The 55,947-nt window shown below is 66.9% G+C and carries 52 protein-coding genes (2 of these 52 cut by a window edge); 26 read left to right on the top strand and 26 right to left on the bottom strand.

Features of this window, described 5'->3' with window-relative positions; genetic code table 11:
• The 3 genes in view from AC1DZY_RS10665 to AC1DZY_RS10675 are tightly spaced (at most 22 nt apart) and all read right to left on the bottom strand, a layout consistent with a single transcriptional unit that may run on beyond the window.
• On the bottom strand, positions 1–369 hold the start of the coding sequence (locus AC1DZY_RS10665; protein WP_476820089.1) for an extracellular solute-binding protein. 825 nt of this gene lie to the left of the window's left edge; 369 of the gene's 1,194 nt are visible here — the first part of the coding sequence; its start codon is at positions 367–369; its stop codon lies off the left edge, out of view.
• Between the two features lie 22 nt (positions 370–391).
• Complete coding sequence (locus tag AC1DZY_RS10670) at positions 392–1,447, bottom strand: N-acetylglucosamine-6-phosphate deacetylase (RefSeq protein WP_476820090.1); 1,056 nt, start codon at positions 1,445–1,447, stop codon at positions 392–394.
• A gap of 21 nt (positions 1,448–1,468) precedes the next feature.
• On the bottom strand, positions 1,469–2,227 hold the full coding sequence (locus AC1DZY_RS10675) for a glucosamine-6-phosphate deaminase (protein WP_476820091.1): 759 nt from the start codon (positions 2,225–2,227) through the stop codon (positions 1,469–1,471).
• Between the two features lie 116 nt (positions 2,228–2,343).
• Here AC1DZY_RS10675 and AC1DZY_RS10680 point away from each other — a divergent pair, with 116 nt between their 5' ends.
• Positions 2,344–3,525, top strand: a complete 1,182-nt coding sequence (locus AC1DZY_RS10680; protein WP_476820092.1) for an ROK family protein — start codon at positions 2,344–2,346, stop codon at positions 3,523–3,525.
• Positions 3,526–3,545: 20 nt separating this feature from the next.
• Here the strand turns inward: AC1DZY_RS10680 and uxuA are convergent, their stop codons facing one another.
• Both uxuA and AC1DZY_RS10690 read right to left on the bottom strand, forming a co-directional pair.
• Positions 3,546–4,745 (bottom strand): mannonate dehydratase, encoded by a 1,200-nt coding sequence (uxuA, locus tag AC1DZY_RS10685; RefSeq protein WP_476820093.1) that lies wholly within the window; start codon positions 4,743–4,745, stop codon positions 3,546–3,548.
• Between the two features lie 67 nt (positions 4,746–4,812).
• Positions 4,813–5,508, bottom strand: a complete 696-nt coding sequence (locus AC1DZY_RS10690; protein ID WP_476820094.1) for a GntR family transcriptional regulator — start codon at positions 5,506–5,508, stop codon at positions 4,813–4,815.
• A 339-nt stretch (positions 5,509–5,847) separates the two neighbouring features.
• On the opposite strand from AC1DZY_RS10690, the gene AC1DZY_RS10695 reads away from it, so the two are divergent.
• The 6 genes from AC1DZY_RS10695 (at position 5,848) to AC1DZY_RS10720 (ending at position 12,008) form a co-directional block, all read left to right on the top strand.
• A complete protein-coding gene (locus AC1DZY_RS10695) occupies positions 5,848–6,924 on the top strand; it encodes an ABC transporter ATP-binding protein (RefSeq protein ID WP_476820095.1) in 1,077 nt (358 codons plus the stop codon).
• The gene (locus AC1DZY_RS10700; protein ID WP_476820096.1) at positions 6,921–7,811 is read left to right on the top strand and encodes an ABC transporter permease; all 891 of its coding nucleotides are present in this window, start codon (positions 6,921–6,923) and stop codon (positions 7,809–7,811) included. The genes AC1DZY_RS10695 and AC1DZY_RS10700 overlap by 4 nt, the downstream gene beginning before the upstream one ends.
• 4 nt (positions 7,812–7,815) lie before the next feature.
• Positions 7,816–8,649, top strand: a complete 834-nt coding sequence (locus AC1DZY_RS10705; protein ID WP_476820097.1) for an ABC transporter permease — start codon at positions 7,816–7,818, stop codon at positions 8,647–8,649.
• Positions 8,650–8,750: 101 nt separating this feature from the next.
• Positions 8,751–9,956 (top strand): extracellular solute-binding protein, encoded by a 1,206-nt coding sequence (locus tag AC1DZY_RS10710; protein ID WP_476820098.1) that lies wholly within the window; start codon positions 8,751–8,753, stop codon positions 9,954–9,956.
• A 1-nt stretch (position 9,957) separates the two neighbouring features.
• On the top strand, positions 9,958–10,998 hold the full coding sequence (locus tag AC1DZY_RS10715; RefSeq protein WP_476820099.1) for a Gfo/Idh/MocA family protein: 1,041 nt from the start codon (positions 9,958–9,960) through the stop codon (positions 10,996–10,998).
• Positions 10,995–12,008, top strand: a complete 1,014-nt coding sequence (locus AC1DZY_RS10720) for a Gfo/Idh/MocA family protein (RefSeq protein WP_476820100.1) — start codon at positions 10,995–10,997, stop codon at positions 12,006–12,008. The genes AC1DZY_RS10715 and AC1DZY_RS10720 overlap by 4 nt, the downstream gene beginning before the upstream one ends.
• A 32-nt stretch (positions 12,009–12,040) precedes the next feature.
• On the opposite strand, the gene AC1DZY_RS10725 is transcribed toward AC1DZY_RS10720, so the two are convergent.
• Complete coding sequence (locus AC1DZY_RS10725; RefSeq protein ID WP_476820101.1) at positions 12,041–13,183, bottom strand: AGE family epimerase/isomerase; 1,143 nt, start codon at positions 13,181–13,183, stop codon at positions 12,041–12,043.
• 148 nt (positions 13,184–13,331) lie between these two features.
• On the opposite strand from AC1DZY_RS10725, the gene AC1DZY_RS10730 reads away from it, so the two are divergent.
• Positions 13,332–14,534 carry an extracellular solute-binding protein gene (locus AC1DZY_RS10730; RefSeq protein ID WP_476820102.1) on the top strand — a complete coding sequence of 401 codons (1,203 nt, stop codon included), beginning with the start codon at positions 13,332–13,334 and terminating at the stop codon, positions 14,532–14,534.
• 178 nt (positions 14,535–14,712) lie between these two features.
• The gene (locus AC1DZY_RS10735) at positions 14,713–15,696 is read left to right on the top strand and encodes an asparaginase (RefSeq protein WP_476820103.1); all 984 of its coding nucleotides are present in this window, start codon (positions 14,713–14,715) and stop codon (positions 15,694–15,696) included.
• Here the strand turns inward: AC1DZY_RS10735 and AC1DZY_RS10740 are convergent, their stop codons facing one another.
• Entirely contained in the window at positions 15,697–16,395 is a 699-nt protein-coding gene (locus AC1DZY_RS10740; protein WP_476820104.1) for a flavin reductase family protein, read from the bottom strand.
• Entirely contained in the window at positions 16,392–17,099 is a 708-nt protein-coding gene (locus AC1DZY_RS10745) for a GntR family transcriptional regulator (protein ID WP_476820105.1), read from the bottom strand. The genes AC1DZY_RS10740 and AC1DZY_RS10745 overlap by 4 nt, the downstream gene beginning before the upstream one ends.
• 293 nt (positions 17,100–17,392) lie before the next feature.
• On the opposite strand from AC1DZY_RS10745, the gene AC1DZY_RS10750 reads away from it, so the two are divergent.
• The 7 genes from AC1DZY_RS10750 to AC1DZY_RS10780 all read left to right on the top strand — a co-directional run bounded on the left by AC1DZY_RS10750 (position 17,393) and on the right by AC1DZY_RS10780 (position 25,869).
• Positions 17,393–18,961 carry an ABC transporter substrate-binding protein gene (locus tag AC1DZY_RS10750; RefSeq protein ID WP_476820293.1) on the top strand — a complete coding sequence of 523 codons (1,569 nt, stop codon included), beginning with the start codon at positions 17,393–17,395 and terminating at the stop codon, positions 18,959–18,961.
• A 196-nt stretch (positions 18,962–19,157) separates the two neighbouring features.
• Entirely contained in the window at positions 19,158–20,150 is a 993-nt protein-coding gene (locus AC1DZY_RS10755) for an ABC transporter permease (protein ID WP_476820106.1), read from the top strand.
• Positions 20,140–21,075, top strand: coding sequence for an ABC transporter permease (locus AC1DZY_RS10760; RefSeq protein ID WP_476820107.1), 936 nt, complete (start codon positions 20,140–20,142; stop codon positions 21,073–21,075). The genes AC1DZY_RS10755 and AC1DZY_RS10760 overlap by 11 nt, the downstream gene beginning before the upstream one ends.
• A gap of 154 nt (positions 21,076–21,229) precedes the next feature.
• Positions 21,230–22,426 (top strand): amidohydrolase family protein, encoded by a 1,197-nt coding sequence (locus AC1DZY_RS10765; RefSeq protein WP_476820108.1) that lies wholly within the window; start codon positions 21,230–21,232, stop codon positions 22,424–22,426.
• Positions 22,423–23,928, top strand: coding sequence for an amidohydrolase family protein (locus AC1DZY_RS10770; protein ID WP_476820109.1), 1,506 nt, complete (start codon positions 22,423–22,425; stop codon positions 23,926–23,928). Before AC1DZY_RS10765 ends, AC1DZY_RS10770 begins: the two co-directional genes overlap by 4 nt.
• Positions 23,925–24,908, top strand: a complete 984-nt coding sequence (locus tag AC1DZY_RS10775; RefSeq protein ID WP_476820110.1) for an ABC transporter ATP-binding protein — start codon at positions 23,925–23,927, stop codon at positions 24,906–24,908. Before AC1DZY_RS10770 ends, AC1DZY_RS10775 begins: the two co-directional genes overlap by 4 nt.
• A complete protein-coding gene (locus tag AC1DZY_RS10780; RefSeq protein ID WP_476820111.1) occupies positions 24,901–25,869 on the top strand; it encodes an ABC transporter ATP-binding protein in 969 nt (322 codons plus the stop codon). Before AC1DZY_RS10775 ends, AC1DZY_RS10780 begins: the two co-directional genes overlap by 8 nt.
• A gap of 18 nt (positions 25,870–25,887) precedes the next feature.
• Here AC1DZY_RS10780 and AC1DZY_RS10785 read toward each other — a convergent pair whose 3' ends face one another.
• The 13 genes from AC1DZY_RS10785 to AC1DZY_RS10845 form a co-directional block, all read right to left on the bottom strand.
• Positions 25,888–26,364 carry an Lrp/AsnC family transcriptional regulator gene (locus AC1DZY_RS10785; protein ID WP_476820294.1) on the bottom strand — a complete coding sequence of 159 codons (477 nt, stop codon included), beginning with the start codon at positions 26,362–26,364 and terminating at the stop codon, positions 25,888–25,890.
• Between the two features lie 176 nt (positions 26,365–26,540).
• Positions 26,541–27,941: an aminotransferase class III-fold pyridoxal phosphate-dependent enzyme gene (locus AC1DZY_RS10790; protein WP_476820112.1), complete on the bottom strand. Its 1,401-nt coding sequence runs from the start codon at positions 27,939–27,941 to the stop codon at positions 26,541–26,543.
• Positions 27,942–27,985: 44 nt separating this feature from the next.
• On the bottom strand, positions 27,986–28,402 hold the full coding sequence (locus AC1DZY_RS10795; RefSeq protein ID WP_476820113.1) for a helix-turn-helix domain-containing protein: 417 nt from the start codon (positions 28,400–28,402) through the stop codon (positions 27,986–27,988).
• A gap of 155 nt (positions 28,403–28,557) precedes the next feature.
• Positions 28,558–29,484, bottom strand: coding sequence for a 2-hydroxyacid dehydrogenase (locus AC1DZY_RS10800; protein WP_476820114.1), 927 nt, complete (start codon positions 29,482–29,484; stop codon positions 28,558–28,560).
• Between the two features lie 22 nt (positions 29,485–29,506).
• Complete coding sequence (locus AC1DZY_RS10805) at positions 29,507–30,370, bottom strand: GNAT family N-acetyltransferase (protein ID WP_476820115.1); 864 nt, start codon at positions 30,368–30,370, stop codon at positions 29,507–29,509.
• Positions 30,371–30,413: 43 nt separating this feature from the next.
• Positions 30,414–31,136: a cupin domain-containing protein gene (locus AC1DZY_RS10810; RefSeq protein ID WP_476820116.1), complete on the bottom strand. Its 723-nt coding sequence runs from the start codon at positions 31,134–31,136 to the stop codon at positions 30,414–30,416.
• Between the two features lie 101 nt (positions 31,137–31,237).
• Entirely contained in the window at positions 31,238–32,353 is a 1,116-nt protein-coding gene (locus AC1DZY_RS10815) for an extracellular catalytic domain type 1 short-chain-length polyhydroxyalkanoate depolymerase (protein ID WP_476820117.1), read from the bottom strand.
• A gap of 202 nt (positions 32,354–32,555) precedes the next feature.
• Positions 32,556–32,765 (bottom strand): hypothetical protein, encoded by a 210-nt coding sequence (locus AC1DZY_RS10820; protein ID WP_476820118.1) that lies wholly within the window; start codon positions 32,763–32,765, stop codon positions 32,556–32,558.
• A 95-nt stretch (positions 32,766–32,860) separates the two neighbouring features.
• Positions 32,861–33,319 (bottom strand): MaoC family dehydratase, encoded by a 459-nt coding sequence (locus tag AC1DZY_RS10825; protein WP_476820119.1) that lies wholly within the window; start codon positions 33,317–33,319, stop codon positions 32,861–32,863.
• Between the two features lie 49 nt (positions 33,320–33,368).
• Positions 33,369–34,142 carry an enoyl-CoA hydratase/isomerase family protein gene (locus AC1DZY_RS10830; RefSeq protein ID WP_476820120.1) on the bottom strand — a complete coding sequence of 258 codons (774 nt, stop codon included), beginning with the start codon at positions 34,140–34,142 and terminating at the stop codon, positions 33,369–33,371.
• 26 nt (positions 34,143–34,168) lie between these two features.
• Complete coding sequence (locus AC1DZY_RS10835; RefSeq protein ID WP_476820121.1) at positions 34,169–35,359, bottom strand: CaiB/BaiF CoA transferase family protein; 1,191 nt, start codon at positions 35,357–35,359, stop codon at positions 34,169–34,171.
• Between the two features lie 79 nt (positions 35,360–35,438).
• Positions 35,439–36,413 carry a Bug family tripartite tricarboxylate transporter substrate binding protein gene (locus AC1DZY_RS10840; protein ID WP_476820122.1) on the bottom strand — a complete coding sequence of 325 codons (975 nt, stop codon included), beginning with the start codon at positions 36,411–36,413 and terminating at the stop codon, positions 35,439–35,441.
• Between the two features lie 38 nt (positions 36,414–36,451).
• Positions 36,452–38,128, bottom strand: a complete 1,677-nt coding sequence (locus AC1DZY_RS10845) for a flavin-containing monooxygenase (protein WP_476820123.1) — start codon at positions 38,126–38,128, stop codon at positions 36,452–36,454.
• Positions 38,129–38,285: 157 nt separating this feature from the next.
• On the opposite strand from AC1DZY_RS10845, the gene AC1DZY_RS10850 reads away from it, so the two are divergent.
• Entirely contained in the window at positions 38,286–39,158 is an 873-nt protein-coding gene (locus tag AC1DZY_RS10850) for an HpcH/HpaI aldolase/citrate lyase family protein (RefSeq protein WP_476820124.1), read from the top strand.
• Here AC1DZY_RS10850 and AC1DZY_RS10855 read toward each other — a convergent pair.
• From AC1DZY_RS10855 to AC1DZY_RS10865, 3 genes are all read right to left on the bottom strand, one after another.
• Entirely contained in the window at positions 39,155–40,318 is a 1,164-nt protein-coding gene (locus AC1DZY_RS10855; protein WP_476820125.1) for a CaiB/BaiF CoA transferase family protein, read from the bottom strand. The two genes, AC1DZY_RS10850 and AC1DZY_RS10855, sit on opposite strands and share 4 nt — an antisense overlap.
• On the bottom strand, positions 40,315–41,337 hold the full coding sequence (locus tag AC1DZY_RS10860; RefSeq protein WP_476820126.1) for an NADP-dependent oxidoreductase: 1,023 nt from the start codon (positions 41,335–41,337) through the stop codon (positions 40,315–40,317). The genes AC1DZY_RS10855 and AC1DZY_RS10860 overlap by 4 nt, the downstream gene beginning before the upstream one ends.
• Before the next feature lie 195 nt (positions 41,338–41,532).
• Positions 41,533–42,768, bottom strand: coding sequence for an ABC transporter substrate-binding protein (locus AC1DZY_RS10865; RefSeq protein WP_476820127.1), 1,236 nt, complete (start codon positions 42,766–42,768; stop codon positions 41,533–41,535).
• 242 nt (positions 42,769–43,010) lie between these two features.
• Here AC1DZY_RS10865 and AC1DZY_RS10870 point away from each other — a divergent pair, with 242 nt between their 5' ends.
• The 9 genes from AC1DZY_RS10870 to AC1DZY_RS10910 all read left to right on the top strand — a co-directional run bounded on the left by AC1DZY_RS10870 (position 43,011) and on the right by AC1DZY_RS10910 (position 52,786).
• Positions 43,011–44,060, top strand: a complete 1,050-nt coding sequence (locus AC1DZY_RS10870) for an alcohol dehydrogenase (protein WP_476820295.1) — start codon at positions 43,011–43,013, stop codon at positions 44,058–44,060.
• 13 nt (positions 44,061–44,073) lie between these two features.
• Entirely contained in the window at positions 44,074–45,009 is a 936-nt protein-coding gene (locus tag AC1DZY_RS10875) for an alpha/beta hydrolase (protein ID WP_476820128.1), read from the top strand.
• 16 nt (positions 45,010–45,025) lie between these two features.
• Complete coding sequence (locus AC1DZY_RS10880) at positions 45,026–46,189, top strand: acyl-CoA dehydrogenase family protein (RefSeq protein ID WP_476820129.1); 1,164 nt, start codon at positions 45,026–45,028, stop codon at positions 46,187–46,189.
• 136 nt (positions 46,190–46,325) lie between these two features.
• Entirely contained in the window at positions 46,326–47,333 is a 1,008-nt protein-coding gene (locus AC1DZY_RS10885; protein ID WP_476820130.1) for a LacI family DNA-binding transcriptional regulator, read from the top strand.
• A gap of 77 nt (positions 47,334–47,410) precedes the next feature.
• Positions 47,411–48,697 carry an ABC transporter substrate-binding protein gene (locus tag AC1DZY_RS10890; protein WP_476820131.1) on the top strand — a complete coding sequence of 429 codons (1,287 nt, stop codon included), beginning with the start codon at positions 47,411–47,413 and terminating at the stop codon, positions 48,695–48,697.
• A 93-nt stretch (positions 48,698–48,790) separates the two neighbouring features.
• A complete protein-coding gene (locus tag AC1DZY_RS10895; RefSeq protein WP_476820132.1) occupies positions 48,791–49,636 on the top strand; it encodes a carbohydrate ABC transporter permease in 846 nt (281 codons plus the stop codon).
• The gene (locus AC1DZY_RS10900; protein WP_476820133.1) at positions 49,636–50,442 is read left to right on the top strand and encodes a carbohydrate ABC transporter permease; all 807 of its coding nucleotides are present in this window, start codon (positions 49,636–49,638) and stop codon (positions 50,440–50,442) included. Before AC1DZY_RS10895 ends, AC1DZY_RS10900 begins: the two co-directional genes overlap by 1 nt.
• Before the next feature lie 9 nt (positions 50,443–50,451).
• Positions 50,452–51,498, top strand: a complete 1,047-nt coding sequence (locus AC1DZY_RS10905) for an ABC transporter ATP-binding protein (protein ID WP_476820134.1) — start codon at positions 50,452–50,454, stop codon at positions 51,496–51,498.
• 4 nt (positions 51,499–51,502) lie between these two features.
• Positions 51,503–52,786, top strand: a complete 1,284-nt coding sequence (locus AC1DZY_RS10910) for an MGH1-like glycoside hydrolase domain-containing protein (protein WP_476820135.1) — start codon at positions 51,503–51,505, stop codon at positions 52,784–52,786.
• Positions 52,787–52,791: 5 nt separating this feature from the next.
• Here the strand turns inward: AC1DZY_RS10910 and AC1DZY_RS10915 are convergent, their stop codons facing one another.
• Together AC1DZY_RS10915 and AC1DZY_RS10920 are read right to left on the bottom strand one after the other, a co-directional pair.
• Positions 52,792–53,859 carry an ABC transporter ATP-binding protein gene (locus tag AC1DZY_RS10915; protein WP_476820136.1) on the bottom strand — a complete coding sequence of 356 codons (1,068 nt, stop codon included), beginning with the start codon at positions 53,857–53,859 and terminating at the stop codon, positions 52,792–52,794.
• Positions 53,856–55,947, bottom strand: partial view of an ABC transporter permease gene (locus AC1DZY_RS10920; protein ID WP_476820137.1) — the 3' portion only. It continues 125 nt past the right edge of the window; only the last 2,092 of its 2,217 coding nucleotides appear in the window; the start codon falls outside the window, past its right edge; its stop codon occupies positions 53,856–53,858. The genes AC1DZY_RS10915 and AC1DZY_RS10920 overlap by 4 nt, the downstream gene beginning before the upstream one ends.

Consider the following 55,947-nt stretch of genomic DNA (forward strand, 5'->3'; position numbering starts at 1 on the left):
GGCGAAATCGGGCAGGATCTTGAGCCAGAGCTTCTGGTCGAGGCCCGCCGCGAGGCCGTCGCTGCCGGTCAGGATGAGATCGAGATCGGCCTTGCCGGCGTCCTGCTGCGCCTTGATCTTGCTGGCGAGTTCCGGCGCCGGGGCCTTCACGAAGGCGATGCGCGAGACCAGCTTGGGATTGGCGCTGCGATAGTCCTCGAAGGCCTTTTGCATCAGCGCCAGCGCGCCGCCGACATCCATGACGCTGATCGTCACCGGCGCGGTGGGCAATGCCGGCGACGCGGCGAAAGCCGAAGGTGCTCCGCTTGCGACGGCGGCAAGCCCGCCCAGCACGGTGCGGCGGTCGATTCCAGTTCGGGTCTCGGTCATGTCGTCGTCTCCCCTTTTTTGTTCAGGCGGCATGTGGCGAAGTCAGGCGGGCGCGTCCGTCATAGCGGCGTTCGATCGCGCCGATGCGGACGCGTGTGATTTCCAGCGTGTCGGTCCATTCGATCTCGCTTGCGGGCAGCGACAGGCCGGCAGTCTCAAGCGCCCCGGCGATTGCCGTCAGCGGATGGCGAGAGGCCATCGCGATCGCCTCCCCCGGCGTTGCAAGCCCCCAGGCGACGACATTGCGCACCGCCTGGTCAAGACAGAGCGTCGAGCCTGCAAGCGAGGCGCGATTGCCGGCAAGCCGGACCGACCCGTCATCCAGCCGCTCAATCGCGATGCTCCCGAGCCGATAGGCGCCTGGCAGCGCGGCGGCGGCTGCCACCGCATCTGTGACGAGGATCGAACGCTCGAAGCCTTTTGCCCGTAGCAAAGCCTTCAGTGCTTTCGGGTGCAGATGGATGCCGTCGGCGATGAAGCTTGCCTGGAGCCGGTCCTCGGCGAGCTGGGCGAAAAGCGGATTGGCGAGCTTGTGCAGATTCTGCGGCAGGCCGTTGCCGAGATGGGTGGAGAGGCTCGCGCCGGCTTCCGCCGCCGCCGCGACCTGCTCGAAATCGGCCGCTGTATGACCGAGCGCGATGACGCAGCCCGACTGCGCTAGCGTCGCGATCAGCGTCGCGACGCCCTCGATCTCCGGCGCGACGGTCACCATCAGGATCGGGCGGGCGAGCCCGACCTGCAGCCGCTCGACGAGGCCGGCGTAGGCTGGCGTCATCGCCTCGGGTGGATGGCAGCCGTGATAGCCCGGCGCAGGGTTCAGGAAGGGGCCTTCGAGATGATAGCCCGGGCACATCGCCGCGCCGAGCCGGCTGCCTGTGATAGCCGCGTCGAGAGCGCGCAGTCGCGCCTCAAGTTCACCCGGATGGGCAGTGATGATCGTCGGCAGGCAGGTGGTGACGCCGGTTGCGAGCATCGCTTCCAGCGCATGATCGATCTCGGCCGGCGTCACCGCGCCTGAATTGAAATCGACGCCGGCGAAGCCGTTGACCTGGAGATCGACGAGACCTGCCGAAATCATGATCCCCAACCCACCTTGCGATCAGCTTTTCGAGAGCAGTGAGGCTGCCGGCGGATCGATGAACAGCACGGTGTTGCCATGCTGCTGCAGGATCGAGGCCGGATGCAAGGGGCTGACCGGTCCTTCCAGAGCGTCGCGCGCCGCCTGCGCCTTGCGGGTGTCGGAAACGGAGAGCACGATGAGTTCGCTTTTCAGGATCTGCCTGACGCTCATCGAGATCGCGCGCTCGGGCACCGCCTGAAAACTCTCGAACCAGCCTTCGCCGAACTGCTGGTTTCGGCACGCCTCGTCCAGCGTCACCACGATATAGGGCTCGTCGGTCTCGAAGTCGGCCGGCGGATCGTTGAAGGCGAGATGGCAGTTCTCACCGATGCCGGCAAAGCAGACATCGATGCGCCGGCCTCCGATGAAGGCGTTCAAACGCTTCGTCTCGGCCTGCGGATCGCCCTCGCCATCGACTGGGACGAACGTCACTGCGCCTTTCAGCGGCGCGAGAAACCGCTCGCGCAGATAGCGCCGGAAACTCGCCGGATGCGCTTCGCTCAGGCCGACATATTCGTCGAGATGAAAGGCCGTCACCTTCGACCAGTCGATGCCCTCCGCCACGACGAGATGGTTCAGGACATCGAACTGGCTCGCGCCGGTGGCGACGATGATAGTGGCATTGCCATGCTCGGCGAGCGCGGAGCGGATGGCGGCGGCGCCGCGCTCGGCGGCGGCCTTGCCCAGGCCGTCCTTGCTCGCGATCAGGTGAAGATCGATCTGGCTATTTTTGAACATTTTCTGGTAAAAATCTTTCCAAAATCTCAATTCGAAGTCTATGAAACTTCGTTGAAAACGCAATCGATAATTTTGAACGCAATCGTTCCAAATTATCGATGCCCGGATCGTGCGACATGATGCTAGCGACCATCGAGGACGGCCAGTTCGCCGGAGCGCATGAGCGGGATCGCGCCCGCATCTACGGGCTCATCGCAGGCGGCCTGTCGCATGCACGCTCCGACATCGCCAGGCGTCTGGGCCTGCGCTCGACCACGATCTCGCGCGTCGTCGCCGATCTGGTGGCGCGCCGCCTTGTCATCGAGATGGCGGGCGAAAGCGCGGGGCGCGGCCGCCCCGCCGCGACGCTGATCGCCAATACCGGCATGGTCGGAGCCTCCGTCATCCATGTCGCGAGCCAGTCGCTGTCGGGCGCGCTGGTTGGGTTGGACGGGCGTCTCATCGCGGAACGCATGGTCGCCGTCCCCGCCGAGGCCGACAACGCAGGGCTCGCCAGCGAACTGGCGGCGCTCGCCGCTTTCCTCCTCGCCGCAATGCCTCGCGGCATGACGCATGCGGGTACTGTCGTGTCGCTGTCGGGGCTACTCGATCTCCGGCGCAAGCGCTGGCTGATGGCCTCGCGCTGGCCGCGAATGCGCGATCTCGACATCGAGGCGGTGCTTGCGCCCATCGGCGGTCCGGTCGAGATCTGCCGCAATCTCGATGCGGAACTGCGGGCGCGGGCGGCGCGCGAGCCGGATGGCTTTCCCGGCGGCACGCTCCTGCTGCATTGGGGCTGGGGCGTCGGCCTCGCCTATGCCGTCGATGGCGAACCGCTGGCGCCGGCCGGCGGCCCGTTCGGCGAGATTGGCCATTGGCGTTTCTCCGTGCTGGGCGATCGTCCTTGCGGCTGCGGCAACACCGGCTGCCTGGAGACCGGCGCGGCGCTCTGGTCCCTGCTGCCGCTGCTGAGGCAGCGCTGGCCGGCGCTGGGCGAGGACGAGGCGCGGCTCTCGGAGCAACTCGCCCATTGCGACCTTGCGAGCCTGCCGGAGATAGACGTCGCCGCTCAGGTGCTGGCGCGCGCGCTCGCCAATGCCTGCCGTATGTTCTTCCCGGCCCGCATCATCGTCAGCGGACCCTTCATCGCTAACGCCGCGCTCTGGGCTCGTTTCGACGCGCTGTTGCGCGCCGAAGGCGCCATGCAGGGCCTTGCCTTGCCGCATCTGATCAGCGTCAGGGCGAGCCGCCATTTCGAGATCCATGGCGCGGCGGCCCCCCTTCTCAGCCGCGCGGTAGCAGCGCTGCTGAAGGGCTGAACGGCGGCGCGCATGTCGGTTCAGTGCAGCGGCCAGCCTTTCGCCGACGACACCGCGCGCATCACGCCGCGCAGCTCTGCAAGCCCCTTGAGCCGGCCGATGACCGGATAGCCCGGATGGGTCGGCTTGCCGATGTCGTCGAGCAGTTCATGGCCATGGTCGGGCCGCATTGGAATCCGCCAGTTCGCATCGCCGGAGAGCCGCCGCCGTTCCTGCTCTTCCAGCAGCGCGGAGACCAGCGCGACCATATCGGTGTTGCCGTCGAGATGGTCGGCTTCCATGAACGAGCCGTCCGCGTCCTTGGCGACATTGCGCAGATGGGCGAAGTGGATGCGCGAGGCGAAGCGCCTGGCGATCGCCGGCACGTCGTTGTGCGGGCCTGCTCCAAGCGAACCCGAACACAGCGTCAGCCCGTTATTGGCGCTCTCGACGGCGGAGAGCAGGAAGCCGATGTCGTCTCCGCCCGAGACGATGCGCGGCAGGCCCATCAGCGAACGCGGCGGATCGTCGGGATGGATCGCGAAGCGCATGCCGAGTTCGTCGGCGAGTGGGATGATTTCGCGCAGGAAGCGGGCGAGATTCTCGCGCAGAACGTCGCGCGTGACGCCTTCATAGCGCGCCAGCATCTTGCGCAGGCCCGGAATGTCGTAGCGGTCATACGCGCCCGGTAGCCCGGCCATGATGCTCGACAGGAGCGTCGCCTTGTCTGTTTCCGACGCGGCCTTGATCCAGGCCCGTGCCGCGTCGAGCGTCGCCGGGGCGAACTCGGCCTCGGCGCCGGGGCGCTCCAGCATGTAGCAGTCGAAGGCCGCAAAGCGCACGATGTCGAAGCGCAGCGCGGTTCCGCCGCCGGGCAGCGGATGGGCGAGCGTGGTGCGCGTCCAGTCCAGCACCGGCATGAAGTTGTAGCAGATCGTCTTGACGCCACAGGCCGCGAGGTTGCGCATCGATTGCCGGTAGTTGTCGAAGAGCGGGGCAAGGTCGCCCTCGTCGAGCTTGATCCGCTCATGGATCGGCAGGCTCTCGACCACGCTCCAGCGCAGGCCGAGCGACGGATCGGCCGCGATCAGCGCCTTGCGTTCCTCGATCGCCTCGATGCTCCAGGTCTCGCCATAGGGGATATCGTGCAGGGAGGTGACGATGCCGCGCGCGCCCGTCTGCCGGATCTGCGGCAGCGTGACCGCGTCCTTGGGCCCAAACCAGCGCCAGGTCTCTTCCATTACCCGATCCTCTCTTCCATGGCGTTTCTCCCTGCGCGGCGCGTTTGAGGCTGCGCCGCTTGTCGTCTCAGCCTCGCCGTGCGGCGAGCCTGGTCTTGTCGAAGGCGTCGACATGCGCCTGCGCGATGGCTTCGATCGCGTCGAACACGGTGCGCAGATGGCCGCGCATGGCGGCTTCGGCGGCCGCGGCGTCGCCTCGTCCGACACAAGCCGCGATCGTCTCGTGCTCGCTCAGGATCATGTCCGACCAGGACGGCGTCTCCAGCGAGAGGCAGCGTACCCGGTCGAGCTGCGCCTTGACCGATTCGATGAGACTCCAGACCGAAGGATAGCCGGCTAGACGAGAGAGCTCGGCGTGGAAGGCCTCGTCGAGGCGAAAGAAGGTTTTGCGGTCTCCGGAGGCCATCGCCCGACGCTGCTGGTCGACGAGGTCGCCGAGCGCGGCCTTGCCGGCGGTGTCGATCCGTTCGGCCGCGAGCACGACCGTCCGGCACTCCAGCGTCTCGCGCACGAACTGGCTGTCATAGACGGCGGCGAGGTCGATCTGCGCCACGAAGGTGCCGACCTGCGGGACGACGACGAGGAAGCCTTCGTCCACCAGGCGCTTGAAGGCTTCGCGCACGGGCGTGCGGCTGACGCCGAACTGCACCGCCATGCGGGCCTCCGACATCGCTTCTCCCGGCGCGATCGCCGCTTCCAGGATATCGCCGCGTAGAGCCCGGTAGATTTGCTCGGTGCCCTGCCGCGCGGCAGAAAAGGTCATTGCACAGGTCCCACTCGCTGGTATACTAGCATACCAATCCATTCCCGGCAGCGTCAACCGCTACGGGAGGGAAAGGCGTCAAGGCCATCGCAGTCGGGCATTCCGGCGCGATCGGCACGAAGGCGCCAAGGACAGGCGGTCAACGCCGGCACGCATGGGAGACGGCTCGATGTATGACCAGGCCCTCGCAGAAGCCTCCAGCCGCCGCGCGGCGGGGCCGGACATGGTGGCGTCGCGGGCGACGCTGCAGGCCGGTCGGGGCGTCGACATGATAAGCCGGCTTCCTGTTATCTTCCGATCGATCCCAGGCGTCTCGCCTGCTGCAACCCTGTGGCTTTCATGACGATCAACGCAGCGAATTTCCGTGAGCTTCGGCTGGACCGCCTGAGCCGAGACTTCGGCACGCACAACGCTTTGAAGGATGTCTCGCTGACGATCGGCAAGGGCGAGTTCATCGCGCTGCTCGGCCCGTCCGGCTGCGGCAAATCGACCACGCTGAACCTGATCGCGGGGCTCCTGCCGGCGACGGGCGGCGGCATCTGGCTCGACGACCGGAGGATTGACCCGCTGCGGCCGGAGGAGCGCGGCTTCGGCATGGTTTTCCAGAACTATGCGCTGTTCCCGCATATGAGCGTGAAGAAGAACATCGGTTTCGGCCTGAAGATGCGCGGCCTGCCCAATGCCGAGATCGACAAGCGCGTCGCCGAGGCGGCAGCCCTCGTCCGGCTTCAGAGCCAGGTCGAGAAGCTGCCGGGCCAGCTCTCCGGCGGCCAGCAGCAGCGCGTCGCCATCGCCCGCGCCATCGTGGTCGAGCCGCCGCTCGTGCTGATGGACGAGCCGCTCTCCAATCTCGACGCCAAGCTCCGTCTGGAGATGCGCGCCGAGATCCGCCGCATCCACAACACGCTGGGCGCGACCACGATCTATGTCACGCATGACCAGGAGGAGGCGCTCTCGCTCGCCGACCGTATCGTCGTGATGCGCGAGGGCGAAGTTCGCCAGGTCGGCACTCCCGAGGATCTGTTCTCGCGGCCCGACCATCTCGACGTCGCCGAGTTCATGGGCTTCCGCAACATCGTGCAAGGTCGCGTCGGCAGCGTCTCCGGAGACAGCGCGGCCGTCGCGGTCGGCGCGGCCAGCGTGTCCGGGCGCATTCGCGGCGCGGTCGTGGCTGGCGGCAACGGCCATGTCGCCATCCGTCCGGAAGATCTGCACCCGCTGCCGGCCGGCCAGAGCGGGCTCGTCGCGACCGTGATTTCCACGGAGTTCCGTGGCCGCGAATTCGTCGGATTCGCCCGGATGGAGGACGGCACGGACCTGTCCTTCCTCGCCGAGCACAAGCTCGAGCCAGGTGCGACGGTCACGCTCGGCGCCGATCCGACCCGGGTGCTGGTCTTCCCTGGAGCGGCCGCATGAGCGCCGCCATCGACGCCATTCCGCTGAAGCAGAGGCTTGCGGCGCGCGGGCTCGACGGGCTGACGCTGCTCGTCCTGCCGGCCGTGCTCTTCCTGCTGGCCCTGTTCATCTACCCGTTCCTGTACGGGCTGGTGCTGTCGTTCAATCCCAAGACGGGCGGAGCGCTGGCGAACTACACCAAGTTCTTCTCCGATTCCTTCCTCTACGGCACGATTGCGACCACGCTCTGGCTGGCCTTGCCGGTGACGCTGCTGACGCTGGTCTTCGCGGTGCCGATCGCCTTCCGCGTCCGGCTGCTGCAGCGCCAGCGCCTTCTCACGACGTTGCTGGTCATCCCGATTACGCTCGGCACCGTGCTGGTAGCGGAAGGTCTCCTGGCCTATCTGGGCCCGCAGGGCTGGTTCAATCGCGTGCTGATGACGCTCGGGCTGATCTCGACGCCGATCAAGCTGCTGCATAATTACTGGGGCGTGATGCTCTCGCTGGTGATCACCGGCTTCCCCTTCACCTTCCTGCTGACGCTGTCCTATCTCTCGGGCATCGACCCGGCGCTGGAGCGGGCCGGCGCGACGCTCGGCGCAGGGCCGTGGGAGCGCTTCAAGCACATCCTCTTCCCGCTGCTGCTGCCTGGCCTTGCCATCACCTTCTGCCTGAGTTTCGTGCAGGCGTTCTCGGTGTTCCCTTCGGCGGTGCTGCTCGGCGCACCGGCGGGTCCGACCCGGGTGATCTCGATTGCGGCCTATCAGGCAGCCTTCGAGGAGTACGATTATTCGATGGCCTCGGCTGTGGCGATGATCATGGGCGTGGTCCAGCTCTCGATCGTCGTCCTGATCCTGAGCGCGCGCGGCTTGCTCTATCGCGGCCCGGCCGGCGGCGGAAAGGGCTGAGATCATGGTTGCCGATACCCGCCTCTCGACGAAGCTCTGGGCCGCCGCCAACTGGGCGCTGATCGGCTTCTTCCTGCTCAACCTGCTCGCGATGATTGCGACGGTCATCACGAGTTCCTTCGCCACGCGCTGGCTCGGAACCTGGTTCCCGGCCGGCTGGACGACGCGCTGGTATTCCGCCGCCTGGGCCGAATTCCAGCTCGACGACGTGCTGATCGTTACCTTCCAGATCGTCTTCCTGGTCGTCGTGCTCTCGGGTCTGATCGGCGTGCCCGCCGCCTATGCGCTGGCGCGGCGCGAATTCCCCGGCAAGAAGCTGGTGATGCTGCTCTTCCTGCTGCCGCTGCTGGTGCCGCCGATCACCTTCGGCATTCCGCTGGCGACCGTGCTCTACAGACTGGGCCTCGCCGGGCAGATGTCGGGCGTGGTGCTCGCCAACCTCGTGCCGACGGTGCCCTTCGTCATCCTGGTGATGATCCCGTTCATCGAGCAGATCGACACCAAGATCGAGGCGGCCGCGCGCGTCTTCGGCGCCAACACCTTCAAGCTCTTCATCCATATCCTCCTGCCGCTGCTGATGCCGGGCATTCTCGCCTCGCTGTTGCTCGTGCTGGTGCGCACCATCGCGATGTTCGAGCTCACCTTCCTCACCGCCGGGCCGACCAGCCAGACGCTGGTTGTGGCGCTCTACTACGCGGTCTTCGCGGCCGGCGTGCGCGCCGTGCAGTCGATCGACGCCATGGCGGTGGTCTACATGGCGACGACACTGATCTGGCTTGTCATCGCGCTGCGCTTCGTCAACCCGACGCAGATCGTCGGGCGCGGAGGGCGGCGCTGACCAGAAACGATCGCCGGTCACGAGGCCGGCGAACCATCAAGACCCCGGCGCAGCCTCGGCATCGAGGCGCGGATAGAGGGTCGAACCCCCAGGGAGAGATCATGACTTATTCGAGCGCCTTCAAACCATCCCGCCGGACCGTGATGGCCGGTGCGGCAAGTCTTACCGCCGCAAGTCTCGCCGCCCTGCAGGTAAGCGGCGCGCAGGCGCAAGCCGCGCCCGTCGCGTTGAACATCATCGACGTCGCCGGCAACCTGCAGCTCACCCAGGCCGCGATCGAGAAGTTCGTCAGGGACAATCCGAAGCTGATCTCGCGCGTGAATTTCTCCCGCGCGCCTTCGCCTGAACTGCCCGCGAAACTCAAGGCGCAGCAGGAGGCCAACCGCGTCGACATCGATCTCGTGCTGACCGGGCCTGGCGCGATGTCGGATGGCATCGGGCTCGGCCTCTGGATCGACGTCTGGAAATCCCATGCCGCCAGCCTGCCCAAGGCCGAGGACGTCTATCACGAGCAGGCGCTCATGATGCAGAAGAACTTCGGCCAGAACGAAGGCGTCGCGGTCGCGTATTCGCCCTCGGGGCCGCTGTTCGAGTACGCGCCCGATCGCCTCAAGGTCGTGCCCAAGACGGCGGCCGAGTTCCTCGCCTACGTCAAGCAGAATCCCAAGCGCTTCACCTATGCGCGGCCGGTCAATTCCGGCCCCGGCTGGACCTTCCTGCAGGGCCTGCCCTACATCCTGGGCGATGCCGACCCCTCAGACCCGATGAAGGGCTGGGACAAGAGCTGGGCCTATCTCAAGGAACTCGGCACCGGCATCGACTACTACCCCGGCGGCACCACGCCGACGATGAAGGAACTCGGCGAGGGCACGCGCGACGTCATCGTCTCGACCTTCGGCTGGGACATCAATCCGCGCGCGCTCGGCATCGTGCCCAAGGAGGCCGAGGTCTTCGTGCTCGCCAACACGCACTGGATCCCCGACACCCAGTTCATGTGCATTCCCAAGGGCGTGCCAGCCGACAAGGTGACTGCGCTGCTGGCGCTGATGTCCCATATGCTGAAGCCCGAGGCGCAGGCCGCGACCTACGACAAGGGCTATTTCTATCCAGGCCCGGCGGTGAAGGGCGTGACGCTCGCCATGGCCCCACAGGACAGCCGCGACGTGCTCAAGGAGTTCGGCCGGCCGACCTATGACGATCTGATCGCCAAGACCCCGACGCGCCCGCCGCTGACTCCCGAGCGCCTCGTCGCCGCGTTCCGGCGCTGGGACCAGGAGATCGGCGTCGGCCACGGAGCGCCCAAATAGCATGCGCTTTGCAGCCATAGGGCTCGATCACCGCCACATCTTCCACATGGTGGGCGGTCTCATCGAAGCCGGCGCCGACTGCGCCGGCTTCGATCCGACGACATCTGACGAACGCGTGCTGGCCGGCTTCCGCGAGCGCTTCCCCGGTCTCAGGGAAAGCTCTGCCGCGCGACTGCTCGACGACCCCTCGATCGACCTGATCGTCTGCGCCGGCATTCCCTGCGAGCGGGCGGCGCTGGCCGTCCGCGCCATGGCTGCGGGCAAGGACGTCATGGTCGACAAGCCCGGCGTCACGACGCTGGCGCAACTCGCCGAGGTCGAGGCGGCGGTCGCCGCGACCGGGCGGATATTCTCGGTCTGCTTTTCCGAGCGCTTCATCGTGCCGGCCACGCTCGTCGCAGGTAAGCTGATCGAGGACGGCGCCATCGGCCGGGTCGTGCAGACGATCGGCCTGGGGCCGCATCGCCTCAACCGTACGATCCGCCCCGGCTGGTTCTTCGACAAGGCGCAGTTCGGCGGCATCCTCACCGACATCGCCTCGCACCAGATCGACCAGTTCCTGCATTTCACCGACTCGACGGAGGCGCGGATCGTCGCCTCGGGCACGGGCCATTTCGGCGCGCCCGATTTGCCCGATTTCGAGGATTTCGGCGAGATCCTGCTGCGCAGCGAGAAAGCCGGCGGTTATGTCCGCGTCGACTGGTTCACCGCCGACGGGCTTTCGACCTGGGGCGATGGCCGCCTGACGATCCTGGGCACGGACGGCACGATCGAACTGCGGAAATATGTCGATATCGCCGGCCGGGCCGGCACCGACCATGTCTTCCTGGTCGATAGGGCCGGCACGCGCCACATCGACGCTTCCAGCGAGCCTCTGACCTATTTCCGCGCGCTCGTCGCCGATATCGGCGCGCGTACGCAGACGGCGATGACGCAGGCCCACGTCTTCACAGTCTGCCGGCTGGCGCTCGAAGCACAGGCGCAGGCAGTCCGATTGCCGCTGAAGCCGGCAAACAAACTGTCCGGGAGTTCTCCGACATGACGCGCAAGCTCGGCGTCGCCGTCATCGGTCTTGGACCGGCGGCCCTCCCTCATTCGAAAAGCCTGCTCGATCTCGCCGACCGCGTCGATGTCCGCTGGGCCGTCAGCCGCTCGGCCGGGCGCGCGGAGGCTTTTCAGGCGCAGTTCCCGTTTCCTGTCACGACCGATCTCGATATGGTTCTGGCCGATGATGCGGTCGAGGCGGTCATCGTGCTGACCCCGCCGTCGAGCCATCTCGACGTCTCCGCGCGCTGCCTCGAGGCCGGGCGGCATGTCCTCGTCGAGAAGCCGCTGGAGCTGACCAGCGAGCGCGGCGCGAAGCTCGTCGCCACGGCGCGGCGCACGGGGAAGACCTTCGGCGTCGTGCTGCAGCATCGTTTCCGGCCGGCGAGCCTGCGTCTGAAGGCGGCGCTGGACGGCGGCGAACTCGGCGGCATCGCGGCCTCGTTCCTGCGCGTGCCGTGGTGGCGGCCGCAGGCCTATTACGACGAACCGGGCCGGGGTACGCTTGCCCGCGACGGTGGCGGCGTGCTGCTGACGCAGGCGATCCATTCGCTCGACCTGTTCCGCTCGCTCGTGGGTGTCTCCCGCGTCGTCGCCGCGCAATCGGCTACCACGGCGCTGCACCGCATGGAGACGGAAGACTACGTTTCGGCGTTGCTGGAGACCGGGAACGGTGCACCCGCCACGCTGGTGACGACGACGGCCGCCTATCCCGGCCATCCCGAGCGCATCGAGATCATCGGCACCAGAGGCTTTGCCGCGCTCGTCGGCGGCCGGCTGGAACTCTCCTTCCTCGACGGCCGCTCCGAGGTGGTCGAGGCCGAGGGCTCGACCGGCAGCGGCGCCAACATCATGGATTTTCCTCACGACGCGCACCGCGCCGTCATCGCCGACTTCGTCGACGCCATCGCGCAGGGACGCGATCCGGTCGTGACCGGCGAGGAGGCGCTGACCTCGCAGCGCCTCGTCGACGACATCCTCGCGGCGGCGAAACGGGGAGGCGCATGACGATGCGGGCCGGGCGAGCCGTCAGGTGGGCGCTAGGGCAGCCGGGTCTCCGGCTGCAGCCGGACGATTTCGGCGCAGGCCAGCAGCAGGTGGTAGAGGACGCGCACCGGAATTTGCGCGGCGATGGTCTTGCCGTCTGCATCGATCTGGTTGACCCAGAGGCCCGACGCCCTGTCGACGAACCGATCGAAGGTCAGCGCGAGATGTGCCTCCATCTTCGCCAGCGCTCCGGCCTCGTCCTCGAATTCGGCCCGCGCCGCCAGCGCCTTGAGATATTCGGTCTGCGGCCAGAGCAGCGCCGCGCCGTTCATCACCGCGCCTTGCGGGTCGATCTCGTTGACGACCGGATGTGCCGGGCCGTCGCCATGGTGCTGCTCGGCGAAGGCGAAAAGCTCGCGCGCCGTGGCGCGGGCCGCTGCCGAGCCGGTCAGCCGCCCATGATGGTAGAGCAGCCAGGTCCATTCATGATGGTGGCCGGGTTCGCGGATCAGGCCGCGCGGGCCGGGCAGGGGACTCCAGTCGTCGCCGAAAAACTCGGCAAGCGTACCGCCGGCGTGGCGCATGCGCGTTCGCATCAGGGCGACCAGCGCTTCGGCCCGCTCCAGCCAGCGCGGATCGCCGGAGGCCTCCGCCAAGGCGTGGCAGGCTTCGAGCAGATGCATATGCGGGTTCTGCCGGCGCGGCTGCGTGCCCAGCGTATCCTCGGCGAAGCCCCCGGCGGGATGGTCGAGCGCCGTCTCGATGAAATCCATGACCTCCTGCGCCCGGACGAAGGCGGAGCTTTCTCCGCTCGCCTTGCCGTAACAGCCGAGCGCGAACAGCACGAAGGCCAGATCGTACAGGTCGGAGCGGCCGTCGATCACCTCGCCGCCCGTCGTGCAGCGATGGCAGAAGCGTCCGTCCGGCCGCCGGCAGACGGTCCACAGGAAGGTCATGCCACGGCTTGCAGCCAGGAGCGCGCCGGGCACGCCCATCAGATGCGCGTGGCTGAAGACGTAAATGAGCCGTGCCGTCACCAGCGTCGTGCGGAGGTCGCTCGCGGAAGGTGTGCCATCGGCGTCCAGCATCTCGATAAAGCCGGGCCGGGCCGGATCGTGGACGCGCGCAAGCCAGCCCGGCAGCAAGGTCTGCGTCAGCCAGTCCGACAGCAGGATTTCGTCGGTCGTGCCGGCCATGATGTCGTCCTTCGCCGCTGCCTTGATGCGCGGCGCGATCTACCTGCAACCCGCCTCGCGTCACAACCACCGTGGACGCATGGCGCAACCTCTTCACGCAGACGGGCCTGACCAAGCATCAACCAAGCATCACCAGGGAGAGAAGACCATGACTGACAAGAGAGAGACAAAGTCCGGCGCGACCCGCCGCCAGTTCGTCGAAGGCGGCGTCGCCACAGTCGCCGCGCTGCAGACGGGCGCTGCCTTCGCGCAGGCGCCTGCGCTGCCCAAATCGCCGGTCGCGCTCAGCATCATTGATGTCGGCGGCGCGCTCGCGCTGTTGCAGAAGCCGCTGGAAAACTACCGCGACGCCAAGAAGAACCTGGTCTCGCGCATGACCTTCACCAAGGCGCCCTCGCCGGAGCTTCCCGCCAAGATCAAGGCGATGCAGGAGGCCAAGCGCGTCGACATCGACCTGATCATCGGCGGGCTCGATGCGCTGGCCGCCGGCATCGAGCAGAATCTCTGGGTGCCGCTGTTCCCGACCCATGCCGCCTCGCTGCCCGACCCGAGCAAGATCCTGCTCAAGGCCGCGCTCGACATGCATAATCTCGGCTCCGGCCAGGGCATGTGCGTCGTGTATTACCCGTCGGGTCCGCTGCTCGAATACATGCCCGCCAAGGTCGCCAAGCCGCCGACCACGGCCGAGGAGCTCATGGCCTGGACCAAGCAGAACCCCAACCGCTTCCTCTATGCCCGGCCGGCCAATTCGGGGCCGGGCCGGACCTTCATGATGGGTCTGCCCTACATCCTCGGCGACAAGGATCCGAAGGACCCGATGAATGGCTGGGAGAAGACCTGGGCCTATCTCAAGGAGCTCGGCCAGAACATCGAATACTACCCGACCGGCACCGGCCCGACGATGAAGGAGCTCGGCGACGGCTCGCGCGACATGATCATCTCGACCACCGGCTGGGACATCAATCCGCGCGCGCTCGGCATCGTCCCGAAGGAAGCGAAGATCCAGACGCTGAAGGGCTTCCACTGGGTCTCGGACGCGCAGTACATGTTCGTGCCCAAGGGTATCGCCGACGACAAGCTTGCCGTCGTGCTCGACCTGATCAGCCATACCATGACGCCAGCGCAGCAGGCCTTCACCTATGACGAGGGCTATTTCTATCCGGGCCCGGCCGTGAAGGACGTGCCTCTGTCGATGGCTCCCGAAAGCAGCCAGAAGGCGATCGCCGAATACGGCCGGCCCGAATACGCCGACCTGATCGCCAACAACCCGATCGAGACGCCGCTGACCCCCGACAAGATGGTCGCGGCCTTCCGTCGCTGGGACGAGGAAGTCGGCGTCAAGCGCAAGTGAGCGCTGGGCGCAATTGACGCCTTCGCCCCATCGCCGGGCGAAGGCGGGGCTATCGAGGCCTGTGAGGGCGGCGCGGAAAATCCCGCGCCGCCCTTGTCATTGTCCGGCACTCCTGCGACCTCGGCACCGCAGGCCGCCTTTTGCAGCCAGCCATGGACCGGGGCGACGAGAGACAGCAATGACGACGCGACCCAGGATCATGATCCTGACTATGGGCGGCACCATCGCCTCGCTCGGCGAGAGCGCGACGGCGACCACGATCTACAAGCTCGATCCCGACCGCAATCCGGTCCTGGACGCCGTTTCGACGCTGGCCGATATCGCCGATGTCGAGGCCGAGGCTTTCGCCCATCTGGCGAGCCACGACATTCCGCTCGACATGGTGGTCGAACTCGCCTGCCGCATTCTGGCCCTGCGCGCGGAAGGCAGGATCGACGGCGTCGTGATCACGCACGGTACCGACACGATGGAGGAGACCGCGTATCTGCTCGATTTGCTGCTGCCGCCCGGCGCGCCCGTCATCGTCACCGGCGCCATGCGCCCGGCCTCGGCGCTGAGCGCCGATGGCCCGCTCAACCTGTTCAACGCGGTGCGCGTCGCGGCTTGCGCGGAAGCGGCGGGGCAGGGCGTCCTGATCTGCCTGAACGATCGCATCGGCGCGGCACGTTCGACCGCGAAAACCCACACCTCCGCTCCCGATGCCTTCGGAGCAGGCGAGCAGGGCTTCGTCGGTGCGATCACCGGCAGCGAGATCGCGTTCTTCCAGCCCGGCTCAAATGCGTCGAGGCCGTATTTCGATTCCGCCCACGAGGGCGATCTGCCGCGCGTCGAAATTCTCGCAGCCTATCTCGGCATGGACGAGAGCCTTTTCGATGTCGTCATCGCGGCCGGAGCTGCAGGCATCGTCGTCGCCGGCACCGGCAACGGCTCGATTCCCGCCCGGGCGAAGCCGGCGCTGGCCCGGGCGCGGGACGCCGGCGTCATCGTCGTCCGTTCGACCCGGGTCGGCAATGGCGCGGTCTCAGCTGCCGTGATTGATGAGGAGTACGGTACCATCCCCGCCGGCTTTCTCAGCCCTCAGAAGGCGCGACTCCTGCTGATGCTGGCGCTGCGCGAGACCAGGGATCGCGCCGCCATCGCCGCCATGTTCCGGGCGGCCTGATCAGCGCCGCCGGTTGGCCGCCGCCGGGTCGGCCTCGAAGATCGAGGGCGACATCGTCGGCAGGTCGAAATAGTCGCGCGTCGTCGCGTAGCCGTGCCCGCCCATGCGGCCGACCGCATCGAGCGCGACGGGGTCGACATAGAGCTTGGCGAGATCGATCGTATCGGCGCGGAAATGCGCATAGACGACCTCGCCCAGAATGATCTCGCGCGAATTGCCGATGCCCAGCGTGGTGTGGTGGCGGCATTCAAAGGCGGCCGGCGCCTGGCCGATCCAGGGGCAGGGCACCTTCACGCCGGGCATGGCGGTGAGCCCTGCCTTGGCGAGTTCGTCGGTGCCCGGCTCGAATGGCACCGCGCAGACATTCATGCCCTCGACCAGCGCGTCGGAGACGATGTTGACGGTGAAGGACAAGGTCTCGCGGACGTTGCGGCCGGTGTCCTTCTGTGCGCCGGTCGGGCGATACTCGACACCGAGCGCCAGGATCGCCGGATCTGCCGAAAGGCAGTTGAAGAACGAGAACGGCGCGGCGTTGACGACGCCGCTGGCATCGACCGTGGTCACCAGCGCGATCGGGCGCGGCACCACCGCCCCTATCAGAAGCTTGTAGCGCTCGCGCGGCGTCAGCGCCGCGAAATCGAAGGTCACGATCGACGCCGGCGCGTCAGCGGGCCGGGGTGGGGTCAGCGTATCGGTCACGGCCGGGTCAGTCCTTCACTGAGGGCATAGGGTGCGAGCACCTCGCGGATATCGCGCTCGGCGCGCGGCGTCAGCAGGGCTCGCGTCACCACGGCCTGGAGATGGTGGTCCATCAACTCGGCGGCGCGCGCTGCATCGCCCGCCCGCAGCGCCTCGATCAGCTGGCGATGCTCGCTGACGGCGCATTCCGAGGAGTGCGGCCGGCCATAGATCGCCAGGATCAGCGAGCAGCGCGAGGAGACTTCCTGGACATAGCGCAGCAGCAGCGCATTGCCGGTCATCTCGGCGAGCTTGATGTGGAATTCGCCGGCAAGCCGGATCGATTCCGGCCCGTCCTTGCCATGCGCCTTGTCCTCCTGCGCGACATGCGCCTCGAGCTCCGCCACCTGGGCTACGCTGAGATGTCCCGCCAGACTCTCGGTGACCTGCCGCTCCAGCCCGCGCCTGACATCGAAGACGTCGCGCGCCTCCTCCAGTGTCGGATAGGCGACGGATGCGCCGCGGTTCGGCTTGAGCTCGACCAGCCCCTCGACCGCAAGCCGTCCAAAGGCCTCGCGCACCAGTGTGCGGCTGACGCCGAGCTGCTCGCCGATCGAATCCTCCGGCAGCTTCATGCCGGGCTTCAGCGCCTGCTCGATGATCGCGCGTCTGAGCGCCTTGTAGACCGATTGCGCCCGCAATCCCGGGGTGCGCGGTTCGCTCATCGTGACCCGTCTCCGTCCTGCCGCGCCCGATCGTCGGGCCTGTGCGGATGCAGTCAATGTCACGGGTTTCGACTCCGCTCCAGTTTTTCGCTTGTCTTCGATTATCGTATACAATACGATATCCATATCGTATGCAAGATTGATTATTAATCGCACACGAAATGCCGCATTAATCGCCATCGCGATTGAAAATGCGGCAATGACAGGGGCAAGCCGCGGGCGCCGATGATGCCGCCTCCGGTCTCGACGAGGAGAGAGCGATGACCAAAGCTGGCCTGACGACGAAGTCCTGGATGCTGGCGGCGGTCGCAGCGTTTGCGCTGACCGGCGCAGGGCTATCCGAATCCGCCTCGGCGAAGACGCTGAAATGGGGCGCTGCCCGCGAGATCGCCTCGCTCGATCCCTATTCCTATGGCGACACCTTCACGCTCTCGGTGCTCAACCACGTCTATGAAGGGCTGGTGCGCTACACCGGCGATCTCAAGATCGAGCCGGCGCTGGCCGAGAGCTGGGAGACCGTCTCGCCGACCGTCTGGCGTTTCAAGCTCCGCCAGGGCGTCAAGTTCCACAACGGCAACCCGTTCAAGGCCGAAGACGTCATCGCCTCGCTGGAGCGGGTGACGCATCCGGACTCGCCGCTGAAGGGCAATCTGCCGGCCTATAAATCCTCGAAGAAGATCGACGACTACACCGTCGAGATCGAGGTCAACGGCCCCTATCCGCTGCTGCTGAACGACCTGACCAACATCTTCATCTTCAACAAGGCCTGGCTCGAGGCCAACAACTCCCTGTTGCCGACCGATTCCGGCAAGGGCGTGAAGGGCTACGCCACCGACAACGCCAACGGCACCGGCCCCTTCGTGGTCGAGAGCCGGCGGGTCGACGCCAGGACGGTCTACGCGAAGAACCCGAACTGGTGGGACAAGCCCCAGCACAACATCGACACGATCGAGTTCCTGCCGATCGCCTCGGCCTCGACCCGCGTCGCGGCGCTGCTCTCGGGCGAGATCGACTTCACCAATGTCGCCCCGCTGCAGGATCTGCCGCGCCTGGCCGCCTCGTCCGACGTCAAGGTGCTGCAGACCAACGAATTGCGCACGGTTATCTTCGCGCTGAACCTCAAGGACACGCTGTTCGAGAGCGACGTGAAGGACAAAAACCCGCTCAAGGACATCCGCGTCCGCGAGGCGCTCTATCGCGCCATCGACATCGACGCGGTGCAGAAGCGCGCCATGCGCGGCCTCTCGCGCAACACCGGCGCGCTGATCGCGCCCGCCATCCCCGGCTACGAGCCGTCACAGGACATCCGCCTGCCCTTCGATCTCGACGGAGCCAAGAAGCTGCTCGCGGCGGCGGGCTACCCCAACGGCTTCTCCTTCCAGATGAACTGCCAGAGCGACGGCCTCGTCAACGAGGAGGAGTTTTGCCAGGCGGTCGCCGCGATGTGGTCGCGCGCCGGGCTGAAGCCCAATCTCAGCCTCGGCCCGCGCAGCCAGCAGACGCCCAAGCGCGTCAAGGGCGAGTTCGACGTGATCTCCTTCGGCTGGGCCAACGAGCCGATGATCGACGCCTATTCGATCCTGATTCAGGTGATGCGCTCCAAGAGCGGCTCGGGCGGCGTCTTCAACTGGGGCAATTGGGGCGATCCGCGCATCGACGCGCTGATCGACAAGGCCGGCGTCGAGCTCGACAATGCCAAGCGCATTCCGATGATGATGGAGGCGCTGAAGATCGCCAAGGCCGAGCACCTGTTCATCCCGCTGCACCAGCAGCCGATGGCCTGGGCGATGCGGAACACGGTGGCCCAGACCGTGCAGGCCTCCGACAACAAGCCGCGGCTCTGGCTGACGACGTTGAAGTAAGGGCTTTCGTCTCCCTCCGCCGTCATCCTGGACAAGCCGCGTAGCAGCGCAGCTCCAGGATCCATCATAGGGCACCGTCGTCGCTCCATGATGGATCCGGGCACGACCTTCGGTCGCCCAGGATGACGGCGAGGGTTTGATAGCCGTCGAGCCACTCGGCCGACGTGCCGTTACGCATCCTCAGGGAACCACCCAGATGCCGGCCTTCCTCCTCAAGCGCCTCCTGAACGCGGCCGGCGTCATGCTCGCGGTGGCGTTCATTGCCTTCCTGATCTTCCGTTTCGTCGGCGACCCCGTCGAACTGATGCTGAACGAGCAGGCGAGCCAGGCGCAACGCGACGAACTGCGCGCCCGGCTTGGCCTCGACAAGGGCCTTGTGCTGCAATTCGCGACCTTCGCCGGCAATGCCGTCAGGGGCGATTTCGGCATTTCCTACCGCAACCAGCAGGAGGTCTTCACGCTGATCTCCGAGCGCTTCCCGGCGACCTTCGAGCTCGTGCTGGTCGCGACCTTCCTGTCGCTCGCCATCGGCATCCCGCTTGGCGTCTATACTGCCATCAAGCGCGACAGCCTTCTCGCCAAGGCGCTGCAGTTCATCTCGGTGCTCGGAGTCTCGCTGCCGAGCTTCGCGCTCGGCATCCTGTTCATCCTGACCTTCTCGGTGACGCTGCAATGGCTCCCGGCCTTCGGCCGCGGCGAGACCGTGCAGCTCGGCTGGTGGTCGACCGGCTTCCTGACCGCGTCCGGACGCAAGGCGCTGATCCTGCCCGGCGTCACGCTCTCGCTGTTCCAGATCACGCTGGTGATGCGGCTGGTGCGGGCCGAGATGCTGGAGACGATGCGCACCGACTTCATCCGCTTCGCCCGGGCGCGCGGACTGACGACGCGCGCCGTCCATTTCCGCCATGCCTTGCGCAACTGCCTGATGCCGGTGATCACGGTGACCGGCCTGCAGATCGGCAACCTGATCGCCTTCGCGCTGGTGACAGAGACCGTGTTCCAGTGGCCCGGCATGGGGCTTCTGTTCGTCCAAGCCGTCACCTTCGTCGATATCCCGGTGATGGCGGCTTATCTGATCGTCGTCTCCTTCATCTTCGTCTCGCTGAACACTTTGGTCGACCTGACTTATGCATGGGTCGATCCACGCCTGCGTGAGGATGCCTTGTCGGGAGCCGCAAATGCCCGCTGAGACGATTGCGAAATCCTCATATCTGCGCCGCTTCCTCGACAGCGACATCGGCTGGAGCTTTCGCCGGACACCGGCGGCCTGGTTGTCGGCCCTCATACTGGCGCTTCTGTTGTTCACGGCCTTCTTCGCCCCGCTGATCTCAGCCCAAAACCCGCACGATCTCGCGCAGATCTTCATCGACAAGGCTGAAATCCCGCCGATCTGGAACAAGGATGGCGAATGGCCCTTCCTGCTCGGCACCGACCCGCAAGGGCGCGACGTGCTCTCGGCGATCCTCTACGGCACGCGGGTTTCGCTGATCATTGGTATCGCGGCCGTCATCGTTTCGATGGGCATCGGCGTAACGCTTGGCCTCGTCGCCGGCTTCTATGGCGGGCGCATCGACAACCTGCTGATGCGGCTCGGCGACACCGTGCTCTCGATCCCGACTTTGCTGATGGCGATCCTGGTCTCGGCTATCTTCCGGGAACTGCTGCCGCCGGCTTTGCGCGAGCCCTTTGCGGCGGTCGTGCTGGTGATGTCGATCTCACTGACCAACTGGGTGCAATACGCCCGCACCGTGCGCGCCTCGACCATGGTCGAGCGCCGCAAGGAGTATGTGCTGGCCGCCCGCATCATCAGGGTGCCGGCGCGGCGCATCATGGCGCGCCACATCCTGCCCAACACGCTGACCCCGGTGATGGTCGCTGCCACGCTGAACCTCGGCCTCGCCATCCTCTCGGAGGCGACCCTGTCTTTCCTTGGCGTCGGGATGCCGATCACGCAGCCTTCGCTGGGCACCCTGATCCGCATCGGCAATCAGTACCTGTTCTCCGGCTCATGGTGGCTGATCGTCTTCCCTTCGCTTCAGCTCGGCCTCATCGTGCTCAGCGTGAACCTGCTCGGCGACTGGCTGCGCGACGCTCTGAACCCGAAGCTGAGGTGATAACGATTTCCTCGACGACTCTCCCGTCACGGTCGGGCTTGTCCCGACCGTCCACGTCTTCGTTCGTCGAGCCCTATGCCGAAGACGTGGATGCTCGCCACGAGGGCGAGCATGACGGGGGAGGCCACAGAACAGAACGAAGGAAACGCCCGCGATGACCGCCTCCCTCCTGCTCAAGAACATCCGCCCTTATGCCGGCGCTGCCGTCGATATGCTGATCGAGAACGGCAAGATTGCGCAGCTCGCACCAAACCTCGCTTCACCCGCCGGCGTCGCGGTCGAGGACGGCAAGGGCGAGATCGTCATCCCCGGTCTGGTCGAGGCCCACACCCATCTCGACAAGAGCCTCTGGGGCCAGCCCTGGTATAAAAACGAGGTCGGCGCGCGCCTGATCGACAAGATCGACAATGAGCGCATGAACAAGAAGCGTCTCGGTATCGAGCCGGCCCGCCAATCCGCCCGCCAGAGCATCCAGTCGTCGCTGAAGGGAACGACCCATATCCGCAGCCATGTCGATGTCGATACCGAGCATGGCATGTGGGGCGTCGAAGGTGTGATGGAGACGCGCGACGCCTATCGCGACATCGTCGACATCGAGCTCGTCGCCTTCCCGCAATCGGGTCTGCTCTGCCGGCCCGGCACGCTCGAACTGCTCGACCAGGCGATGCAGGCCGGCTGCGAGATCGTCGGCGGGCTGGACCCCTGCGCCATCGACCGCGACCCCAAGGGCCATCTCGATGCCGTCTTCGCGCTCTGCCAGAAATTCGGCAAGCCGCTCGACATCCATTTGCACGAGCCCGGCGAGATGGGCGCCTTCTCGACCGACCTGATCATCGAACGCACCCGCGCGCTCGGCATGCAGGGCAAGGTCACGATCAGCCACGCCTTCTGCCTCGGCGCCGACCCGGTGCTGGTCGATCCGCTGATCGCCGGCCTCGCCGAACTCGACATCGCCATCATGACCACCGGCCCGGCAAGCCGTCCCGCGCCGCCGGTCAAGAAGCTGCTGCAGGCCGGCATCCGCGTCTGCTCGGGCTCGGACGGCATCCGCGACACCTGGGGTCCCTATGGCAATGCCGACATGCTGGAGCGCGCCATGTTCGTCGGCCTGCGCAACAATTTCCGCCGTGACGACGAATTGCGCCTGGCGCTCGACGTGTGCACTACGGAAGGCGCAAAGGTGATGGAGATCGCCGGCTACGGCATCGAGGCCGGCTGCAACGCCGATTTCGTCATCCTGCCGGGCGAGACCGTGGCTGAGGCGTTGGTGATGCGCGCGCCGCAGCGCCGTGTCGTCAAGGGCGGCAGGATTGTCGCGCGCGACGGCGTCTCGATCAGGACCGTGCCGTGACCCTGCGCGCCGCAAACCGCCCCGAGGGCCGTATCCTGCTGACCGCGCGCTGGCTCGTCGGCCATGTCGACGGGCGGCATCGGCTTTACGAGAATGGCGAGGTCGTCTTCGAGGACGGCGCGGTCGTTTTCGTCGGCCACGGCTTTCCGGGCGAGGTCTCCAAACGCATCGACTACGGCAACGCGCTGATCGGGCCGGGCTTCGTCGATCTCGACGCGCTCTCGGATCTCGACACCACGATCCTCGCCTATGACAACCAGCCGGCCTGGAAGAAGGGCCGCGTCTGGCCGCGCAGCTATCTCGAAGCCGGCCCCTATGAGATGTATTCGCGCGAGGAACTGGCCTTCCAGAAGAAGCACGCCTTCGCGACGCTGATCCGCAACGGCGTCACGACCGGGCTGCCGATCGCCTCGCTGTTCTATCGCGCCTGGGGCGAGACGCCCGAGGAGTTCCAGGACGCGGCCGAGGCTGCAGCCGCGCTGGGCTTTCGCGCCTATCTCGGCCCGGCCTATCGCACCGGCAATCAGGTCGTGGAGCCCGACGGGCGCATCACCACGCATTACGACGAGCCGCGCGGCCTCGCCGAACTCGACGCCGCGATCGATTTTTGCGAGGCGCATGAAGGCGCGGCCGGCGACCTGATCCGGACCATGCTGGCGCCCGACCGGATCGAGACCTCGACGGCCGAACTGCTGCGCCGCACGGCTGACGCCGGCCGGGCGCTGAAGGTGCCGGTGCGCCTGCATTGCTGCCAGTCGAAGATCGAATACGACCTCGTACTGGCCCAGCACGGCATGAGTCCGCCGGAATGGCTGGCGAGCCTCGGCTTTCTGAACGAGCGCAGCCTGCTCCCCCATGGCACCGTCGTTTCGGGCAGTCGCCTAGTTGCGCGGCCGGGGCGCGACCTCGAGATCATCCGCGATGCCGGGGCCGCGATCGTCCACTGCCCGCTGGTTTCCGGCCGGCACGGCAACGCGATCGACCATTTCGGGCGCTATCGCGAGATGGGGCTCAAGATCGGCATGGGCACTGACACGAGCCCGCCCGACATGATCATGAACCTGCAGGTCGGGATGATCCTGGCGCGGACCATCGCCGGCAGCGTCTCCGCCGTCCGCAGCGAGGATTACTACGATGCGGCGACCATCGGCGGCGCCGATGCGCTCGGCCGGCCCGATCTCGGCCGGCTTCAGGCCGGCTCGCGCGCCGACATCACCGTGTTCGATCTCGACCGGCCCCATCTTGGCCAAATCATCGATCCCGTTCAGACCATGCTGCTCGCCGGCCATGGCCGCGATTTTGCGACGGTGATCATCGACGGGCGCTTCGTGATGGAGGACCGCCTGATCCCCGGCATCGACGAGGCCGCCGACAAGCTTCGGGCGCAAAAACAGTTCGAGGGCGTGATGGCGCGCTATCCGCAACGCACCCATGGCAATCCGCCGATGAGCGAGATCTTCTCGTCGAGCTATCCGATTGAGCGCGCGGAGGTGCCGGCATGACCGCTTCGGGCCCGCTGCTCTCGGTTCAGGATCTGCGCATCGTCTTCGACGGCCGGCACGGTCCGCTGACGGCGCTGGACGGCGTCTCCTTCGAGATCGCTCCGGGCGAGATCCTGGGCGTCGTCGGCGAATCCGGTGCCGGCAAGTCGCTGACCGGCACGGCGGTGATCGGCCTGCTCGACCCGCCCGGCCGGATCGCCGGCGGAGAGATCAGACTCGACGGCCAGCGCATCGATAATCTGCCGGCCGAATCGATGCGCAGGCTGCGTGGCCGCCGTATCGGCGCGATCTTCCAGGATCCGTTGACCTCGCTGCACCCGCTGCTGAGCGTCGGAGATCAGCTCGTCGAGACGATCACGACGCATCTTCCGGTCGGCAGGGTGGAGGCGCGGGCAAAGGCGCTTAGCCTGCTCAAGGAGGTCGGCATACCCGCAGCCGAGACCCGGATCGACCAGTATCCGCACCAGTTCTCCGGCGGCCTGCGCCAGCGCGTGGTGATCGCGCTGGCGCTCTGCGCCGAGCCGCAGCTGATCATCGCCGACGAGCCGACGACCGCGCTCGACGTCTCGATCCAGGCCCAGATCACGACGCTGCTGAAGCGGCTCTGCCGCGAGCACGGCACGGCGATCATGCTGGTCACGCACGATATGGGCGTCATCGCCGAGACCGCCGACCGGGTCGCGGTGATGTATGCCGGGCGCATCGTCGAGATCGGCCCGGTCGAGGAGGTCACGCGCCGGCCGCGCCACCCCTACACCGCCGGCCTGATGGCCTCGATACCGAGCGTCCACACCCGCAACGCCGTGCTGAACCAGATCGACGGCTCGATGCCGCGGCTGAACGCGATCCCGCCGGGCTGTTCCTTCAATCCGCGCTGTGGCGCGGCGACGCCGTTCTGCTGCGACCACAAGCCCGGCCTGCCCGTGGCGGCCCATGCCGCGGCCTGCCATTTCCCCTTGCTGGAGCCGGCGCATGCGTGATCCGGCCGCCATTCTGGAGGTCGCCTCCGCCTCCTGCCGCTTCGATGTTTCGGCGCCCGCGCTGTCGCGGCTGATCTCGCGCGAGCCGCGCCGTATCCTGCGTGCCGTCGAGGATGTCTCCTTCACGGTCGCGCGCGGCACGACTTTCAGCATCGTCGGCGAGTCCGGCTGCGGAAAATCGACGCTGGCGCGCATGGTCGTGGGTCTCCAGCGCCCGACGCAAGGCGCGCTGCATTTCCGCGACATCACCCGCAGCGACGGCACGATCGGCCCGCCGCGCGTGCAGATGATCTTCCAGGATCCTTACGCCTCGCTCAATCCACGCTGGCGCGTCGGCGACATCATCGCCGAGCCGATCCGCGAGCTGGGCTTGCGCCCCGACGAAGCCTCGACGCTGCAACGCGTCGGCGACCTGCTCGAGATCGTCGGCTTGTCGCGCACGGACGCGAGCCGCTATCCGCATGCCTTCTCCGGCGGTCAGCGTCAGCGCATTTCGATCGCGCGCGCGCTCGCCACCGAGGCCGATTTCCTCGTCTGCGACGAGCCGACCTCGGCGCTCGACGTCTCGGTCCAGGCCCAGATTCTCAACCTGATGGTCAGGCTCCAGAAAGAGTTCGGCCTGACCTATCTCTTCATCAGCCACAATCTCTCGGTGGTCCGGCACATGTCGGACCATCTCGCGATCATGTATCTCGGCCGCTTCGTCGAGAGCGGCCCGGCCGAGGAGGTCTTCGCCGATCCGCGCCACCCCTATACGCGGCTGCTGCTCGACACGATCCCCGATGTCGAAAAGCCGAACCGCGAACGCCGGCCGATGTCTGGCGAAGTGCCGAGCCCGATCGCTCCGCCGCTGGGCTGCAGCTTCCATCCGCGCTGCGCCATCGCGGTCGAACGCTGCCATGGTGAGCGGCCACAGCTTCACGCAGCCGGCGGCGTCGAGCTCGCATGCCATCTCGGCTGACAGGCCCGTCGCTCCCGATCAGGCGTCGAACAGGGTCGGCAGCGGGTAGCCGGGCTTCTGGATCGGCGATTTGATGACGATGTAGCTGAAATACTTGGAAATGCCGAGATTGCGGTCGAGCAGCGTCTCGATCAGCGACTGGTAATGCGTCAGGCCGCGCGTCACGAACTTGACCAGATAATCATAGCCACCACTGACCAGGTGGCATTCGACGACTTCGTCGACGCGCCGCAGCGCGGTCTCGAAGCGGATGAAATACTCCTTGGTGTGGTCGGCCAGCGTGATCTCGGTGAAGACCGTGATGGTCTCGCCGAGCTTCTGCAGGTTGATCACCGCGCTGTAGCCGGAGATGAAGCCGGCCTGCTCCAGCCGCTTGACCCGCAGCAGGCACGGGCTCGGCGACAGGCCCACCGCATCGGCCAGCGTGACATTGGTCATCCGGCCGTTGGCCTGCAGCGCGACCAGGATCTTCATGTCGATGCGGTCGAGGCGCACGCCTGGTGTCACGACGAAAATCCCCAAAGCCAAGGCGCGCCGCCCGGGCGCACCCGTCAGAAGCCGCCCTGGTTCGAAAGCCTAGAGCATTGCGCGAAAAAGTGGGAACCGGTTTTTCGCAAAGGCAGGGCTCCCGATATTTTAGGTCGATGCGGTTGCTTCCGGCAAAGCGAGGATCATGCCGCGACGCTCGTGCCCCAGCGCAGGCTGGCCTTGATCTCGGGGATCGCGAGCATGTCGTCCAGCGTCTGGCGCAGGCGGTCGACGATCAGGTCGATCTCGCTGTCGCTGCAGCAGAGCGGCGGAGCGAGCCCTATGATGTCGTCGGCGAAGGCGCGGAAGATCACGCCATTGGCGTAGCCGCGCGCGAAGAGATGCTCGGACAGCCTGGCCTCGCGCGGGAAACGCTCCTTGGCCTGCTTGTCGGCGACGAGTTCGACGCCGGCCAGCAGGCCCCGCGCGCGGACTTCGCCGACGAGCGGGTGGTCGGCGAGTTCGGCTAGCTTCGCTTCGAAATGCGCGCCGGCGCGCTGGCCGTTGGCGAGAATGCCGCCTTCGTCATAGAGCCTGAGCACTTCCAGTGCGACGGCGGCGCTGACCGGGTGGCCGGAATAGGTCTGGCCATGGCCGATAGGCGCGCCCGCCGGCGCATTGTCGGCGATGGTGCGGAACATGGTTTCGCTGATGGCGAGCGCACCCAACGGCGCATAGCCGGAGGTCAGCCCCTTGGCCATGGTCATCATATCCGGCACGACGCCTTCGGCTTCGCAGGCGAACATCGGCCCGGTACGGCCAAAGCCGGTGATGACCTCGTCGGCCAGGAAGAGGATGTCGAGTTCGCGTGCGGTTTCCCGCATCGCCTTGAGCCAGCCGCGCGGCGGCACGACGACGCCGCCCGAGCCCTGGATCGGCTCGCAGAAGAAGGCGGCGACATTGTCGGGGCCGAGTTCCTCGACCTTGGCGCGCAGCGCGGCCACGCTGGACGCGATCACGCTCGCATCGTCGCCGCCCACCGGATTGCGATAGGGGTAGGGCGAGGCGATGTAATGCTGGACATGGGCCGGAAAATCGAAATTCAGGTGGAAGGACGGCAGCGCTGTGACGCCCGCGCCGGTCGACGAGGAGCCGTGATAGCCGCGCTCCAGCGAGATGATCTGCTTCTTCGTCGGCCGCCCGGTGACGTTGTAATAGTAGCTGATCAGCCGCAGCGCGCCGTCGACCGCGTCCGATCCGCCGAGCGAGAAATAGATGTGGTTGAGGTCTCCCGGCGTCAGCTCCGCAAGCTTGGCGGCCAGCCGGATGGTGGGCTCGCTGCCGAAGCTGAAATAGCCGGTCGCATAGGGCAGTTCGCGCATCTGCGCGGCGGCCGCCTCGACGATGCTTTCATGGCCATAACCGACATTGACGCACCATAGTCCGGCGAAACCATCGATCAGCTCATGGCCGTCGATGTCGGTGATGAAGGCGCCGCGCGCCGATTTCATGATGGTGACGCCGCGCTTTTCGTGACCGGCCCAGGAGGCGACGGGGTGGACCCAATGCTTGCGGTCGAGGGCTTCGAGAGAATTGACGGTCATGGCGCTGCCTTGGATGAACGAAGGGGGAAAGTGATGGCGGCGGGTCAGCCTGCGGCAGCCTGCATATGGGCGTCGCGGCGGATGCCTGGCCGCGCCATCTGTGCTTCCTCGCGCAGATAACGGCCTGGTGTGACGCCGCAGATCGTCTTGAAATGGCGCGACAGATGGCTCTGGTCGAAGAAGCCGGCCTCGGAAGCCGCGAGCGCCGGCGGCATGCCTTCGCGCAACAGCGTCTTGGCATGGCGGATGCGGCGATGGCAGATGAAGCGGTGCGGGGTCATGCCGACCTGGCGGCGAAACACCGTGACGAAGCGGCAGACACTGAGCCCGGCGAGCACCGCGAGGTCGTCGAGATAGACGCTCTCGGCAAAATGCCGCTCGATATGGCCGAGAGCGCGCTGGATTCCCGGATTGACCCGCGCAGGCTGCGTCTGCCCGTTCTCAGGAGTTGGCTCGTGCATGGAGCGGTTCTCTCTCGCCGACGGCACATGCCGCCTGTTGCCCGCAAGAGTAGAACCCGCTCGCCATGCTGTCGGCAGCCGACTATGCGCTTGCGCGCTATCACCTGCGCAATTGGGCCGGGTCGGCGGCACAAGATGCCGTGGCTGGAACCGGTCTAGTAACCGCGGCTGCGGTCGACCAGCCCGAACAGCGGCTCGCCGGCGCGGTGCCGTCGGAGATTGTCGAGCACGACCTCCACCGCCGTTTCCGGCTGGGTCATGCTGGCGATATGCGGCGTGATCAGCACGCGCGGGTCGCTCCAGAGCGGATGTCCGGCGGTCAGCGGCTCGGGGTCGGTGACATCCAGCACCGCCGACGAGATCTGGCCGCTATCGAGCGCCGCCAGCAGCGCGTCCTGATCGAGATGGCCGCCGCGCCCCGAATTCAGCAGTCTTGCGCCATGCGGCAGGCGGGCGAAGAGTTCCGCGTTCAGCATGCCGCGCGTCTCCCCGGTCAGCGGCAGCAGGCAGACGAGGATGTCGCTGCGGCCGAGGAAAGCGTCCATTTCGTCGGGGCCGGCATAGCAGGCGATGCCCTCGATCTCGCGGCGCGTGCGGCTCCAGCCCGCGACCTGGAAACCGAAGCCGGCGAGCTTGCGGCAGGCCGCTTCGCCGAGCTGGCCGAGGCCGAGCACGCCGACGCGACGGCTCGACGCCGGCCAGACCCTGATCTGCTCCCAGATTCCCGCACGCTGCTGGGCGATGTAGGGCACGAGATCGCGATGCAGCGCCAGCACCGACATGGTGACGTATTCGACCATGCCGTCGACGATGCCGGGCTCGACCATTCGCACGATCGGCAACTCGGGCGGCAGCTTCGAGAAATCGAACTGGTCGACGCCGGCGCCGACCGAGAACAGCAGTTCCAGGTTCGGGAAGCGCGCCATCATGTCGTCGGGGGGCATCCAGGCGGCGATGTAGCGGATCTCGCTCGCATCGCCGATATCGGGCCAGATCAGGAACGGCAGGTCCGGCGCCTTCTGCGCAAACAGCGCAGCCCATTCGGTGCCGCGAACCGGATCGGACTTGTAGAGAAACGCCATCGTTTTCGCCTGTATCCGTTCTTCAGCCGAGAGCCTGATTGACCAACCCGTAGAGGATGGCGGGCCCGGTCGCGAGAGGCTTGTCGCCGCGCACCATGGTCGTGACCGGGCCAGCAAACTTCAGGCCGCGCTGCGTCGCCCAGGCGTCCAGCCCCGATGAGACGGGTATATCGATCCTGACGAACTGGCCCTGCTGCGCATGAAGCCAGTGGTCGATCAGGATGCGCGCCTGCGCGCTATCATTCGCGATGACTGGTCCGATGCTAAGGCCGCGCCCGAAGCGGCGCAGGATGCTGAAGCCGACGGGCATGCCGTCGCGCTCGAGCACTATCGCCTGGCCGCAGCCGAGCAGGACTTCCAGAAGCGGGCGGCGCGGCAAACCCGTCGCCTGCAGATCGAGCCGCTCCAGCAGCGGCAGATCGGCCATGCCCGCCGGACGCAGACGCTCTTGCGGGCTCAGGACCGGTGCGGCGAGGGCGGGGACGATGCCATGATGCTGGCGGACGCCGCCGCAGCTCACGAAGCCGAGCTTTTCATAGAGCGGCTCGCCGGCGACGGTCGCGTTCAGCAGCAGCGTGCGTCCGGCCGATTGTTCCAGCAGGCCCTGCATCAATCGCCTGCCGATGCCGCCGCCCTGGAGATCGGGCGAGACGATGATCATGCCGAGTGTGGCGTAGGTCTGCCCGTAAGGCCACCATAGCGCGGTCGCGACGATATCCTCGCCCCGCGTCGCGACGACCCCGCCGCCAAGGCCGATCGCCATCTGCCAATCCTCGACGCGATAGGGCCAAGACACGGCCTGGGACAGGCGCAATCCTCCTGCCGCATCGCGCAGTTCGATCGGGCGAAACGTCAGGGCCTCTTGAATGGCGACGACGGCGGACATGCTGGAACTCCGGCTCGAAGGCAACGGCAGGGCGACGATGCGCTCAGCCGACGACCTCCTGGACGACATAGAACTTGGCGACGGGTTCGTTGCCATCCCAGGCGCAATCAGCGCCATGGGCGACGAAGACGCTGTCCCCGGTCTCGACCCGCGTGACGCCGCCGTCGGCCCCGGTCAACTCGACGCTGCCGGAAACCAGATGCATCAGCTCGTTGACGCGATGCGGGCGCGAGATGCGCCGGTAGGGCGTCGAATCCCAGGTCCCGGCGCGAAACCGCGTCGCCTCGTCGGTGAAGGCGTTGAAGCTCCGGCATTGCGGCGTCGGCCCGACGAGCAGTTCGGCGCCCGGTGCGGCAGAGGGGGCAAGCGGGGCATCGGCTGCAAGCCTCGTCAGGCCGGGCGTGGCCGAAGTCTTGCCCGTCACGGCGCAGAAAACCCATTGCGCGCCCGCACCGGCATCGACCGAGAGGGCCGTTCCGTGCGCGATCACGCCGCCTTCGCCTGCTGCGAGCACCAACGTTTCGCCGCCGGGCTGCGACAGTCGAAGCCTGCCGGAGACGACTACGACGGCCTCCGTATGCGGGAAGGCTGCGATCTCCGACACGCCCGCGAAGCGGCATCGTCCCGCCGAAATGGCGTCTGGGCCTGTCCAGGCGATCTCACGAGCGGCGGCAAAGGGGTCGTCCTGTCCGAGCCTGCCCATGCGAAAGGGCGTCTCGACCGCGCCGCCACCGGCGCGGGCAAGGAGGAGAATTCCTGACGACATCGGCTTCCTGCTTCCGGGATTGCGAAGAGCCCGCAGTTACCCTCAGCGCGGGACTGAGGGATTGGACGCTCTTTTCGGACAGCGCCGAAGCGCCGCCTCGCTTACCGCGACAGAAAGAAGCGCAGCATCTCACGCGACGCGTCGGGGCCGCTGGCATCGGTGAAGCTGCCGCCGCCATCGCCACCCGACCAGGCATGCGCGCCGCCATGCACAAGCCAATGCTCCGCAAGCGCGCCGTCGTCAGCCCCATCGAGCAAGGTCCGTGTGACCTTTCGCCCATTGATGTGGCTGTCCGACGTCACTGCCGCGCTGCCGGGGTTCTGCGCCCGGACCCGGTCGAGAATTTGCTCGCCATTGGCGACGTGCACCGTGGCGTCGGCTCCGCCATGGAAGACGATCCTGCGGCTGCCGCCGGATGTCCTGCCGGCAGCTTTGGCTGGCCAGGACGGCTTTGCACCGCTCTTCATCGCGCCGAGCGCCGACATCACGTCACTGGCCGCGCCATGGGGCAGGCCGGAATGAATGCCGACGGCGGAAAACACCTCCGGATAGGTCGAGGCCAGCACGTCGGCCATTGCGCCGCCGGCCGACAGGCCCGCCGCGAAGATGCGCCTTCCGTCGACGCCGAACTCGGTTGCAAGCTCCTGCGCCAGACCCGCCAGCACAGCCGGTTCGCCCGCGCCGCGCTGCTGGTGGCGCGGGTCGAACCAGTTCCAGCAGCCCTGCGGATTGGCCGAGCGCGGCTGGTGCGGCCAGGCGACGATGACACCGAACTCGTCGGCCAACCGGTTCATCCGGGTTCCCAGTGCGAAGTCGTCCGGGTTTTGCGTGCAGCCATGCAGCATCAGCACGAGCGCCATCTCGCGGCCGGCGCGGTTGGTCGGGACGTAAAGCTTGTAGGCGATCGATCCCGCGGCGCCGCGATAGGTGCACGACACGAAGCGCTCATCGGCGGCGGGCGTCGTCGGAGCCTGTCGAGGGCGCGCTTCGTTGGCTTCCGCGAGCCCGCTGCGCAACACCTGCAGGACATCGCCGAGCCTGCGACGTCGGGGAGCCGTGAAGCCGACGGTATTGGGCTCGCCGGCCGCCGGGCGCTCGCGCTCCTCGGCCGGGCCGGCGCCAAGCGCGCGCTGGAGCACGGCGGTCGCGGCGGTGACGTTGGCCGTCTTCAGCAAGGTCATTGCATCGCCGATGGCGGTGCGCATGCGCGAAGTCATGGGCTATCCTTTTCGGAAGGGTCCGTGCAAGCGACTGGCCAGGGACGGCCTTTGCCGCTGCCGGCACGACCGGGAACGGCCATCGGCCCGGCTGGTTCCCGGGTCGGATCGTCGCGTCGCGATGGGGATGGTCGCAGGCAGCAGGCTCTTGAAGCCCGATGATTGTGGCGCGCTCAAGAACAGGCGTGCATCGGCGGCTGTCTCAGTCGGCGGCGAGAGCCGCGTCGAAGGCCGATTGCAGCATCTCGCGGCAGGCCTCGGCCTGCTCGCGCGCCGAGGGAATGCTGATGGCGCCGATGATGTCGGAGAGATCGCGCAGGGCGACATCGACGGCGGTCAGCAGATCGATCTCGCTATCCTCGCCATAGGCGCAACGCGACCTCGGAACCGGAAACTGCAACACATTACCCATAGGACACCCACACCCTCGAATCAGATGGGCAGTGTCGGATGGCCGCGTCAGGGAACGGTTAATTCGACCGTTCAAACTGCATTCTAGCCTGGGAATCAGGCTTTTGGCCGCTTGCGCTGCAGTCCCGAGCGCTTGCAATGGGCCACCAGTTCGCCCCGCTGGTTGTAGGCGCGGTGCAGGAAGACGACGATTCCGGCGTCGGGCCTCGACTTGCTGTCGCGGAGTTCGACGACCTCGGTCTCGACGCGAACCGTGTCGCCGTGGAACAGCGGCTTGGGGAAGCGCACCTCGTCCCAGCCGAGATTGGCGATCGCCGTGCCCAGGGTCGTGTCGCCGACGGAGATGCCGACCATCAGGCCGAGCGTGAAGGCGCTGTTGACGAGGCGCTGGCCGAATTCCGTCTCGGTCCTGCAATACTCCTCGTCGAGATGGAGATAGGCCGGGTTGTGGGTCACCGCACTGAACCAGACATTGTCCGCCTCGGTGATGGTGCGGCGAATCTCGTGCTTGAAGAGATGCCCGACCGTCAGGTCGTCGAAATAAAGCCCGGCCATGATGATCGTCCTCGTGCTGTCGGTGACATGAAGCGTTGGCCGGAGCGGCTCACGCGCCCTTGAAGCGGGGTGGCCGTTTCTCGGAGAAGGCGGTGGAACCCTCCTTGGCGTCGTCGCTGGTCTGGAGCAGGCGCAGCATCATCTGTTCCAGCCGAAGACCGGTCGCGAGATCGAGATCGCGGCTGCGTAGCGCCAGTTCCTTGGCGGCCTGGACGGCCAGCGGTGCGTTCTCGCTGATGCGCCTGGCGTAGTCGAGCGCCGTCGGCAGCACGTCTTCCGGCGCGACGATGCGATTGACCAACCCCCAGCGCTCGGCGGTGGCGGCGTCGATGCTGTCGCCGGTCAGGAGCATCTCCATCGCAATCGCATGCGGCAATTGCTGCACGAGCCGCTGCGTGCCGCCATTGGCGGGAAAGAGGCCACGCCTGACCTCGGAGACCGAAAATGTGGCATGGCTCGCGGCGACGCGGATGTCGGTCGCCAGCAGCAAGGTCATGCCGCCGCCGAGACAGGCGCCGTTGACCGCCGCGATCACCGGCTTCCAGATTTCCAGCCCGCGATTGAGCAATTGTCCGGCCTGCGTCAGCATCAGCTCGGCCAAGGGCGGCGGGTGCGCCGTGAAACTCTTGATGTCGGCGCCGGCGCTGAAGGCCTTGTCGCCCGCGCCGGTGATGACGGCGGCGAGGATCGCCGGGTTGTCGCGCACTTCGATCCAGGCCTTCGACAACGCGCCATAATGCGCGGCGTCCATGGCGTTACGCCGTTCGGGGCGGTTGATCGTGATGGTCGCGACCGCGCCGTCCTGAACAAGATCGATCGACATGTCCGTCTTTCCCGCGTGCCGCGGCTTCAGGCGATGGCGCGTGCGTCGCGCAGCGAGGCGATCTCACCAGCGGAAAAACCGAGTTCGCCCAGCACGTCGTCGGTATGCTGGCCGAGATTCGGCGGCGGCAGGCCGGGCTTGGCCGGCTCGCCATCGAAACGCACCGGCTGGCCGATGCCCTTCAGCGAGCCGCCGGTCGGATGTTCGTATTCCATCACGATCCCGCTGGCGGCGGTATGGGGATGGGCGAGCAATTGCGGCAGCGAGTTGATCGGCGAGCAGGGTATGCCGGCAGCCGACAAGGTCTGATGCCAATGGGCGACCGTGTTCGTCATCAGCGCCGCTCCCACGCGCGCCAGCGTCGCCGGGCGGTTGCGGACGCGGTCGGAATTGCTGCGGAAATCGGGATTGTCGACGATGTCCTGGAGGCCGGTTGCGGCGCAGAATTTTCGCCAGAGACTGTCGTTGGCGACGCCGATCATGATCGGCCCGTCCTTGGCCTCGAAGGCCTGATAGGGGCACAGCGATTCATGGCTTGAGCCGCATTTGGGCGGCTGCACGCCTTTTTCCCAATAGGTCTGCAGATTGTAGCCGAGCAGGCCCATGGCGGTGTCGTAGAGCGAGACATTGACCGTGCCACCCTCGCCGGTGACGGCGCGCTGGTACAGCAGCGCGAGGATGCCGCTCAGCGCATGCGTGCCGGTCATCTGGTCGATCGGCGAGATCGGGCTGCGGATATGGCCGCCGCTCTCGTCGCCGGTCAGCGCCATGACCCCGCAGAACGCCTGCAGGATAACGTCGTAGCCCGGCGCGTCGCGCATCGGGCCGGTCCGGCCGAACCCGGAGATGCTGCAATAGATCAGTTTCGGGTTGATCGCGCGCAGCGTTGCCGCGTCGATACCCAGCCGCTCGACCACGCCGGTGCCGAAGCTCTCGATGGCGATGTCTGCCTTGGCGGCGAGGCGGTGTACCACCTCCCGGCCCGCTTGCGTCTTGAGGTCGACGGCGACGCTGCGCTTGTTGCGGTTGGCGCTGAGGAAGACTGCGCCGAGGCCCGGCGCACGAAAGGGTGGCCAGCTGCGCGTGTCGTCGCCGGTCCCGAGCGCCTCCACCTTGATGACATCGGCCCCCATCTCGCCGAGATATTGCGCGCATAGCGGCCCTGCGAGCACCTTGGTGAGGTCGAGCACCCTCACGCCCTTCAGAGGTTTGGCCACGAAATCTCTCCTGCACCGGCGAGCGGCGCGTCCTGCAAGGTCCCGGTGGGAGCGGCGGGCGACCCGGCCTCGGCCGGGCTCATTTCTTCTCAATCTTGGCGATCTCGACGAGTTCGACCCAGCGTTTGGCGTCGTCCTCGACATAAGTCGCGAGTTCGGCCGGGCTGGTCGACAAAATCTCGGAGCCGATGCGGTCGACGAAGGCGATCATGTCGGGCTCGCGCAGCAGCGCGTTGAGCGCGGTGTTGAGCTTCTGCACAACCGCTGGCGGCGTGCCCGCCGGGGCGAAGGCCGCAACCCAGGCGACGATGTTGAAATCGGGCACGCCGAGTTCCATCAGCGTGGGCACGTCCGGCAGGGTCGGGATGCGCTTTGGGCCGGTGACGCCGAAAACCTTGAATTTCTTCTCCTGCAGCATGCCGAGCGCGCTCGCCGGATCGGGGAAGAATACGTCGATGCGTCCGCCGATCAGGTCGGTCAGCGCCTGCGGCGAGCCGCGATAGGGCACATGCACCATGTCGAAGCCCATCCGGGCCTTGAGCAGTTCGCCCGAGGCGCGGCTGCCGGTGCTGCCGCTGCCATAGGAGATGGCGGGGTTGGCAGCCCGGGCAGCCTTGACGAAGCCGGCGAAGTCGTCGGCCGGAAAATCGATCCGCGTCGCCAGGAAGAACGGAATCCGGATGATGCCGCCGACCGGGGCGAAATCCTTCTTCGGATCATAGGGCAGCTGGCGATAGATGCTGGGATTGGCCGAGTGCGTCGTGTTGGTGGTGACGAGCAGGGTGTAGCCGTCGGGCGCCGATCCGGCGACGTGGCGGGCGGCGATGATCCCGTCCGCTCCGGCCTTGTTCTCGACGAGGAAGTTCTGGCCGAGCAGGCGTCCCAGCCCCTCGCCGACCTTGCGTGCGACGGCGTCGGTCGCGCTGCCGGCGGGAAAGGGCACGACGATGGTGACCGGCCGCTGCGGCCAGGCTTCCCCCTGCGCCAGCGCGCCCGTGGCGACGGCGAGCAGCGTGGCGGCGAGCAGCACGGTCCTTGCGATGAATCGGGTCATGAACGGCTCTCCCTGACGTTTCTTGTTTCGCGCCCGGCTCAGGCCAGTGCGTGGGCTCTGGAGGTAGCGTCTGCGATCGTGGGCGCGCCGAGGCTGAAACCGCGATAGCCTTCTGCCGCAACCGTGTCGCAGATCTGCCTGTAGGCGCCGACGCCGCCGATATAGGGCATGAAGATGCGCGTCTTGCCGGGGATGTTGGCGCCCATGTACCAGGAGTTGGCCTGCGGATAGAGCGTGCGGTGCGCGACCTCGTTGACGTGGGCGACCCAGTCGTCCTGCGCCTTCGTCTCGGGCTCGATCGTCGCAGCGCCGGCTTCGCGCAGATGGGCGATGCAGGCCGCGATCCAGTCGACATGCTGCTCGATCGAGACGATGACGTTGCTCAACACCGAGGGGCTGCCCGGCCCGGTCACCATGAACAGGTTCGGGAATCCGGCGCTCATCAGGCCGAGATAGGTGCGTGGTCCCGCCGCCCATTCCTGTCGCAGCAGGCGGCCGTCGCGCCCGGCGATGTCGACGGCGTTCAGCGCGCCGGTCATGGCGTCGAAGCCGGTGGCGAAGACGATGGCGTCGAGCGGATAGTCTTGGCCTGCGACCCTGAGCCCGGTTTCGGTGACGCGCTCGATCGGGGCGTTGCGCAGATCGACGAGCGCGACATTGTCGCGGTTGAACGTCTCGTAATAATCGGTGTCGACGCAGATGCGCTTGGTCCCGAGCGGATGGTCGTGCGGCAGCAGCGCCTGCGCGACCTCCGGCCTTGAGACGGTCTCGCAGATCTTGTCGCGGACGAAGTCGGCGGCGGTATCGTTTGAAGTCTTCTCGACAAGGATGTCGTTGAACGAATGCAGGAAGTTCGCGCCGCCCTTCCGCCAGCGCCGCTCGTATTCGGCCCGCCTTGCGTCGTCCTCGACCTGCAGCGCGCCCTTGTCGCTGAACTCGTAGATCGTGCCCGAGCGCGTCTCCTCGCGCGCCCGTCGGCGCAGCGCCGCATAATCCTGTTTCCAGGACTGCTCGTATTCCTCGGTCATCGCCCAGTTGCGGGCCGGAACGCTGAAATTCGGCGTGCGCTGGAAAACCGTGAGGTGCTTGGCCTGCGCGGCGATCGGCGGGATCGACTGGATCGCCGAGGAGCCCGTGCCGACGACGCCGACGTTGAGCCCGGAGAAATCGACGCCGCCATGGGGCCAATGGCCGGTGTGGTATGTCTTGCCGGTAAAATCGGCCATGCCCGGGAAGTCCGGCACGCGCGCGGCCGAGAGGCAGCCGGTCGCCATGACGCAGAAGCGGGCCGTGGCTTTCGCGCCGGCTTGCGTCGTGGCGGTCCATTCGCCGACGGCCTCGTCATAGGCGACGGAGACGATCTTCGTGTCCAGCACGATATCGCGGCGCAGGTCGAAGCGATCCGCGACATGGTTGATGTAGCTCAGGATCTCAGGCTGCGCGGCGAAGCGCTCGCTCCAGCGCCAGTCCTGCTGCAACGCCTCGTCGAAGGAGTAGGAATACTGCATGCTCTCGACGTCGCAGCGCGCGCCGGGATAGCGGTTCCAGTACCAGGTACCGCCGACATCGGACGCCGCCTCGAACACCCGCACGGAGAAGCCAAGGCCGCGCAGGCGGTGCAGCATATAGAGCCCGGAGAAGCCCGCGCCGACGACGATGACGTCAAAATGCCCGCCGTCTCCGCGCGTCGATGCGTCTGGCTTCGCATGGGTCATGACATGTCTCCTGTCCCTTCGCAGCGGCGTTGCCCCGCCATCTTCGATCGACAGGCTAGCGCAAAAACGAAAATGGTCAAACCATTTGACGATTTGTTGCCGGGCGCGCTAACGCTAGCGAAACCCGGCCTCAGGCCGGCGCGCAAGAGAGGCTGACATGAAGCTGCGTTCCATGTTGTTCGTCCCGGCTGACAGCGAGCGGAAATTCGCCAGGGCGCAGGGCAGCGGGGCCGACGCCCTGATCCTCGACCTCGAGGATTCGGTTGCGCCGGGCCGCAAGCCGGTGGCGCGCGAGATGGTGCAGGAGATGCTGGGGGCGTCCGGCGAGCGGGGCTGGAGCTTCTTTGTACGCATCAACGCGCTCGATACCGGCATGGCGCTGGAGGATCTGAGCGCGGTCGTGAAACCCGGTCTGGACGGCGTCATGGTGCCCAAGGCCAATGGCGCGGCCGACATCGTCCGCATCGGCCACTATCTCGACGCGCTGGAGACGCGCAGCGGCATGGTGCGCGGCACGGTCAAGATCGTCGTCGTCGCGACCGAGACCGCCACGGCGATGTTCAACCTCGGCAGCTATGCGCCGGCCCATGAGCGGCTCGCCGGCCTGACCTGGGGCGCCGAGGACCTCGGCGCGGTCGTGGGCTCCAGCGTCAACAAGCAGCCCGACGGCGACTGGACGCAGCCCTATCGCGTCGTGCGCTCGCTGTGCCTGTTTGCCGCCGCCGCCGCCGAAGTCGCCCGCATCGACACGCTCTACGCCGATTTTCGCGATCCCGCCGGGCTGGAGGCAAGCTGCCGCGCCTCGCAGCGCGACGGCTTCACCGGACGCATCGCGATCCACCCCGATCAGGTCGAGACGATCAACCGCTGCTTCTCGCCTTCCGCCGAGGATCTGGCGCAGGCGAGGCGCATCGTCGCCGCCTTCGATGCCGATCCCGGCATCGGCACGATCGGCATCGACGGCAAGATGTACGATATCCCCCACCTCAAGCTGGCGCGCGCGATCGTCGCGGCAGCCGGCGAAGGCTAGGCCTCGCCGAGCAGCTCCTGCGTATGCTCGCCCAGATGCGGCGGTTGGCGGCGCAGGCAAGCCCGCCAATCGCTCCAGTCGCCGGCCGGGCGGATCAGGCGCAGGCTCTCGCCATCGGCCTGCACGGTTTCCTCGAAGAAGCCGGTCGCGAGCAGATGCGGGTCGTTGCGCAGGCTTTCCAGCGAGCGCATCGCGATGGCGCTGAGCCCGGCGGCGCGCAGGATCTCCAGCCACTCCGCGGTCGGGCGCTGGCGCGTCACCGCGCTGATCATCGCAAAAAGCTCTTCGGCATGGTGCAGCCGCGCGGTCATGTCGACGAGCCGCCTGTCCTTCGACAGATCGGGGTCGCGGCCGATCACCTTGAGGAAGCTGCGCCACTGGGCGTTGGTGTAGATCATGCTGCAGATATGGCCGTCGCTGGTCGGGAACGGGCCGCGATCGCGCACCATCAGGCGGGGATAGCCCATCGGCCCGCGCGGCGGCGCGAAGGTCTCGCCAAACAGGTGATCGCCGAAGAGCAGGCCGGCCAGCGTCTCGAACATCGGCACGCCGAGTTCGCAGCCAAGCCCCGTGCGCTCACGCCGGAACAGAGCGGCCGTGATCAGCCCGAAACCGTAGATGCCGACCGTCCTGTCGGCGAGGTTGGCCGGGACATAGCGCGGCTGGCCGTCGGTCGTCTTGCCCATCAGGTCGGCAAGGCCCGAGATCGCCTGGATCAGATCGTCGAACGCGCCGTATTCGGCATAGGGTCCGCCTTGGCCGAAGCCGAACAGGCCGGCATAGATCAGGCGCGGGTTGACGGCGGCCAGGGCGTCATAGCCCAGCCCGAGGCGTCCCATCGCCTGCGGGCGCATCGAATGGACGAAGACATCGGCATCGGCGACGAGGCGCAGCAGGGACTGGCGTCCTTCCGGCGTCTTCAGGTCGATGACAACGCTGCGCTTGTTGCGGTTGAGATGGAGGAAGAGCGGGCCGCGATCGGAGCCCTCGCCGGCGCCGACCCGGCGCAGCACATCGCCCTCGGGCGGCTCGACCTTGATCACGTCCGCGCCGAGATCGGCCAGCATCTGCGTCGCCAGCGGCCCCATCACGATCGCGGTCAGGTCGATGACGCGGACGCCGTCGAGCGGCGCTGGCCCTTGCCGTGCAGCGCCGCTCACGAGGCGACGCGCACGAGCTGCTTGCCGAAATTGCGGCCGGACATCATGCGCAGGAAGGCCTCGGGCACGCGCTCGAAGCCGTCGAGCACGTCTTCCCGGGTCTGCAGCTTGCCGTCGCGATGCCAGAGGCCGAGCCGGGCCATGGCCTCGTCGCGGCGGTGCCACCAGTCGAACACCACCAGCCCCTGGATCATGGCGCGCGTCACGATCAGCCGCGACGACGCGCGCAGCCCGATATCCTCCTGCTCGAAATCATTGGCGAGCGCGATCCGTCCGCAGATCACGACGCGGGCCGCAACCGCGAGATTGCGCAGCACGGCATCGTGGATCGGCCCGCCGGTGTTGTCGAAGAAGACGTTGACGCCACCCGGCGCAAGCGCCGCGATCGCGCCGGTGATGTCGTTGGTGGTCTTGTAGTTGATGGTTTCGTCGAAGCCGACCGAGCGGCACCAGGCGAGCTTGTCGTCGGAGCCGGCGATGCCGATGACGCGAGCGCCGCAGAGCTTGCCGATCTGCCCGACGATCTGCCCGACCGCGCCCGACGCCGCCGAGACGACCAGCGTGTCGCCGGGCCTGGGCCGGCCGATCTCCATCAGGCCGATATAGGCTGTCAGGCCGGGCATGCCGAGCCAGGACAGGGTCGCCTGCGGCGGGGCAAGCGTCGGATCGACCTTGTTGACCCTGGCCGCGCCCGGCAGGTCCGGCGTCAGGACGGCATATTCCTGCCAGCCGAAGCTCATCGCCTCGGCGATCTCGCCGCGCTTCCAGTCGGGATGGTTGGAGGCCACGACCTCGCCGACGCCGCCCCCTTGCATCACCTCGCCGACCGAGACGCCCTTGGCGTAGTTCGCCGAGGGGCTGATGCGGCCGCGCATATAAGGGTCGAGCGAAAGCCATTGCGTTCTGACCAGGATCTGGCCGGGGCCGGGCTGCGGCATCGCCGCCTCGTGTAGGTTCCAGGTGTCGAGATCTGCTTCGCCGCGCGGATGGGAGGCGAGACGCCATTGGCGGTTGGTCATGGCGGGCTCCTGCTCGGCCGGTTCTTGCAACACCAATGAACCACGACCGTCATTCCGGACAAGCGGCGAAGCTGCGCGGATCCGTAATCCATCGTCGAGCGCCGCAGCCTTACGATGGATTTCCGGGTCTACCCTGCGCTGCGCCCGGAATGACGCGCGTTCTGTGCCGACTGGAACACAGCTTCCAAACCGCGCTCAGCCCTTGACCAGCGGGCACGCCGCCGGATCGGCCTTCTGGAAGGCTTGCTCGCCGGGGATCATGGAGAGCTGCTCGTAGAGGTCCCATTCGCCCTTGGAGACAGCCGGTGTCTTGACCCGGAAAACGTACTGGTCGCGGATGACGCGGCCGTCCTCGCGGATCTTGCCATTCTTCGTCATGAAGTCGTTGATCGGCGTTTCCTTCATCTTCGCCGCGACCTTGGCGGTGTCGTCGGCCCCGACTGCCTGAACCGCCATGAGATAATGCATCACCGCGCCATAGGCGCTGGCCTGAACCATGTTGGGCATCTTTTTGAAGCGCTCGAAATAGCGCTTGGAAAAGGCCCGCGTCTCGTCGGTCTGATCCCAGTAGAATGGCGCGGTTACGAGCAGCCCCTGCGCCGATGGCAGGCCGATGCCCTTCACGTCGTGGAGCGTCAGGCTGAGCCCCGCCAGCTTCTGCTTGGGCCGGATGCCGAATTCGTCGGCCTGCTTGACGATGTTGGCAACGTGGGCGGTCGTGGTCGCCAGCGCGATGACGCCTGCGCCCGAGCTTTGCGCCTTCAAAAGGTCGGAGGAGAAATCCTTGGTCTCGAACGGGTGCCGCGTCGAACCGACGACCTTGCCGCCGGCCTCCTCGATCATCGCCGTGGTGTCGCGCTGGACATTGTGGCCATAGGCATAGTCGACCGTCATGAAGTACCAGCTCTTCTCGCCGGCATCGTTGTAGAATTTGGTGACGCCGAGCGCCTGACTGTAGTTGTTGTAGGTCCAGTGGATGCCATACGGGCTGCAGGCCTTGCCGGTGATGTCGCTCGAGGCCGAACTGAGATAGATCGCGAGCTTGTTCTTGTCCCTGGTGAGCTGCTGGACGCCCAGCGCCACCGAGGTGATGCCGATATCGAAGATCGCGCTGACGCCCTCATCATACCATTTGCGAGCAGCGGCGATGCCGATATCGGGCTTGTTGAGGTGGTCCGCCTCGAGAATCTGGATCGGCCGTCCCAGCACCTTGCCGCCGAAATCCTCGACCGCGAGCTTCATCGCCGTGACCGTGCCGGGCCCCGACAGGTCGACGACGATGCCGGACATGTCGCTGAGCGAGCCGATCTTGAACGGCTCCTGCGCCGGGGCCTGCGTCGGGCTGGTCATTGCGATGGCGGCAGCGCCTGCGAGCAACAGGTTCCGCAGGCGTGCTGCCTGAAGGCGGTCTTCTCTGCTGGTCCCGGTCATCGCGTTTTCTCCCCGCTGGATGGTGTTTTCGGTCTTGGTGGCCGGCGGGGGCAAACAGGGCCCGCCAAACCGCGATCAAGCCGCTTCTTGAGGCGATCTGTAGCACGTCCGATTAAATGGTCAAACCATTTGACGATTAGATGTTTGGCGTTTACGCCTGACCGCAAAGCAGGCGGCCGGGACGCGCGATGCTTGCGCCGGATCGGTCGCCACGAGGAGACGGAAACGCCATGCGTGCGATGATGCGTTGCTATCAGTTGACCGGTTTTGGCGAGAGCATCGGTGCAAGCGATCAGCCCCGCCCGGAGCCGAGCGGCACGGAGGTGCTGGTCAAGGTGCGCGGCGCCGGCGTCTGCCACAGCGATGTGCATCTCTGGGAGGGGCACTACGATCTCGGGGGCGAGCGCAGGCTCTCCTTCGCGGATCGCTTCAAGCTTCCGGTGACGCTCGGCCATGAATCGGCCGGCGAGGTCGCGGCGCTCGGTCCCGACGCGACCGGCGTTGCGATCGGCGCGAACTGCGTCGTCTGCTCCTGGATCGGCTGCCGCGAATGCGCGGCCTGCGAGGTCGGCGACGAGCATCTGTGCAACGCGCCCCGCTTCCTCGGCGTCAATCGCGATGGCGGCTACGCCGAATACATTCTCGTGCCGCACCCACGCTATCTCGTCGAGATCGGCGATCTCGATCCGGTCGCGGCGGCGCCGCTGGTCTGCTCGGGCCTGACGACGTTCAGCGCCATGAAGAAATTCGGTCCGCTGCTGGTGCGCCAGCCGATCGCGATCATCGGCGCAGGCGGTTTAGGGCTGATTGCGCTCGGTGTGCTCAAAATGCTCGGCGGCAAGGGCGCGGTCGTGGTCGAGCTCGATCCGCGCAAACGCGAGGCTGCGATGGCTGCCGGCGCGCTCGCGACGGTCGATCCGCGTGCGCCTGACGCCGCCAAACAGTTGCGCAAGGCGCTCGGCGGCAGCGTGCTCGGCGTTCTCGACCTCGTCGGCAGCGGCGAAACCGCGACACTCGGCGTCGAGACTCTCGACAAGGGCGGCCGTCTGGTCATCGTAGGCTTGTTCGGCGGCGCGATGAACCTCGCCGTGCCGCTGGTGCCGATGAAGGCGCTGACGATCCAGGGCAGCTATATCGGCAGCCCTGGCGAACTGCGCGAACTGGTGGCGCTGGTGCGCGAGCACGGTATTCCGGCGACGCCGCTCGACCGGCGGCCGCTGGCGCAGGCCGCGACCGCGCTTGACGACCTGCGTCAGGGCAAGGTCGTTGGACGCGTCGTCCTCGTGCCCTGAAAGCTCAAGCGCCATGCCTCTGCACCCTTTCATCGACGCCATGCTGAAGCAGTTCGCCGCCGTCGGCCGCCCGCCGGTCTCGGCTGGGACGCCGGCGCAGGCGCGCGCCGTCGTGGCCGCCTCGCGGGCGGCTCTGGGCGAGGGGCCGGAGATCGGCTCCGTCGAGCCGGTCGACGTGCCGACGCGGTCGGGCGCGATCGAGGCGCTGCTGTTGAAGCCGAAAGGTGTGCCCGTCGGCCTGATCGTCTATCTGCATGGCGGCGGCTGGGTCGTCGGCACGCCTCGGGATTTCGAGCCTCTCGCCCGGTTGATCGTGGCCAAAAGCCGTTGCGCCGTCTTGCTGCCGGATTATCGGCTCGCGCCCGAGCATCCCTTTCCGGCCGGACTGGAGGACAGCGAGGACGCGCTGCTGTTTGCCGCCGCCCATGTCGAGACGCTCTGCGGTACGCGGGTTCCACTCGCGGTCGCGGGCGACAGCGCTGGCGCCAACCTCGCGACCATCGCCGCGCGCCGGCTCGGAACCCGCGTCGATCTCTGTATCCAGGGCCTGCTCTACCCTGTCGCCGACCATGATTTCGATCGGCCAAGCTATCGCGACTACAGCGATGGCATGCCGCTAAGCCGGGCCGACATGATCTGGTTCTTCGACCATTACGCGCCGCGCGCCCGTCAGGGCGACCCCGACATCGCGCCGCTGCGGGCCGTCGATCTCGCAGGCCTGCCGCCGGCCCATGTCATCACCGCGGAATACGACGTGCTGCGCGACGAGGGCGAGGCCTATGCCGAGAGGCTCCAGGCCGCGGGCGTACCGGTGACGCTGACGCGCGCCGCCAGCCTGACCCATGGCTTCGCCCGGCTGCACAACCATGTCGACCTCGCCGATCAGGCGGTCACCGCGATGGCGCAGGCCATCGCCGACGCTTGTCGCAAGGCGGGTCCGACTCCATGACCGGAGGCAGCCAGCCATGATCGAGCTCAACGACGACCAGCGGGCCCTGCGCGATGGCGTCGCGGCCGTGTGCAAGCGCTTCGGCGACGACTACTGGTCGCAATGCGAGCGCGAAGCGCGCTTTCCGCGCGAATTTCATCAGGCGATGGCTGCCGATGGCTGGCTCGGCGTCACCATGCCGGAGGAATATGGCGGGGCGGGGCTCGGCGTCACCGATGCGGCGCTGGTGATGCATACGGTCGCGGGCTCCGGCGGCGCGATGGCTGCTGCCTCCTCGATCCACATCAACATGTTCGGCCCGCACCCGATCGTGGTGCACGGCACTGACGAGCAGAAGCGGCGCTGGCTGCCGCGGCTGATCTCGGGCGAGGAACAGGTCTGCTTCGGCGTGACCGAGCCCAATGCCGGGCTCGACACCACCAGCATCACGACCTTCGCCAGGAAGGTCGAAGGTGGATACCGGGTATCCGGCCGCAAGATCTGGACCTCGACCGCTCAGGTCGCAAACAAGATCCTGCTGCTGACGCGCACCACCGCCAAGAAGGACGTGAAGCGTCCTATCGATGGCATGACGGTGTTCTACACCGACCTCGACCGCACGAAATACGAGATCAAGAGCATCGAGAAGCATGGCCGCGCCGCGGTCGATTCCAACATGACGTTCATCGACGACGTCTTCGTGCCCGACGGGGACCGCATCGGCGAGGAGGGCAAGGGCTTTTCCTACATGCTCGACAGCCTGAACCCCGAGCGCATTCTGGTGGCGGTCGAAGCGGTCGCGATCGGGCAGGACGCGCTCGGCCGCGCCGCCCGCTATGCCCGCGAGCGCACCGTCTTCGGCCGGCCGATCGGCCAGAACCAGGGCATCCAGCATCCCCTCGCCGAGCGCTGGCTGGCGCTCGAGGCGGCCTGGCTGATGACGATGAAGGCCGCCGCCCTCTACGACGCCGGTAGGCCCTGCGGCGCCGAGGCCAACGGCGCGAAGTTTTTGGGCGCGCGCGCCGGCTATGACGCCTGTCTGCAGGCCGTGCTGACTCATGGCGGCATGGGCTACGCGAAGGAATATCAGGTCGAGCGCCTGCTGCGCGAGGTGCTCGTCACCCGCATCGCCCCGGTTAGCGAACAACTGATCCTCTCCTTCATTGCCGAGAAAGTGCTCGGCCAGCCGAAATCCTACTGACGCGCGCTGCGGGAATCTGGCCGTCGCGGCTCTCTGAAAACGCTCTTCCAAAACGTTTTGGATCGAGCTAGGCTGTCCTCATAAGCACGCCGACGAGATTGTCGGTTCGCGTTCTGGCTTTGGGATGGGACGGTTCATGAGCACGTTGCGCGAGCTGGCGCAGATGCTGGGATTGTCGATCACGACCGTATCGCGGGCGCTGGACGGCTATGGCGACGTCGCCGCCGCCACGCGCGAACGCGTTTTCGCAGCCGCCGAGACGACCGGATACCGGCCCAACTCCGCTGCGCGGCGGCTGCGGCGCGGGCTGACCGAAATCGTCACCCTGGTGCTGCCGGCCGAGCCCGGCCATTTCAACGAACCGCTCTACATCGAGCTGCTCGGCTCGATCGGCGAGACGCTGGCGCAGCATGGCTACGACCTGACCCTGATCGCCGCGCTGCCCGGGCCAGACGAGCTCAAGACCTATCGCCGCCTCGTCGAGGGTCGGCGGACCGACGCCATCATCGTCGTCAGGACGCGGCGCGAGGATGCGCGCCTGCGCTATCTGACCGATGCCGGCTTCCCCTTCGTCGCGATGGGGCGCAGCGATTTCGATACGCCCTACGCTTTCGTCGACGGCGATGGCGAGGCGGCTTTCCATAATGCGGTGCTTAGGCTCGCCGGGCTCGGCCATCGCCATATCGGCCACATCGCCGCGCCCTCGGCCTTCATGTTCGCGCATCTGCGCCGCTCCGGATTCAGCCGCGCGGTAGCCGAGACCGGTTTGGTCGGCGACATCGTCGAGGATGTCGCGACCGAGGAGGGCGGCTATCGCGCCGCCGCGGCTCTGCTGGCACGAACGCCGATGCCGACCGCTTTGCTCTGCCAGACCGACCGCATAGCGATCGGCGCGATGCGCGCCGTGCGCGAGCGCGGCCTCGCTGTCGGGCGCGACATTGCGATCATCGGCCATGACAACATTTCGGCGGCAGCCTTCGCCGACCCCGCGCTGGCGACGATGGAGCTGCCGATCGCCGCGACGGGCCGCCGGCTCGCCGAGATTGCGCTCGCCCGCATCGGCGGGGCCGATCCGCGCGACCTGACCGAAATCAATCCCGTCGCATTCCTGTCCCGCGCCTCTCTCGGGGAGGCGCGAAGCTAGGCCTTCGGCGCGACCGGCCTCTCGCAGCCGGGGTCCGCGCGCCCTTCCATCAAAGCAAGCGAGACAGGGAGAAACCGATGACAGCCTTCAGATTGATCACCATGGCGGCGATGGCCGCCGCCGGCATCGCGCTCGCTGCCCCGGTCGCCAGAGCGCAGGATCTCGTCTTCCTGTCGACGCAGCTGCGGCCGATCGACGAGGCGCAGAAGGTCCGCGACGTGCTGCTCAAGGGCGCGCCGAAGACGACCTATGTGGTCGAGGAGCCGCCGCAATTCGCCGTTCGCATGAAGGCCGAGCAGCAGGCCGGCAAGCGCACGATCAGCCTCGCCGGCGCGCTGCATGGCGAGCTCCAGCCGCTGGCGCCGGCGGGCGGGCTTGAGCCGATCGACGATATCGCGGCCAAGCTCGCCTCCTCCGGGATTCCAGCCGGCCTGATGGAGCTCGGCAAGCTGGGCACGGGCAAGCAGCAATATATCCCCTGGATGCAGGCGACCTATGTGCTCGTGGTCAGAAAGGACGCGTTGCCCTTCCTGCCGGCAGGCGCCAACGTCAATGCGCTGAGCTACGAGCAGCTCGCCGTCTGGGGCAAGGCGATCCAGGAGAAGACCGGCCAGCGCCGCATCGGCTTCCCTGCCGGGCCCAAGGGGCTGTTCGCCCGTTTCGTGCAGGGCAATCTCGTTCCGTCCTATACCGGCTCGATGGTGACCGAGTTCCGTTCGGCCGAGGCCGAGAAGGGCTGGAACGACTTCAAGGCCGTCTGGGCCACGAGCAACCCCAACTCCAACAATTACAACTTCATGCAGGAGCCGCTGATGGGCGGCGAGGTCTGGATCGCCTGGGACCATATCGCCCGGGTCAAGGACGCCCTGACCGCCGAGCCCGACAAATACCTCGTCGTGCCGCCGCCGTCCGGAACCCGGGGCCGCGCCTATATGCCCGTCGTCGCTGGCCTCTCGATCGCCAGGGATGCGCCCAATCGCGCCCAGGCCGCGGCTGTGATCGAGCATCTGCTGAAGCCCGCGACGCAGATCGCGACTGCCGTCGAGGTCGGTTTCTTCCCGGTGGTGAACGCGCCGCTTCCCGCCGATCTGCCCGCCGGGATCAAGCTGCTTGCCGATGGCATCGGCAAGACGCAAAGCGCCAAAGACGCGATCGTCGCCCTGCTGCCCGTCGGACTCGGCGACAAGGGCGGCGAGTTCAACAAGGTCTATTTCGACACCTTCCAGCGTATCGTCCTGCGGGGCGAGCCGGTCCGCGCCGTACTCGACTCGCAGGCCGAGATGCTGCGGTCGTTGATGACGCAGACGGCTGCGCCGTGCTGGGCACCCGACAAGCCGAGCCAGGGGGCTTGCCCGGTGACGTGAGGCTTGCTCCGTCAAGCCCGGGATGACGCGGTGTTTCCCCGCCAGGACACTCCGGCGCGGCACGCCCGACCCTGAATACGCAAAGGCCACCCCATGCCCCAGCAACGCTGGTTGCCCTATCTGCTGATCGCGCCGTCGGTCGTCTTCCTCGCGGCCTTCTTTCTGGTGCCGCTCGGCCAGACGATCCTGCTCTCCTTCGATGACGGGCAGGGCGTCTCGCTGGCGAATTACGCCCGTATGGCCGGTGACCTCAACTTCGCGACCGTGCTGCGCAACACTTTCGCGCTCGTCGTGGTCGTGATTCCGCTGCAGTTGGCGCTGGCTCTCGTGATGGGGCTGATGCTGCAGAAGATGACGCGCGGGCGCGAACTCGTGCTCTGGATCTGGACGATCCCGCTCGGCGTCTCCGATCTCGCGGCCGGGCTGGTCTGGCTCGCGATCCTGCAGGATTCCGGCTACCTCAACACCCTGATGTTCCAGTTCGGGCTGATCGGCGGGCCGACGCCCTGGCTCAACAGCGAGACGCCGATCGCGCTCTTCGTCGCCGTGGTGCTGGCCGAAATCTGGCGGGCGACCGCGATCGTGCTGATCATCCTCGTCGCCGGCATCCAGCTCATTCCCAAGGAGTTCGGCGAGGCCGCCGACATTTTCGGCGCGGGTCTGTGGACGAAGTTCCGCCGGATCACCCTGCCGCTGCTCAAGCCCAGCCTGCAATCGGCGCTGATCCTGCGCACCGTGCTCGCCTTCGAGGTCTTCGCGGTGGTTTATGCGCTCGGCGGACGCAACTTCCCGGTGATCGTCGGCGAGGCCTACACCTGGCAAAACGAGAACCAGAACTATGGCGTTGCGGCCGCCTATGCCGTGCTGGTCATGGCGATCTCGCTTAGCGCCACCGTGATCTATCTGCGGGCGCTGCGCGTCCATCCGGAGGCGCAGTGATGACCGGCCCGCGGCGATTTCTCTACGTCACCGGCGTCGTCGCGCTGTGCGCCTGGGTGCTGGTGCCGATCTATCTGATCGGGCTTGGCGCCATGGGCGGCCGGCTCGCCGTGTTCAAATGGCCCAAGGCGCTTGGACCCGGCGAAATCTCCTTCGCCGCGCTTGCGACCTTCCTGAAGATCGAGGGCGTCTGGAACGCGGCGTTGAACTCGGTCATCGCGGCCTCGCTGACGATGCTGTTCTCCGTCCTGCTCGGCGCGCCGGCGGGCTACGCGCTGGCGCGCTTCTCATTCCGCGGTCAGGGCGCCTTTCGCCTGCTCGTGTTGCTGACGCGCGCCTTTCCGCTGGCGATCCTGGCCCTGCCGCTGACGGTGATCTTCATCCGCACGGGGCTTTACGACACCCCCTTCGGCGTTTCGCTGGTGCATACCGCGCTGGCCTTGCCCTTCGCCGCGCTCGTCACCTCCTCGCTGTTCATGGGCATTCCACGCGAATACGAGGAGGCCGCCTGGGTCTTCGGCTGCTCGCGCTGGCAGGCCTTCCGCAAAGTCGTGCTACCGTTGGCGCTGCCCGGCGTCGCCGCTGCCGCGATCTTCGCTTTCGTGATCTCGTGGAACGAGGTCTTCGCCGCCTCCGTGCTCACGGTGCGCGAACGCACGCTCACCGCCTATCTGCTCGCCGTCCTCTCCGAATCGCCGCTACATTATCGTTTTGCCGGCGGCTTCATCCTCATCGTCCCCTCGGTGCTCTTCATCTTCGCGGTCAGGAAATACCTGTTCGCGATGTGGGGCGTCTCGAGCAAATAGGAGGCGCCGATGGCCGGCATCACCATCGACAAGGTCGCCAAGCGCTTCGGCGGCGCGGTCGCCCTGCAGGAAATCTCGCTGGGCGTTCAGGACGGCGAGTTCGTCGCTTTGCTCGGCCCATCGGGCTGCGGCAAGACCACGCTTCTGCGCATCATCGCGGGCTTGGAGACGCAAAGCTCCGGCCGGGTGCTGATCGGCGAACGCGATGTCTCCAGCCTCAAGCCGGCTCAGCGCGGGCTCGCCATGGTGTTCCAGAACTATGCGGTGTTTCCGCATATGACCGTGTTCGAGAACGTCGCCTTCGGCCTGCGCATGCAGGGCGCCGACCAAACCCGCGTCGAGAAACAAGTGAGGAAAGCCGCAGGCCTCCTCCATATCGAGCAGTATCTCGAGCGCTACCCGGCAAAACTCTCAGGCGGACAGCGCCAGCGCGTCGCGGTGGCGCGCGCGCTCGCCGTCGAGCCGGCCGTGCTGCTGATGGACGAGCCGCTTTCCAATCTCGACGCCTTGCTCAGGCTGGAGATGCGGGCGGAGCTGCGCAGCGTGCTGCGCGAGGCCGGCACTACGACGATCTACGTCACCCATGACCAGACCGAGGCGATGGGACTGGCCGACCGGATCGCCGTGATGCATGGCGGCCATATCGTCCAGATCGATACGCCGACGAACGTCTACTCGCATCCCGCCAGCCGTTTCGTCGGCGGCTTCGTCGGCTCGCCGCCGATGAACTTCGTTGCGACGACCGCCAGCGCCGGCGAGGTCGCGCTCGGTGGGGTGCGGCTGCGCGCGCCGGTCGATGGACCGATCGTGCTCGGTTTTCGCGGCGAGGACGCCAGGCTTGCCGCACCTGGTGGCGGCGTGCCCTTTACGGTCAGGGTCGCCGAGCCGATGGGCTCGCATCTGCTGCTGACCGGACGCATCGGCGAGGATCTCGCCCGCATCGTCGCTCCGCCCGACGCGCAAATAGAAGCCGGCGCGACGCTCGGCCTGACGCTCGACCTGAACCGCATCGTCTGGATCGACCCGCAGACGGGTCTGTCCCATCCTGGAGCCTGAGACCGTGCTGACGACCAATCCCCCTGCCGACCGTGACGAGGCCGCCCGCGCGCTGCTGCGCCGCAACGACCGCGGCGGCTTCACCGTGCCCAACGGCCGGGTCTACCCCTTCCAGTGGAACTGGGATTCCGCCTTCGTCTCGCTCGGTTTCGCCACCTTCGATCTGAACCGCGCCTGGCGCGAGCTGGAGACGCTGTTCGAGGGGCAGTGGCTGGATGGCATGGTGCCCCACATCGTCTTTCGCGCGCCTGCGGAGGGCTATTATCCCGGCCCCGAGGCCTGGGGCGTCGCGCACACGCCGCTGACCTCGGGCATCTCGCAGCCGCCGGTGGCGGCGACAGCCGCGCGCGCGCTTCAGGCAAGGCAGGGCGTCGATACCAAGCGGGTCAGGGCCTTGTTCCCGAAGCTCTTCGCCTCGCATCGCTGGTGGCATGAGATCCGCGACCCCGACGGCACCGGCCTCGTCACTATGGTCCACCCATGGGAATCGGGCCGCGACAACTCGCCCGACTGGGATGCAGCCCTCGGCAATGTCGTGCCGACCGTCGATGTTGCGCATCTGCGCAAGGATCTCGGCCATGTCGACGCAGCCCAGCGGCCGACGCACGCCTTCTATAACCGCGTCATGACGCTGGTCGAGGAGGCGAAGGCGCTGGATTGGGACGGCGTCGGCGTGGCGCGAAAGCTTTCCTTCCGGGTCTGCGATCTCGGCATTCAGTCGATCCTGATCCGGGCCGATCGCGACCTGCTGGTGCTGGCGGAAACGCTGGGTTTCGTGGCCGAAGCGGAGGCGCTGCGGTTCTGGATCGAGCGTAGCGTCGCGGCGATGGCGCGGCTCAAGGGCTTGGATGGGCTTTACCGCTCGCTCGATCTGCGCACCGGCAAGCTCAGCGACACCGTGACCTGCGCGGCCTATCTGCCGCTTTATGCCCGCGCTGCGGGTGCAGAGGATGCGGCAGCTCTTGCGGCCCATCTGGCCGCCTGTCGCAAGATCGCGCCGTTCGGCGTCGCCAGCAGCGACCCCCGCGCGGCGACTTTCGATCCCGTGCGCTATTGGCGCGGCCCGGTCTGGCTGATGATGAACAGCATCATCGCCGATGGCCTGGCTGCTTACGGGTTCACGGCGGAGGCGGACGCGCTGCGCGCCGACAGCCGCGCGCTGGTCGAGCGCAACGGCTTCTGGGAGTATTTCGATCCACGCGACGGCGCCGGCTGCGGCGGGGCCGATTTCTCCTGGACGGCGGCGACCTGGCTGTTCTGGCGCGACAATGCGCTGACCACGCCCTGACGCGGTCAAGCGGGCGGGATCAGCGTGACGCCCGATTTCGCGAAGGAGAGCCAGACCGGGGCGCCCTCCGCCAGCATGTCGCGCGCGCCATACTGGATCACGAAGAGCTCTCCGACCTCGCTCTGGACCATGATGTCGAGATGGTTGCCGAGATAGGCGCATTTGCGGACCGTGCCGGGCAGTGAGGACGGTTCCTGTGTCGGGCTCAGCAGCAGGCTTTCGGGCCTGACCGCGATCTTGGCCGGGCCGACGCCGAGCCCACGTGCGGGCAGAGGGACCGAGACCGAGCCGATCGCGACCTCGGCCGTGCCGTTCGCGACCGCCTTGATCGTGACCTCGACCAGATTGGCGTCGCCGATGAAGTCGGCGACGAAGGCGTCGGCCGGCTGCTCGTAGAGCTCGCGCGGCGCACCCTCCTGCGCGATTCGGGCGTTCGACATCACGATGATCCGATCGGAGACGGCGAGCGCCTCCTCCTGATCATGGGTGACATAGGCGACGGTGAGATTGAGGTCCTGCTGGAGCTCGCGGATTTCCTCGCGGACGCGGCGGCGCAGCTTTGCGTCGAGATTGGAGAGCGGCTCATCGAAGAGCAGCACCTGCGGCTCCAGCACGAGTGCGCGGGCCACCGCGACGCGCTGCTGCTGGCCGCCCGAGAGTTCGGAAGGGTAGCGGTTCTCGAAGCCCTTCAGGCCAACGAGTTCGAGCTTGGCCATCGCCATCTCGCGGGCGACGTCCTTGCCCAGCCCCTTCACGGTCGGGCCATAGGCCGCGTTCTCGACCACGCTCATATGGGGGAACAGCGCATAGGACTGGAACACCATCGAGACGTCGCGATCGGCGGCCGAGAGCTTGGTGACATCCTTGCCGCCGATCAGGATCTGGCCCGCGCTGGCGATCTCAAGCCCCGCGATCATGCGCAGGGTCGTGGTCTTGCCGCAGCCGGATGGGCCGAGCAGCGTCACCAGCTTGCCGGCCTCGATGCTGAAAGTGACGTTGTCGACCGCCGTCACCGCGCCATAGCGCATGCTGACATTGCGGAATTCGACCGATGCGGGTCCGGCTTTCGTCAACTCGCTGCTCCCTGATTGATGGGGTCGGAGACCGAACTGGACAGCGCGACGATCTTGCGCCGGCCGAGCTTGCGCTCGCCGACGCCGAGCTGGATCAAGCCGATGCCAACAGCCATGACGATGATCAGCACCGAGGAATAGGCGATGGCGAGCCCGAATTCTCCGGCCTCGACGCGTCCGACGATATAGGCGGTGGCGAGGTTGTACTCGGCCGAGACCAGGAAGATCACGGCGCTGACGGCGGTCATGCTGCGCACGAAGGAATAGACCAGCGCCGCCACCAGCGCCGGGCGCAGCAGCGGCAGCACGACGCGCCAGAGCGTGGTGAACGAGCGCGCGCGCAGGGTCGTGGAGGCTTCGTCGAGGCTCTTGTCGATCTGCGACAGACCGGCGATGCCCGAGCGCACACCGACCGGCATGTTGCGGAAGACGAAGGAGATCACGAGGATCAGGCCGGTGCCGGTGATCTCGATCGGCGGCACGTTGAAGGCGAGGATGTAGGCGACGCCGAGCACCGTGCCGGGAATGGCGAAGGAGAGCATGGTCGCGAATTCCAGCCCGCTGCGGCCGCTGAATTTCTGCCGCGTCAGCAGATAGGCGGTCAGAAGGCCGATGATCGCCGTCAGCGGGGCCGAGATCGCCGCGACCTTCAGCGTCGTGAAGAAGGAATTCCACGCCGCGCCCTCGAAGAACAGGCCGCGGCTGAAGTCGATCGCGAATCCTGTCCTGTAATGCTCCAGCGTCGGCGTATAGTCGCGCCCCATCGATTTCACGAAGCCGCCTACGAGGATGACGATGTAGATCACGAAGGTCAGCGCGACCCAGGGCCCGATCACGAGCCCGGCGAGCCAGGTGACGCGGCGCGGCAGCGGCGTCGGCAGGCCGGAATCGCCCTTGCCGGTGACAGTCGTGTACGACTTTCCCCCCAACCAGCGCTGCTGCACCCAGAAAGCGCCGAGCGTGAAGGCGAGCAGGATCATCGCCAGCACCGCCGCCTGCCCCTGATTATGGGCCGCGCCGACGACGGCGAAGAAGATCTTGGTCGAGAGCACCTCGAAATTGCCGCCGAGCACGAGGGGATTGCCGAAATCGGCCATGCTCTCGACGAACCCGAGCAGGAAGGCGTTGGCGATGCCGGGCCGCAGCAGCGGCCAGGTCACGGTCGAGAAGGTCTGCCAGCGCTTGGCGCCCAGCGTCTGCGAGGCTTCCTCGAGGCTCGGGCTGATGCCCTGCACGACGCCGATCAGGACGAGGAAGGCGATCGGCGCGAAGGCGAGAACCTGCGCCAGCAGCACGCCGGGCAGGCCGTAGATCCAGCGCGAGCGCGGGATCGAAAACCATTCATACATCAGGTTGGAGACGACGCCGGCGCGGCCGAAGATCAAGATCAGCGCAAGCCCGATCACGAAGGGCGGCGTGATGATCGGCAGCACCGTCAGCGCCCGCATGATGCGCTTGCCCGGCATGCCGGTGCGCAGGATCAGGAGCGCGCAGGCGAGCCCCAGAAGCGTGGTGATGACGCCACACAGCACCGCCAGGATCAGCGTGTTCCAGGCGACGCCGCAATTGGTCCCGCCGCTGAAGCAACCCAGCCCCCAGATCGAGCTGTCGAGCAAGCGCGTCACGAAGGCCGCGGGCGCGAAGCTGCCTTCCTGGTCGACGAGTGCGCTCTTCAGGATGGTCGCGACGGGGAAGAAGATGAACAGGCCGATCAGCAGGACGACGATGCCGATGGCCGAGGTCGTGAACATGTCGCCGCGGCAGATGCCGCGATAGGCCAGCCCGTGGCACAGGAGCAGAAGCAGCGACAGGATGGTCAGGAAGGCGCCCGCGCCCATGCCGCCCTGGGCCGCATCCGCGCCGCCCAGCAATGCCGCCAGCCAGGCGATACCCTGCCCCTTGAGGGCGATCGCGAAGCCTTGCACGAAGAAGGCGATCATTCCGGCGAGGCCCGCACCGACCAGCGCCCAGCCGGCGCTCGCGCTGTCCTTGCGGCCGATCTGCGCGGTCGCGACGGCGAGCGCGACGCCAACCGGCAGCAGCCAGGGTGCCTGGCCCGATAGCGCCAGCGCCAGCGCGCTGCCGGCC

This window comes from Allobosea sp. P2_A10 (assembly GCF_056405115.1).

Bases quoted from the DNA above. Each gene is read 5' to 3' on its own strand.
- AC1DZY_RS10670 (WP_476820090.1), bottom strand. From the start codon at position 1,447: ATGATTTCGGCAGGTCTCGTCGATCTCCAGGTCAACGGCTTCGCCGGC.
- AC1DZY_RS10675 (WP_476820091.1), bottom strand. From the start codon at position 2,227: ATGTTCAAAAATAGCCAGATCGATCTTCACCTGATCGCGAGCAAGGAC.
- AC1DZY_RS10680 (WP_476820092.1), top strand. From the start codon at position 2,344: ATGATGCTAGCGACCATCGAGGACGGCCAGTTCGCCGGAGCGCATGAG.
- uxuA (WP_476820093.1), bottom strand. From the start codon at position 4,745: ATGGAAGAGACCTGGCGCTGGTTTGGGCCCAAGGACGCGGTCACGCTG.
- AC1DZY_RS10690 (WP_476820094.1), bottom strand. From the start codon at position 5,508: ATGACCTTTTCTGCCGCGCGGCAGGGCACCGAGCAAATCTACCGGGCT.
- AC1DZY_RS10695 (WP_476820095.1), top strand. From the start codon at position 5,848: ATGACGATCAACGCAGCGAATTTCCGTGAGCTTCGGCTGGACCGCCTG.
- AC1DZY_RS10700 (WP_476820096.1), top strand. From the start codon at position 6,921: ATGAGCGCCGCCATCGACGCCATTCCGCTGAAGCAGAGGCTTGCGGCG.
- AC1DZY_RS10705 (WP_476820097.1), top strand. From the start codon at position 7,816: ATGGTTGCCGATACCCGCCTCTCGACGAAGCTCTGGGCCGCCGCCAAC.
- AC1DZY_RS10710 (WP_476820098.1), top strand. From the start codon at position 8,751: ATGACTTATTCGAGCGCCTTCAAACCATCCCGCCGGACCGTGATGGCC.
- AC1DZY_RS10715 (WP_476820099.1), top strand. From the start codon at position 9,958: ATGCGCTTTGCAGCCATAGGGCTCGATCACCGCCACATCTTCCACATG.
- AC1DZY_RS10720 (WP_476820100.1), top strand. From the start codon at position 10,995: ATGACGCGCAAGCTCGGCGTCGCCGTCATCGGTCTTGGACCGGCGGCC.
- AC1DZY_RS10725 (WP_476820101.1), bottom strand. From the start codon at position 13,183: ATGGCCGGCACGACCGACGAAATCCTGCTGTCGGACTGGCTGACGCAG.
- AC1DZY_RS10730 (WP_476820102.1), top strand. From the start codon at position 13,332: ATGACTGACAAGAGAGAGACAAAGTCCGGCGCGACCCGCCGCCAGTTC.
- AC1DZY_RS10735 (WP_476820103.1), top strand. From the start codon at position 14,713: ATGACGACGCGACCCAGGATCATGATCCTGACTATGGGCGGCACCATC.
- AC1DZY_RS10745 (WP_476820105.1), bottom strand. From the start codon at position 17,099: ATGAGCGAACCGCGCACCCCGGGATTGCGGGCGCAATCGGTCTACAAG.
- AC1DZY_RS10750 (WP_476820293.1), top strand. From the start codon at position 17,393: ATGCTGGCGGCGGTCGCAGCGTTTGCGCTGACCGGCGCAGGGCTATCC.
- AC1DZY_RS10755 (WP_476820106.1), top strand. From the start codon at position 19,158: ATGCCGGCCTTCCTCCTCAAGCGCCTCCTGAACGCGGCCGGCGTCATG.
- AC1DZY_RS10760 (WP_476820107.1), top strand. From the start codon at position 20,140: ATGCCCGCTGAGACGATTGCGAAATCCTCATATCTGCGCCGCTTCCTC.
- AC1DZY_RS10765 (WP_476820108.1), top strand. From the start codon at position 21,230: ATGACCGCCTCCCTCCTGCTCAAGAACATCCGCCCTTATGCCGGCGCT.
- AC1DZY_RS10775 (WP_476820110.1), top strand. From the start codon at position 23,925: ATGACCGCTTCGGGCCCGCTGCTCTCGGTTCAGGATCTGCGCATCGTC.
- AC1DZY_RS10780 (WP_476820111.1), top strand. From the start codon at position 24,901: ATGCGTGATCCGGCCGCCATTCTGGAGGTCGCCTCCGCCTCCTGCCGC.
- AC1DZY_RS10790 (WP_476820112.1), bottom strand. From the start codon at position 27,941: ATGACCGTCAATTCTCTCGAAGCCCTCGACCGCAAGCATTGGGTCCAC.
- AC1DZY_RS10795 (WP_476820113.1), bottom strand. From the start codon at position 28,402: ATGCACGAGCCAACTCCTGAGAACGGGCAGACGCAGCCTGCGCGGGTC.
- AC1DZY_RS10800 (WP_476820114.1), bottom strand. From the start codon at position 29,484: ATGGCGTTTCTCTACAAGTCCGATCCGGTTCGCGGCACCGAATGGGCT.
- AC1DZY_RS10805 (WP_476820115.1), bottom strand. From the start codon at position 30,370: ATGTCCGCCGTCGTCGCCATTCAAGAGGCCCTGACGTTTCGCCCGATC.
- AC1DZY_RS10810 (WP_476820116.1), bottom strand. From the start codon at position 31,136: ATGTCGTCAGGAATTCTCCTCCTTGCCCGCGCCGGTGGCGGCGCGGTC.
- AC1DZY_RS10815 (WP_476820117.1), bottom strand. From the start codon at position 32,353: ATGACTTCGCGCATGCGCACCGCCATCGGCGATGCAATGACCTTGCTG.
- AC1DZY_RS10820 (WP_476820118.1), bottom strand. From the start codon at position 32,765: ATGGGTAATGTGTTGCAGTTTCCGGTTCCGAGGTCGCGTTGCGCCTAT.
- AC1DZY_RS10825 (WP_476820119.1), bottom strand. From the start codon at position 33,319: ATGGCCGGGCTTTATTTCGACGACCTGACGGTCGGGCATCTCTTCAAG.
- AC1DZY_RS10830 (WP_476820120.1), bottom strand. From the start codon at position 34,142: ATGTCGATCGATCTTGTTCAGGACGGCGCGGTCGCGACCATCACGATC.
- AC1DZY_RS10840 (WP_476820122.1), bottom strand. From the start codon at position 36,413: ATGACCCGATTCATCGCAAGGACCGTGCTGCTCGCCGCCACGCTGCTC.
- AC1DZY_RS10845 (WP_476820123.1), bottom strand. From the start codon at position 38,128: ATGACCCATGCGAAGCCAGACGCATCGACGCGCGGAGACGGCGGGCAT.
- AC1DZY_RS10850 (WP_476820124.1), top strand. From the start codon at position 38,286: ATGAAGCTGCGTTCCATGTTGTTCGTCCCGGCTGACAGCGAGCGGAAA.
- AC1DZY_RS10860 (WP_476820126.1), bottom strand. From the start codon at position 41,337: ATGACCAACCGCCAATGGCGTCTCGCCTCCCATCCGCGCGGCGAAGCA.
- AC1DZY_RS10865 (WP_476820127.1), bottom strand. From the start codon at position 42,768: ATGACCGGGACCAGCAGAGAAGACCGCCTTCAGGCAGCACGCCTGCGG.
- AC1DZY_RS10870 (WP_476820295.1), top strand. From the start codon at position 43,011: ATGCGTTGCTATCAGTTGACCGGTTTTGGCGAGAGCATCGGTGCAAGC.
- AC1DZY_RS10875 (WP_476820128.1), top strand. From the start codon at position 44,074: ATGCCTCTGCACCCTTTCATCGACGCCATGCTGAAGCAGTTCGCCGCC.
- AC1DZY_RS10880 (WP_476820129.1), top strand. From the start codon at position 45,026: ATGATCGAGCTCAACGACGACCAGCGGGCCCTGCGCGATGGCGTCGCG.
- AC1DZY_RS10885 (WP_476820130.1), top strand. From the start codon at position 46,326: ATGAGCACGTTGCGCGAGCTGGCGCAGATGCTGGGATTGTCGATCACG.
- AC1DZY_RS10890 (WP_476820131.1), top strand. From the start codon at position 47,411: ATGACAGCCTTCAGATTGATCACCATGGCGGCGATGGCCGCCGCCGGC.
- AC1DZY_RS10895 (WP_476820132.1), top strand. From the start codon at position 48,791: ATGCCCCAGCAACGCTGGTTGCCCTATCTGCTGATCGCGCCGTCGGTC.
- AC1DZY_RS10900 (WP_476820133.1), top strand. From the start codon at position 49,636: ATGACCGGCCCGCGGCGATTTCTCTACGTCACCGGCGTCGTCGCGCTG.
- AC1DZY_RS10905 (WP_476820134.1), top strand. From the start codon at position 50,452: ATGGCCGGCATCACCATCGACAAGGTCGCCAAGCGCTTCGGCGGCGCG.